At 67.8% G+C, this 45,205-nt stretch carries 41 protein-coding genes and 1 pseudogene; 12 read left to right on the top strand and 30 right to left on the bottom strand.

Features of this window, described 5'->3' with window-relative positions; translation table 11 throughout:
- Positions 1–1,138: pseudogene (locus tag VZC37_RS24140) on the top strand (HNH endonuclease signature motif containing protein); the annotation flags it as partial.
- A gap of 19 nt (positions 1,139–1,157) precedes the next feature.
- Here VZC37_RS24140 and VZC37_RS24145 read toward each other — a convergent pair.
- Positions 1,158–2,042: an SGNH/GDSL hydrolase family protein gene (locus VZC37_RS24145; RefSeq protein ID WP_330436575.1), complete on the bottom strand. Its 885-nt coding sequence runs from the start codon at positions 2,040–2,042 to the stop codon at positions 1,158–1,160.
- Positions 2,039–3,535 carry a PucR family transcriptional regulator gene (locus tag VZC37_RS24150; protein ID WP_330436578.1) on the bottom strand — a complete coding sequence of 499 codons (1,497 nt, stop codon included), beginning with the start codon at positions 3,533–3,535 and terminating at the stop codon, positions 2,039–2,041. The genes VZC37_RS24145 and VZC37_RS24150 overlap by 4 nt, the downstream gene beginning before the upstream one ends.
- A gap of 158 nt (positions 3,536–3,693) precedes the next feature.
- Between VZC37_RS24150 and gabT the strand changes: the two genes are divergently transcribed.
- The 3 genes from gabT (at position 3,694) to VZC37_RS24165 (ending at position 7,206) form a co-directional block, all read left to right on the top strand.
- Positions 3,694–5,046 carry a 4-aminobutyrate--2-oxoglutarate transaminase gene (gabT, locus tag VZC37_RS24155; protein WP_330436580.1) on the top strand — a complete coding sequence of 451 codons (1,353 nt, stop codon included), beginning with the start codon at positions 3,694–3,696 and terminating at the stop codon, positions 5,044–5,046.
- A 37-nt stretch (positions 5,047–5,083) separates the two neighbouring features.
- Complete coding sequence (locus VZC37_RS24160) at positions 5,084–6,553, top strand: NAD-dependent succinate-semialdehyde dehydrogenase (protein WP_330436582.1); 1,470 nt, start codon at positions 5,084–5,086, stop codon at positions 6,551–6,553.
- Between the two features lie 95 nt (positions 6,554–6,648).
- Positions 6,649–7,206: a YdcF family protein gene (locus tag VZC37_RS24165; RefSeq protein ID WP_330436583.1), complete on the top strand. Its 558-nt coding sequence runs from the start codon at positions 6,649–6,651 to the stop codon at positions 7,204–7,206.
- A gap of 103 nt (positions 7,207–7,309) precedes the next feature.
- Here the strand turns inward: VZC37_RS24165 and VZC37_RS24170 are convergent, their stop codons facing one another.
- The 3 genes from VZC37_RS24170 to VZC37_RS24180 form a co-directional block, all read right to left on the bottom strand.
- Entirely contained in the window at positions 7,310–8,200 is an 891-nt protein-coding gene (locus VZC37_RS24170; RefSeq protein ID WP_330436585.1) for an endonuclease domain-containing protein, read from the bottom strand.
- A 300-nt stretch (positions 8,201–8,500) separates the two neighbouring features.
- Positions 8,501–9,664 (bottom strand): acyl-CoA dehydrogenase, encoded by a 1,164-nt coding sequence (locus VZC37_RS24175; protein WP_330436587.1) that lies wholly within the window; start codon positions 9,662–9,664, stop codon positions 8,501–8,503.
- Between the two features lie 102 nt (positions 9,665–9,766).
- Positions 9,767–10,477, bottom strand: coding sequence for a TetR family transcriptional regulator (locus VZC37_RS24180; protein WP_330436588.1), 711 nt, complete (start codon positions 10,475–10,477; stop codon positions 9,767–9,769).
- A gap of 96 nt (positions 10,478–10,573) precedes the next feature.
- On the opposite strand from VZC37_RS24180, the gene VZC37_RS24185 reads away from it, so the two are divergent.
- Positions 10,574–11,692: a hypothetical protein gene (locus VZC37_RS24185; RefSeq protein ID WP_330436590.1), complete on the top strand. Its 1,119-nt coding sequence runs from the start codon at positions 10,574–10,576 to the stop codon at positions 11,690–11,692.
- On the opposite strand, the gene VZC37_RS24190 is transcribed toward VZC37_RS24185, so the two are convergent.
- Complete coding sequence (locus VZC37_RS24190) at positions 11,693–12,415, bottom strand: GAF and ANTAR domain-containing protein (protein ID WP_330436592.1); 723 nt, start codon at positions 12,413–12,415, stop codon at positions 11,693–11,695.
- Positions 12,416–12,953: 538 nt separating this feature from the next.
- Between VZC37_RS24190 and VZC37_RS24195 the strand changes: the two genes are divergently transcribed.
- Positions 12,954–14,993: an acyl-CoA dehydrogenase family protein gene (locus tag VZC37_RS24195; RefSeq protein WP_330436594.1), complete on the top strand. Its 2,040-nt coding sequence runs from the start codon at positions 12,954–12,956 to the stop codon at positions 14,991–14,993.
- Between the two features lie 29 nt (positions 14,994–15,022).
- On the opposite strand, the gene VZC37_RS24200 is transcribed toward VZC37_RS24195, so the two are convergent.
- The 9 genes from VZC37_RS24200 to VZC37_RS24240 form a co-directional block, all read right to left on the bottom strand.
- Complete coding sequence (locus VZC37_RS24200) at positions 15,023–15,625, bottom strand: DUF3093 domain-containing protein (RefSeq protein ID WP_330436597.1); 603 nt, start codon at positions 15,623–15,625, stop codon at positions 15,023–15,025.
- Entirely contained in the window at positions 15,622–15,987 is a 366-nt protein-coding gene (locus VZC37_RS24205) for a hypothetical protein (RefSeq protein WP_330436598.1), read from the bottom strand. Before VZC37_RS24205 ends, VZC37_RS24200 begins: the two co-directional genes overlap by 4 nt.
- A 46-nt stretch (positions 15,988–16,033) precedes the next feature.
- Positions 16,034–16,714 carry a hypothetical protein gene (locus VZC37_RS24210; RefSeq protein WP_330436599.1) on the bottom strand — a complete coding sequence of 227 codons (681 nt, stop codon included), beginning with the start codon at positions 16,712–16,714 and terminating at the stop codon, positions 16,034–16,036.
- A 48-nt stretch (positions 16,715–16,762) separates the two neighbouring features.
- Positions 16,763–17,740, bottom strand: coding sequence for a porphobilinogen synthase (gene hemB / locus VZC37_RS24215; protein WP_330436600.1), 978 nt, complete (start codon positions 17,738–17,740; stop codon positions 16,763–16,765).
- A gap of 220 nt (positions 17,741–17,960) precedes the next feature.
- Positions 17,961–19,694, bottom strand: a complete 1,734-nt coding sequence (locus VZC37_RS24220; RefSeq protein WP_330436601.1) for a bifunctional uroporphyrinogen-III C-methyltransferase/uroporphyrinogen-III synthase — start codon at positions 19,692–19,694, stop codon at positions 17,961–17,963.
- Between the two features lie 46 nt (positions 19,695–19,740).
- Positions 19,741–20,691, bottom strand: coding sequence for a hydroxymethylbilane synthase (gene hemC / locus VZC37_RS24225; protein WP_330436602.1), 951 nt, complete (start codon positions 20,689–20,691; stop codon positions 19,741–19,743).
- Positions 20,688–22,052, bottom strand: a complete 1,365-nt coding sequence (locus VZC37_RS24230) for a glutamyl-tRNA reductase (protein ID WP_330436603.1) — start codon at positions 22,050–22,052, stop codon at positions 20,688–20,690. The genes hemC and VZC37_RS24230 overlap by 4 nt, the downstream gene beginning before the upstream one ends.
- Positions 22,049–22,783, bottom strand: coding sequence for a redox-sensing transcriptional repressor Rex (locus tag VZC37_RS24235; protein WP_330436604.1), 735 nt, complete (start codon positions 22,781–22,783; stop codon positions 22,049–22,051). Before VZC37_RS24235 ends, VZC37_RS24230 begins: the two co-directional genes overlap by 4 nt.
- A gap of 132 nt (positions 22,784–22,915) precedes the next feature.
- Positions 22,916–23,173, bottom strand: coding sequence for a glutaredoxin family protein (locus VZC37_RS24240; RefSeq protein ID WP_330436605.1), 258 nt, complete (start codon positions 23,171–23,173; stop codon positions 22,916–22,918).
- Positions 23,174–23,467: 294 nt separating this feature from the next.
- Between VZC37_RS24240 and VZC37_RS24245 the strand changes: the two genes are divergently transcribed.
- Both VZC37_RS24245 and VZC37_RS24250 read left to right on the top strand, forming a co-directional pair.
- A complete protein-coding gene (locus VZC37_RS24245) occupies positions 23,468–24,484 on the top strand; it encodes an HAD family hydrolase (RefSeq protein WP_330437366.1) in 1,017 nt (338 codons plus the stop codon).
- Positions 24,485–24,512: 28 nt separating this feature from the next.
- Positions 24,513–25,910, top strand: a complete 1,398-nt coding sequence (locus VZC37_RS24250) for a DUF2252 domain-containing protein (protein ID WP_330436606.1) — start codon at positions 24,513–24,515, stop codon at positions 25,908–25,910.
- A gap of 20 nt (positions 25,911–25,930) precedes the next feature.
- Here the strand turns inward: VZC37_RS24250 and VZC37_RS24255 are convergent, their stop codons facing one another.
- From VZC37_RS24255 to VZC37_RS24300, 10 genes are all read right to left on the bottom strand, one after another.
- Entirely contained in the window at positions 25,931–27,094 is a 1,164-nt protein-coding gene (locus VZC37_RS24255; protein WP_330437367.1) for a zinc-binding dehydrogenase, read from the bottom strand.
- A gap of 202 nt (positions 27,095–27,296) precedes the next feature.
- Positions 27,297–28,499: a lysophospholipid acyltransferase family protein gene (locus VZC37_RS24260; RefSeq protein WP_330436607.1), complete on the bottom strand. Its 1,203-nt coding sequence runs from the start codon at positions 28,497–28,499 to the stop codon at positions 27,297–27,299.
- A 206-nt stretch (positions 28,500–28,705) separates the two neighbouring features.
- A complete protein-coding gene (locus VZC37_RS24265; protein ID WP_330436608.1) occupies positions 28,706–29,758 on the bottom strand; it encodes an NAD-dependent epimerase/dehydratase family protein in 1,053 nt (350 codons plus the stop codon).
- A 128-nt stretch (positions 29,759–29,886) separates the two neighbouring features.
- Complete coding sequence (locus VZC37_RS24270) at positions 29,887–29,988, bottom strand: 30S ribosomal protein bS22 (protein WP_003402602.1); 102 nt, start codon at positions 29,986–29,988, stop codon at positions 29,887–29,889.
- A gap of 223 nt (positions 29,989–30,211) precedes the next feature.
- Positions 30,212–30,445, bottom strand: coding sequence for a helix-turn-helix domain-containing protein (locus tag VZC37_RS24275; protein ID WP_330437352.1), 234 nt, complete (start codon positions 30,443–30,445; stop codon positions 30,212–30,214).
- Positions 30,446–30,634: 189 nt separating this feature from the next.
- The gene (proC, locus tag VZC37_RS24280) at positions 30,635–31,504 is read right to left on the bottom strand and encodes a pyrroline-5-carboxylate reductase (RefSeq protein WP_330437353.1); all 870 of its coding nucleotides are present in this window, start codon (positions 31,502–31,504) and stop codon (positions 30,635–30,637) included.
- Positions 31,505–31,559: 55 nt separating this feature from the next.
- The gene (locus tag VZC37_RS24285; RefSeq protein ID WP_330437354.1) at positions 31,560–32,411 is read right to left on the bottom strand and encodes a thioesterase family protein; all 852 of its coding nucleotides are present in this window, start codon (positions 32,409–32,411) and stop codon (positions 31,560–31,562) included.
- 29 nt (positions 32,412–32,440) lie between these two features.
- A complete protein-coding gene (locus VZC37_RS24290) occupies positions 32,441–33,352 on the bottom strand; it encodes a sugar phosphate isomerase/epimerase family protein (protein ID WP_330437355.1) in 912 nt (303 codons plus the stop codon).
- Between the two features lie 7 nt (positions 33,353–33,359).
- Entirely contained in the window at positions 33,360–34,997 is a 1,638-nt protein-coding gene (locus VZC37_RS24295; protein WP_330437356.1) for a hypothetical protein, read from the bottom strand.
- A 99-nt stretch (positions 34,998–35,096) separates the two neighbouring features.
- A complete protein-coding gene (locus VZC37_RS24300; RefSeq protein WP_330437357.1) occupies positions 35,097–36,071 on the bottom strand; it encodes a Ppx/GppA family phosphatase in 975 nt (324 codons plus the stop codon).
- A 149-nt stretch (positions 36,072–36,220) separates the two neighbouring features.
- On the opposite strand from VZC37_RS24300, the gene VZC37_RS24305 reads away from it, so the two are divergent.
- On the top strand, positions 36,221–37,048 hold the full coding sequence (locus tag VZC37_RS24305; RefSeq protein ID WP_330437368.1) for a DUF3109 family protein: 828 nt from the start codon (positions 36,221–36,223) through the stop codon (positions 37,046–37,048).
- Between the two features lie 291 nt (positions 37,049–37,339).
- Here the strand turns inward: VZC37_RS24305 and VZC37_RS24310 are convergent, their stop codons facing one another.
- The 4 genes from VZC37_RS24310 to VZC37_RS24325 form a co-directional block, all read right to left on the bottom strand.
- Positions 37,340–38,026 (bottom strand): response regulator transcription factor, encoded by a 687-nt coding sequence (locus VZC37_RS24310; RefSeq protein ID WP_330437358.1) that lies wholly within the window; start codon positions 38,024–38,026, stop codon positions 37,340–37,342.
- A complete protein-coding gene (locus VZC37_RS24315; RefSeq protein WP_330437359.1) occupies positions 38,023–39,486 on the bottom strand; it encodes a sensor histidine kinase in 1,464 nt (487 codons plus the stop codon). Before VZC37_RS24315 ends, VZC37_RS24310 begins: the two co-directional genes overlap by 4 nt.
- 130 nt (positions 39,487–39,616) lie before the next feature.
- Entirely contained in the window at positions 39,617–39,970 is a 354-nt protein-coding gene (locus VZC37_RS24320; protein WP_330437360.1) for a GNAT family N-acetyltransferase, read from the bottom strand.
- A 69-nt stretch (positions 39,971–40,039) separates the two neighbouring features.
- The gene (locus VZC37_RS24325; protein WP_330437361.1) at positions 40,040–40,786 is read right to left on the bottom strand and encodes a phosphoglyceromutase; all 747 of its coding nucleotides are present in this window, start codon (positions 40,784–40,786) and stop codon (positions 40,040–40,042) included.
- Positions 40,787–40,880: 94 nt separating this feature from the next.
- On the opposite strand from VZC37_RS24325, the gene VZC37_RS24330 reads away from it, so the two are divergent.
- The gene (locus VZC37_RS24330) at positions 40,881–42,320 is read left to right on the top strand and encodes an APC family permease (protein ID WP_330437362.1); all 1,440 of its coding nucleotides are present in this window, start codon (positions 40,881–40,883) and stop codon (positions 42,318–42,320) included.
- 160 nt (positions 42,321–42,480) lie between these two features.
- Here the strand turns inward: VZC37_RS24330 and VZC37_RS24335 are convergent, their stop codons facing one another.
- Positions 42,481–44,085, bottom strand: coding sequence for an AMP-binding protein (locus VZC37_RS24335; RefSeq protein ID WP_330437363.1), 1,605 nt, complete (start codon positions 44,083–44,085; stop codon positions 42,481–42,483).
- Positions 44,086–44,311: 226 nt separating this feature from the next.
- On the opposite strand from VZC37_RS24335, the gene VZC37_RS24340 reads away from it, so the two are divergent.
- Complete coding sequence (locus VZC37_RS24340; RefSeq protein ID WP_330437364.1) at positions 44,312–44,791, top strand: DUF2975 domain-containing protein; 480 nt, start codon at positions 44,312–44,314, stop codon at positions 44,789–44,791.
- Entirely contained in the window at positions 44,791–45,000 is a 210-nt protein-coding gene (locus tag VZC37_RS24345; protein ID WP_330437365.1) for a helix-turn-helix domain-containing protein, read from the top strand. Before VZC37_RS24340 ends, VZC37_RS24345 begins: the two co-directional genes overlap by 1 nt.
- Positions 45,001–45,205: the final 205 nt, after the last annotated feature.

Consider the following 45,205-nt stretch of genomic DNA (forward strand, 5'->3'; position numbering starts at 1 on the left):
CGTGCATCTGCGTGACCGCATCACCAAGCTCGTCGCGGCACGCGTGTGTAAGAACGATCCACGCACCCTCGGCCGACAACGCATCCTCGCGTTCGGGGAGATCGTCGGTATCCCTGGCGCCACCCTGACGTGCGAATGCGGCGAGGACACCTGCACCGCAGGACAAGCCCGCACCAAGCGCGGCAAGCGGACGGCGGCCAGCACCGGCGGCCATGCGTCGAGCCAGAGCTCCCCGGAGACAGCCGAAACCACCGACACCACCGACCGTGAGATCGACCCGAGCAACGACGGCGACGAGAATGGTCGGTCGCCGAGCAGCGCGTCCATCACCGCGCCCACCGACACCGATCCGGCCGACACCGAACCAGCCGTATCCGCCGAGAACCATGACACCGCCGACACCGCGGACGGCTCCGACAACCACGACGTCGCCGAGACCGACAGCGAACCCGCCGCCGACACCGCCAACCTCGACAGCACCGACGATGACGACACAGCCGAGACCGACGCCGACACCGACAATGCCGACGAAGCGAACGGCACCGGACGGCCCGCCACCAACCCAGCGCCCATCGACCTCCCGGCCCCACCGGCCTGGACCCCGCCGGCTTGGACCCTCCTGCACGACCCCACCGGCATCGAACCCACCCGACTCCAGGGCTACGGCGCCATCGACCCCGCCCACGCCGCCGACCTGGCACAACAGGCGAAGATCATCACCGTCCCCACCCTCGCGACACCGAAGCCGGCCAGCCGACTGATCGTCATCGGCGACCGAGCCCTGGCACCACCCATCGACCCCACCGGACACGGCGGATTCGACATACCACCACCCGGAGCCCTGATCTACCGACCACCCGACCGGATGCGTGCCGAAATCACCTACCTCGATCGACGCTGCCGCTACCCGTACTGCAGCCGACCGTCCCACGAGTGCGAACTCGACCACCTGGTGAAGTTCAACCATGTTGACCCACTGGCCGGCGGCTGGCGCGTGCCCTACAACTTCGCACCACTCTGCCGACCCGACCACCACCGCAAACACGACGGCGGCTGGGTGCCGACCATGCACACCGACCGCACCATCACCTGGCGCAACCTACGCACCGGAGAAACCATCATCACCTACCCGCGGTGATGGAGGGCGCGCATGAGGCTCACCGGAGTGCCGCACTGACCTGATCCGCGATCGCTTTCTGCCCCTCAGCATTCGGGTGCACCGGCGCTGCCCCGGACGCACCGTTCTGCGGTTCAATCCACCGCTGACCCTGCGGCGCACACGCATCGCGTCCCTCGGAGACCGCCGACATGTCGACGAACCTCGCGCCCGACTGTTCGGCAGCGCGCCGAATCGCGTCGTTCAGATCAGCCTGCAGTGCACGGAGATACGGGACATCACCCGCGGCGACACGCATCGTCGGGTAGCAGCCGCCGCTCGCGGGAAGTATCCACGGATAACCGACGACGAGTATGTCGGCGTCGGGGGCCCGGGTACGCACCTCACCAAGCGCCTCGACAAGCGCTGGGTACGTGTCACTTTCGACGATATCGGTGTACTCGTCGCCGTGCTCCGCCTCGCACGGAGCCCCCGCGACGTCCTGTGCAGCGAGATCCGAACACTCCCGGATGGCTGTCGAGTACAACGCGCTGTCGTTGCCGCCGATCATCACCGTGATCACATCGGCGTCGTCGGTGATGGCGTCGAGTTGCGCCGGCACACCCTCGTATTGAGCATCGGTGAAATCCGTTGTGTCCGCGCCACTGCAGCTCACGTCGGTGAGCTGATACCGGCCCTCCGCGGCGACGAGATGGGCGAAGTTGAGCGACGACCGCAAACACATCACCGGCGATCCGGCGACGAGCGGCTGCACACCCGCGGCGGCACTGAAACTGTCCCCGAGATTCACCAGATGTGGCTGTGCGCTGACTGTTTCGGACATCGGCGCGGAGCTCGGTGTCGACGGCGCGGGATCGTCGACGGACTGTGCGCAGCCGCCCACCACGAGCACCATCGCGCCCAGCGCTGCGGCAAGTCGCCTCATGCGCTGCCACCCAACATCATCAACAACAGCTCGGCCCTGGTTCGGGCGTCGTCGAGGTCGACGTCGAGCATGTCCTCGACCCGTTCCATCCGGTGCCGCAGCGTATGTCGGTGCACGCCCTGCGCTGCCGCCGCCACACCCCAATTGCCGTTCGCCTCCAGGTAGGCCAGCAGACTCGCCCGCAGGTCTGTCCCGTGCTCGGCATCGTGGTCGAGCACCGGCGCCAGCTGCTGGACGTACGCATCGCCCAGCGCCTGCCGAACCGGGTCGACGGTCAGCAGCGACCGGCTGCCCTCGAGGTCGACGAGCTGCCCCGGCGCCGCCGACCGGCACGCCAGCCGCGCCTGCCGCACCGAGTCGGCGACGTCGCCGACAGCAGTGGCCGGCCCGATCCCGGCGGCCGCCGGACCGGCCGAGTTCAGCTGCGTGAGCAGCCCGGATGCTATGTCGTCGGAGTCGTCGCCGCGCAACACCACCACCAGATCCCGCCCGTCGCAATGCATAACGGCAAGACGCCAGCGATCGCCGAGCTCGTCGACCACCCGACGACGACCCCGGGCCACGGCCTCCTCGTCGGCGAACCGGAACGCGACCGCACGCACGCGACCGGCCCGGTCCGCGGCCCGGCCGAGAATCCGGAGCACACCGGGTCCGGCGTCCCCGTCGATCGCCACGGCGAGCGCGTCGTCGTACAGATCGACGACGTCGCGACTCACCTCGCCCGACCGGGCATGCTCGATCGCCAAGAGTGAGATGGCATGTCCGACCAGCATGCGGGCCACGTCATCGAGGGCCTCACGGCCGACGACGCCCAGATGCCCGTATGTGTGTCCGCCAGATCCGACCCGGGCCACCGTCATCGTGGTGCCCTCGGTTATCCACACCGCCCCCGCGGACGCCGGGTCGCGGCCCAGCAGATCCCGGATGTGGTTGAGGTCGGCCGACGGCGTGGACCGCGGCGCACTGGCGACCACCGCCAGCCCAGGGTCGAGCAGCACCACATTCTGGCCGACCGCGTCCGCGAGCTCCCGAACAACGGCCGCCGACCCGCCGGACGCCGCCGCGCGCGTCATCTTCGGTTGCGCCTTGGTGGCCGCGACCAGCCGCGACGATCGTTGCGCCGCGATCTGGTCGAGCACCGCCCGCGTGATCGCCGAGAACGGCACCGGCAGCGGAACCTCGAACAGCGGCAAGCCCAGATCGTCTGCGACAGACACCATCTCGTCGGGCACCGTATCGAAACCGAATCCGACCCCCAGACCAACCGCAGCCACGCCGACATCGTCGAGATGCTTCAGGTAGTCGCGCCACACACCCGGGTCTCCGAGTCGCAGCCCGGTGGTGAGCAGAACCTCGCCACCGGAGAGCCACGACGCAGCGTCGAGCAACTCGCTGCTGACCGCGCAATCGAGCTGACGGTCGAGGCCGGTCATCCCGCCCCGCAGCGCCAACTGCAGCCGCCGCTGGGCCATCAGCCAACGCACCGTGGTCATGACTCCCACCCTACCGGCAGGCGATGGACACAATGGAGCGCACCGAGACTTCTCATGGACAAACTGTCAGGTCACCCTGCGGCGATCGTCGGCGAAGACTGGGGTCGAGCATTCTTCTGGGGCGACCGAGAAGACCGAACCGAGCTGACGAGGACCAGATGACCACCATCACGCATCGGCTTCCGCAGAAGCGACACCTGGTGACCGACCTGCCGGGTCCGCGGTCGGCCGAGCTGACCGAACGTCGACGCAGCTCGGTGCCCACCGCGGTCGGATCGGCGGCCCCCGTGTACGCCGTCGACGCCGACGGCGGCATCATCGTCGACGTCGACGGCAACTCGCTGATCGACCTCGCATCCGGCATCGCCGTGACCGGGGTCGGCGCCAGCAACCCGGCCGTCGCCGAAGCCGTTGCGACACAGGCCCATCACTTCACCCACACCTGTTTCATGGTGTCGCCCTACGAGGGCTACGTGGCGGTCGCGGAAAAGCTGAACGAGATCACGCCCGGCGACCACGACAAACGCACCGCGCTGTTCAACTCGGGTGCCGAGGCGGTGGAGAACGCGATCAAGATCGCCCGCCTGGCCACCGGCCGGAGCGCGGTCGTCGCCTTCGACCACGCCTACCACGGGCGCACCAACCTGACGATGGCCCTGACCGCCAAATCCATTCCCTACAAGCACAATTTCGGACCGTTCGCGCCCGAGGTCTACCGGATGCCGATGAGCTACCCGTTCCGCGACGACACCGGCGTCGACGGCGTTGCCGCCGCCGAGCGCGCAATCGGCATGATCGACAAGCAGATCACCGCCGACAGCCTGGCCGCCGTCATCGTCGAACCCATTCAGGGCGAAGGCGGATTCATCGTGCCCGCGCCGGGGTTCCTGCCCACCCTCGCCGCCTGGTGCCGCGAGAACGGCGTGGTCTTCATCGCCGACGAGGTGCAGAGCGGATTCTGCCGCACCGGCGACTGGTTCGCCTGCGAGCACGAAGGGGTGATCCCCGACCTCATCACGATGGCCAAGGGCATCGCAGGCGGCATGCCACTGTCGGCGGTGACCGGCCGGACCGAGCTGATGGAAGCCGTGCATCCCGGCGGCCTCGGCGGCACCTACGGCGGTAACCCGGTGGCGTGCGCGGCCGCGCTGGCCGCGATCGAGCAGATGTCGTCTCTCGACCTCAACGCCCGGGCCCGCCAAATCGGCGAGATCGCCCTCGCGGCACTGTCGTCGGCCGCCGAATCACTGGCGGATCAAGGCCACGGTGTGATCGGGGAGGTCCGCGGCCGCGGCGCGATGGTCGCGGTCGAACTGGTGAAGCCCGGCACCACCGAACCCGACCCGGAGCTGGCCAAAGCGGCCGCCGCCCACGCCTTCTCGCGCGGTGTGGTGGTCCTGACCTGCGGCACATACGGCAACATCCTGCGGCTCCTGCCGCCGCTGGTCATCGACGACGACCTGCTGCGTGAGGCCCTCGACATCGTCATCGAGGCGCAGACACCGGCGTGACCCGAACCCACTCGCCCCGTCGAGAAAGTGAGATCTCATGACAGACACCATCATGGCCAACCCGCAGACCGTGCTCGACGGTGTGCCCACCGGATTGTGGATCAACGGCGAATCGGTGCCGTCGTCGTCGGGAGCCACCTTCGCGGTGAACGACCCGGCCACCGAGGAAACGCTCGTCTCCGTTGCCGACGCCGGTGTCGACGATGCCCGACTGGCCCTGGACACAGCGGTCGCGGCAGCCGACGACTGGGCGGCGACACCGCCACGTGAGCGCGGCGAGATCCTGCGCCGCACGTTCGAACTGCTCACCGAGCGCGCCGACGACATCGCCATGCTGATGACTCTCGAGCTCGGCCGCGCACTGCCCGACAGCCAGGCCGAGACGAAGTACGGCACCGAGTTCCTGCGGTGGTTCGCCGAAGAGGCGGTCCGTATCAGCGGCCGCTTCGCCAACGCACCCGCGGGCAACGGCCGAATCCTGGTGTCCCACGCACCGGTCGGTCCGTCGCTGGCCATCACGCCGTGGAACTTCCCGCTCGCCATGGGGACCCGCAAGATCGGTCCCGCGCTGGCCGCCGGCAACGTCATGCTGGTCAAACCGGCACACGAGACCCCGCTGACCATGCTGCTGCTGGCCGCCACGTTCGCCGAGGCCGGGCTGCCGCGGGGTGTGTTGTCGGTGCTGCCGACCAGCAACGCAGGCGACGTGTCGTCGGCGATCATCACCGACGACCGCATTCGCAAGATCAGCTTCACCGGCTCGACACCGGTGGGTCGGAACCTGTTGGCACAGGCGGCCGATCGCGTGCAACGAACCTCCATGGAACTCGGTGGCAACGCGCCGTTCCTGGTGTTCGACGACGCCGACATCGACGCCGCCGTCGACGGCGCGTACCTGGCCAAGATGCGCAACGGCGGCGAGGCGTGCACCGCGGCCAACCGGTTCCTGGTGCAGTCGGGCGTCGCCGAGGAGTTCACCGCGAAGCTCACCGAGAAGATGGCCGCGGTCCGGCTGGGGGCCGGCTACGAGGACGGTGTCACCCTCGGACCCCTGGTCAGCGCCAAGCAGCGCGACAAGGTCGCCGACGCCGTCGACGGCGCCATCGCCGACGGCGCGCGGGTTCGCCTGGGCGGCAAGTTGCCCGAGGGCAAAGGGTTCTTCTACCCGGCGACCGTGCTCGACCAGGTCGATCCGTACGCCCCGGTGACGCGTGACGAGATCTTCGGCCCCGTCGCGGTGATCAGCACTTTCGACTCCGAGGCCGACGCGGTCAAGGCGGCCAACTCCACCGAGTTCGGCCTGGCGTCGTACTTCTACAGCCGGGACCTGGAACGCTGCATGCGTGTGTCGGCCGCGTTGGAATCCGGGATGGTGGGGGTGAATCGGGGCGTGATCTCCGATACCGCAGCGCCGTTCGGCGGCGTCAAGCAATCGGGCATCGGCCGCGAAGGCGGCACCGAGGGAATCGAGGAGTATCTGTCGGTCAAGTACATCGCTCTGACCTGAGCGTTCCAACCCTTCCGGCCAGCCTGACCGGGACACGGGATGCGAGGTCGCCAAAACTCTTCAGCAGAGCGAACAAATTTGCGTACACTCGTGCCATGCGAGTTCGGGTGGCCGCAGTACTGATCGCACTTCTCACCGCACTGAGCGTGACCGTCGCCGCTCCGGCGCGCGCCGAAACGCCCACTCCGGCATTCGGAAGCGCCGACATCTTCTCGCCCAACAGCCTCTTCCTGTGGCAGAGTCCGCCGACTCGCTACATCGTCGTGCTGGGCGCCAAGATGGGTACCTTCGGGCAGACGCCGGCCATCCTGGAGCAGCGGATGAACGTCGCCGCCAACCTGGCGTTGTCGCATCCGTTCAACCGGATGATCGTCTCCGGCGGCAACACCTGGTGGCTGCCGGTGTCCGAGGCGCAGTTCATGAACGTCGGGCTGATCCGGCGCGGTGTGCCGATCTGGCAGATGATCAACGAAGCCGCCTCCACCAGCACCGTCGCCAACGCCACGAACACCGTCGGCATGCTCAAACACATGGGCGCCACCGGCGCGCTGATCGTCACCAACGGCTTCCACATGGGCCGCGCCCTCAACGATTTCCGCACGGCGGCACGCAAGCAGGGCGCACGGCTGGAGTTCCGGCCGGCCTACGCCTGACCTTCCCGTCGACTGGGCGCCACTTCCCGTTCACTGGGTGCCAGTTCCCGTCGACTGGGTGCCGATTCGGGTCGAGTGGGCGCCACTTTCCGTCGACTGGGCGTCAGCAGAAGTAGAAGCCACGGGCATGGAGCTTGTCCCAGATCTCCTTGATGACCCCGAAGGGCTCGTCACGAAGGCGCTTCGCGGTGACTCGGACGACCTCCCACTGCAGCCGATCGAGCTCGGCGTCCCGTGCCCCATCACTCGCTCGCTGTTCAGGCGTCGAGTGGTACGCCTCGCCGTCGTACTCGATGGCGATCTTCGCCGCCTCATACGCGAGATCACATCTGGCGACCAGCATCCCGTACTCGTCGAAGATCTCGACCTGAAGGTCGGGTCTGGGCAGTCCGGCGTCGTGCATGAACAGCCGCAACGCAGCTTCGCGCGGTGACTCGGCACGCCCATCGATGAGTGGAATGAGCTCTCGCAGAACGGTGACGTATCGGGACCGTTTGTGTTCCACAGCGAATGCCATTAGTTCGTCGAGGTCCAGGGGTGTCACCGCGGCGAGCGCGTCGAGGTCACCGATGGCCTGCATCCGTGAGCGCTGCCGTCCGAGGTCGAATGCCGTCCGGACCGGGGACGTGACCTTCACCCCTCGGATCTCGACGATCTCCGACGACGGGAGGTCGAGCCGGCGGGTCACCGTCCCCCGTGCCGGACGTCCTGAACCGGACGTCCCACGAATCAGCTCGATCGTGAAGTCCTGGTCGTGCCACCGGCTGCCATACATGATCAGCGCGGACTCGCCGGCGACCACCGGATCTCCGTGGGCTTGATTCACGACAGCGACGATCCGTTCCTGCGCCGTCATGAGCTCACTTCGATGCAGGTGCTTGGTGCCGCGCAACACGCTGAACTCCGCCGCGAATTGCTGCGGTGTCATCCCGAGGTCGACCAGTGCGTCCTTGCGGGAGATGGTGCGAGGTATCGCAAAATCGTCGAGCGTCATGCATCTTCGACGCGATCGCGGCCCTGTTGGTTCCATGCCGAGCCGTCGGTTCCGCGCACCCGCCTGGTCGCTCCGTGCCCAGTCAAAGCGAAGTCGCACCCACTCGACCGGAAACGGCACCCAGTCGACGCGAAGGGGCACCCACTCAACCGGAAACGGCACCCAGTCGACGCGAAGTGGCGCCCAGTCAACGCGAAGTGGCACCCACTCGACGGGGAACGGCACCCAGTCGACGGAAAGGGGCGCCCACTCGACGGAGTGGGCGCCCCTTTTCGACGAACCTAGAGTGCGGGGACCGCGTCAGCGCAGCAACGCGCGGCTCATCACGACACGCTGGATCTGGTTGGTGCCCTCGTAGATCTGGGTGATCTTGGCGTCACGCATCATCCGCTCGACCGGGAAGTCGCGGGTGTAACCCGCGCCGCCGAACAGCTGCACGGCGTCGGTGGTGACCTCCATCGCGACGTCGGAGGCGAAGCACTTCGACGCGGCGGAGATGAACCCGAGGTTGCCCTCGCCACGCTCGGCACGGGCGGCCGAGGTGTAGACCATCAGACGCGCGGCCTCCACCTTCATCGCCATGTCGGCGATCATGAACTCGACGCCCTGGAACTTGCTGATCGACTGCCCGAACTGCTTGCGGTCCTTGACGTATTCGATCGCCTTGTCGAGCGCACCCTGCGCGATGCCGACGGCCTGCGCGCCGATGGTCGGGCGGGTGTGGTCGAGGGTCTGCAGTGCGGTCTTGAAACCGGTGCCCTCGGCGCCGACGATGCGGTCCTCGGGGATGGTGCAGTCCTCGAAATACAGCTCCGCGGTGGGCGATCCCTTGATGCCGAGCTTCTTCTCCAGCGGTCCGACGGTGAAGCCCGGGTCGTCCTTGTGGACCATGAACGACGAGATGCCGTTGGCGCCCTTCTCCGGGTCGGTCACGGCCATCACGGTGTACCAGCTCGACTTGCCGCCATTGGTGATCCAGCACTTGGAGCCGTTGATCACCCAGTTGCTGCCGTCCTTGCGGGCGCGGGTCTTCATCGACCCGGCGTCGGAGCCGGCCTCACGCTCGGACAGGGCGTAGGACGCCATCGCCTCGCCGGACGCGATGGACGGAAGCACCTGCTTCTTCAGTTCGTCGGAGCCGTTGAGGATCAGACCCATCGTCCCGAGCTTGTTGACCGCCGGGATCAGCGACGACGACGCACACACACGGGCGACCTCTTCGATGACGATGCACGCGGCGACGGAGTCGGCGCCCTGGCCGTCGTACTCCTCGGGGACGTGGATCGCGTTGAAGCCCGACGCGACCAGGGCATCGAGTGCCTCCTGCGGGAAACGCGAGTTCTCGTCGACGTCCGCCGCGTGGGGCTCGATCTCCTTCTCGGACAGCGCACGGATGGCCTCACGCAGCGCGACGTGCTCTTCGGGCAGTTCGAAGACGTTGAAGTCGGGATTGCCGAACGCCATGGTCACTCCTATCGGCTCTTTGTGTGGCACTGCGTGCCATCTCTAGTGTTCACTGTAGACGCGGGCGGCACTTAGTGCCAAACCTCTCGACGGGTCCGACCACTATTGTCCGCGATGTTGCTGCGCCGCACGCAGTTGTTCGGCGACCAGTCGACCGACCTCGTCCGGCGACGAACCCACCGGCTGGGTGATGACCGCGACGGCAACCGACAGATCGTCGCCGAGCGGCGCCTCCGGCCTGGTGAACGCACCGCGCAGGTGACCCAGTTCGGCGCGGAGGCGTTCCAGGGTGGCGTCCTCGTCACCGCGGATCATCGCGCGCAGCAGGAAGTTGTGCGCACTCGTGACGGCGGCGGCATAGCCGATCAGCCGGGCCGGGGACTCCTCGGGCAATCGGGTGCGCAGGAAATCCTCGAACACCCGCTGATACCGATACGTGGTGACCAGCTCTCGGTCACGAAGCGCCGGTACCCCCTGCACGACGCGCAGCCGCCGCACCGCCATCTCGCGGCTGTCCCGGAAATGCAGGAAGACGACCTCGGCCGCCGAACAGACTGCCGCATAGGGGTCGGCATCGCCGGCCGCCAGGTGCGCCGAAACCTGGGTGAGCAACGATTCGTGGTCGGCGAAGATGACATCTTCCTTGGCGCCGAACTGACGGAAAAATGTGCGGCGCGAGATGCCCGCGGCCGCCGCGACCTGCTCAACGGTGGTGGCCTCATAGCCCTGCTCGGCGAACAGACGGATCGACTCCGCGACGACGTGGACGCGGAAATCGGCGGGATCGTCGGTGGTGGGCGGTGCACTCGGCATGGATGTCAGTATTCACCGCAGCCATGCGCGGGCAACTTTTCCATCTCCGGGCGCGTCCAATCCGCGATGATGCCGCCAACAGCCCGGGAGCCAGCCGTGCACGAGATCCTCCGAACCACCCGCCTGCCCGACGGCGGAACCCGCACACACGCCATCGCGGACCGGGAGATCGTCACGCGGATGGCACGCGCCGAGTACCTCGGGATGCGGGCGATCTGGTTGGTCCTCGCGCCGGCGTGCGTCGTCAGCCCGATCGTCTGGAACATCGCCGACATGGTGTTCGGCGACGCCGACACCGGCCGGGGCGCGATGGTCACCCTGGCGCTGTCGCCGGTGGTCGGCGCCGCGTCCTTCGTGATGCTGCTCGCGATCCTCCTGATCACCACCGGACCCCGGCAGGCCCACCGCAAGATCCCGGCCGGCACACCGCTGTACGCCGACGTCGGGCCGCAGTGGATCGGATTCGGCCACGGCGAGGTGTACGAAGCGGTCGCGGTCGGCCAGATCGACCGGGTACGGCACATCGGGTCGGTGCTGGTGATCAGCGGGGGCGCAACCACTCTGACCATCCCGGACGAGATGGTGCCACCGCGGGCACACGCCGATCTCGTCGAGCGATACCGACGGGGGCACAGGAACAATCGCGCTCCGCGGGTGGGGCCGGTGGTGCCGGCCGGCCCACCGCCCCCACCACACATCGCGGTCGGGATCGACGGCGTGATCCGTGCGTCCGCCATCGCCGGCCCGGACCTGTCCGATCGGCTCGCCCGCGCTGCACGACGAAGTCCGGGCGCATACCTGACCTTGGCCACGGCACCCTTGCCCATGATCGGAGTAACGTTGCACGCCAGGGAAACCGGCGGAGTGACGTGGGAAACCATGGCCATCGGCGGCTACATGACGGTCATGATCGTCGGGATCGTCGGCTACTTCATGTTCTTCGGTATCCGCCGGCACTACCGCCGCGAGGTGCGCCCCGGCAGCCCGATCTCGGCCGAATACGGCGCGGACCGCATCGTGCTGCGGCTGGGCGACCGGGTCGACGCGTTGAGCACGGCGGGGATTCTGCACGTGAAGCATGCGGGTTCGGCATATGTGCTGACCTGCACCGAACCGGTCGGCGGCTTCGTGATCCCCGACGAACTCGTGCCTCCGCAGGCGGCCGGCCGGTTGCGACGACGGGGTCGTCGGCGGTCGGGTGGTTCGCCCGACTGATCACGCTTTCACCGGCTTCTCGGCGTCGATGACCTGTCGCGCGACATCCACAAGCGGGGTGTTGGTGTCCTGCGAGAGCCGTCGCAACAACTCGAACGCCGCGATGGCGTCGATCGAAAAGCGTTCCATCAGCATGCCTTTGGCCTGTCCGATCGTGTCTCGACTGGCCAGCGCGCTACGGAAGTCCTGCTGCTGGCGGACGGCGCCGAGAGCGAGCGCGGCGTGCGTGGCGAAGATCAGTCCCAGTTCCTCGGACTCGACCGAGAACGCATCGACCTCGTCGGCGAACACATTGAGAGCTCCGATGGTGCCCTTGTGCGTGAACAGATGGAACGATAGTCCGGCGCGCACCGGGGTGTCGTTCACCACGCGGGCGGAGAAGGCGGGCCAGCGTGGGTCGCCCGCGATGTCGTTGATGAGCACCATCTGGTGGTCCCAGGCCGCCTGCAGACAGGGGCCTTCGCCGGTCTCGAGCTGGATGCGGTCCACCTGGGTCATCACCGGACCGGTCGGCGCGATCGTCTCGAAGTTGCGCTTCTTGTCGACGAGCAGCACACCCGCATGCCGCGCGCCCGGCACGTTCTCGATCGCCGCGGCGGTCACCGACCGCAACAGCCCGTCGTCGTGCTCGGATGCCTCGGGGACGTCGTGCAGCCGCCGGGCGAGGTCGGCGATCGAGTGATGCACCTCGTTGTTCGTCAGGTTCTTTATCGAGTTGTTCATCGTCGCACCTCTTCTGACCCCACCCGTCCCGTGCTCTCCGGACAGGTGACAGTTCGCTGACCCACAGATGACTTCGGTGCCGAACCATCAATGGATGGGCGGTTACTCGAACAGGACCGCACGATTCGGCAGGGAGGAGTTCGCCGGATGCGGGAGCAGATCCCGCCCGGAACTCAGCGACCGACGAGGTCGGGAGGAGGCGTTGCGCAGAGGGTGACCTGATGCCACCGCGAGCCGACGGCCGTCGAGCATCGACTCACCGGGCCGGCAGAACCGATCGCCAATACGTAACCGTGGAACTTGTCCTCATGACCGCCACCACTGCACTGACTCGATCCGAACACAGCTTCCCACCTCCTGAAAGCAAGGCTGCCCACCACCCGCCGGCGGGCAGCACACGCTGTGCACGTCGAAGAAAATAACACCTCGCCGCACGGTTCGGTAGCGATCGCCGAGGCCGACCACCCGCACCGGCCAGCCCAGCGGCGTGCGTCACAAACATCTGAAATGGCCGTCGACGAGTCCGTAGCCTGGAGCCATGGCGACATCCACCGAGAGCCCTGCCGGCCCGACCGTCGACCGCGAGGTCCGCGACGATCCCGAGAACATCACGCCGCCCACCGACGACCTGTCCGACGACGAGCGTGCGCTGCTCGTCGACAACCTGCGCTACGAACTCGACGGGCGGTGGCGGGCCACCCGCGACATGGCGCGCGAGAAGTTCGCGGGCCGTTCCGACCTGCTCCCCGATCCGTCGCTGACCCTGGATCAGGCGCGTGCCCGCATGCTGGAGGAGATGCGCGAGCTCGGCGGCAGCGGGTTCTCCGCAGCCGGGTTCGCCAGCGAGCACGGCGGTACCGGCGACGTCGGGGCGTCGATCACGGCGATCGAGATGCTCGGTTACGCCGACCTGTCGCTGATGGTGAAAGCAGGCGTGCAGTGGGGCCTGTTCGGTGGCGCCATCGAGAACCTGGGTACCGCGCGCCACCACGACCGCTACGTCACCGACACGATCAATCTCGATCTCCTCGGTTGCTTCGCGATGACCGAGACCGGGCACGGCTCCAACGTCCAGGCGCTGGAGACCACCGCGACCTACGACCCGGACACCCGCGAGTTCGTGATCCACTCGCCGACACCGTCGGCGCGCAAGGACTACATCGGCGGCGCCGCACAGCATGCCACGGTGGCGGCGGTGTTCGCGCAGTTGATCACCGGCGGCCCCGGCGAGGAGCCGACCGGCCGCGGTGTGCACTGCTTCGTGGTGCCGATCCGTGACGCCGAGGGCAACGACCTGCCGGGCGTCACCACCAGCGACTGCGGCTACAAGGGCGGTCTGGCCGGTGTCGACAACGGCCGCATCGTGTTCGACAACGTGCGCATCCCGGCCGAGAACCTGCTCAACCGTTACGCCGACGTCGAGGCCGACGGCACCTACGACTCCCCCATCGAGAATCCCAACCGCCGGTTCTTCACCATGCTCGGCACACTGATCCGCGGTCGGGTGAGTGTGGCCGCCACCGCCGGCGCGGCCGGGCGCAAGGCACTGGCGTTGGCGGCGCGCTACGGATCGATCCGCCGACAGTTCGAGGCACCCGACGACGAGGACAACGAGATCGTCGTCATGGATTACCTCGGACATCAGCGAAAGTTGTTGCCGCTCATCGCAAAATCGTATGCGATCATGTTCGCGCAGAACGAGCTGACCGAGGAGCTGCACGAGGTGCAGTCGATGGCCCCCGACGATTCCGACGCCGGACGTCAACGCGAGCTGGAGAGCGCCGCAGCAGGATTGAAGGCGTATGCCACCTGGCATGCGTCGCACTCGATCAACGTCAGTCGTGAGGCATGTGGCGGCGCAGGCTATCTGGACGAGAACCAGCTCTCCATCATCCGCGGCGACATCGACGTGTTCACCACGTTCGAGGGTGACAACACAGTCCTGACGCAGCTCGTGGCCAAAGAGGTGTTGTCGGCCTACGCCGACGACGTCCAGGGTCTGTCCGCCGGCGGCTGGGTCAAGTTCATCGCGAGCATGGCGCGCGACGTCGTCGTCGAGAAAACGGCTGTACGACAAGTGGTCCAGACGTTGTTGGAAGGATCGGACGAGGACACCGAGAAGTCGAACCTGACCGATCGGGGCACGCAGATCCGCCTGTTCCGCAACCGTGAGGATCACCTGGTGCGTACGTGTGCGCAGCGACTGCGTCGCGCCACCGACGACGACAACGATCCGTTCGAGGTGTTCAACCGGGCGCAGGATCATCTGCTGAAGGTCGGCAGGGTGCGTACCGAACGCATCGTGCTCGAGGCCTTCGTGCAGGCCATCGAGGACTGCGATTCACGCTCGGCGGCAGAGCTTCTCGGCAAGATCTGCGACCTGTTCGTGTACTCGGCACTCGAGGACGACATGGCGTGGTTCCTGATGCACCGGCATGTGTCGGTGGAGCGGGCCAAGGCCGTCCGTCGCGGCGTCAACGAACTGTGTCAGGAGCTGCGGCCGCATCTGCGTACGATCGTCGACGCGTTCGGCATCCCCGAGGAGTTGATGGTGGCGCCGATGTTGCAGAACGGCTGACGTCTGGCCGCTGCTCGGCCACGCCCCGGTCAGGAATCGCGCCCGATCTGCGCTGCGAGGTGCGCCTCGGTGAGTTCGGTGCGGAACCGGTCGACGTCGCGAGCCCACGCCTGCGCGACCGTGCCGTCGGCGAGCTTCACGCCGACACCCTTGCGACGGCGCGGGACGGCGGGCAGCTCGCCGAGTGCGCGGGCGCTCTCCCACGTCTGGTGTTCCGGGCTGTTGTTGGCGGGATAGACGACCGCGATGTCGGTCAGCGGCAACGTCTGGGTGCCCTGGCGCAGCGTCGCCTCGGTGAGGCGGACGCTGATGTGGGTGCGGGCGGCGTAGACCTGCACCACCGAGAAGCCCACGAGGATCGCGGCGAAGATGCCCAGCACCAGCCAGTGCACCTGTCCGGGGCCGGCGATCTCCATCGCCAGGACTGCGCCGATCAGCACCGGCCCGATCGCGACCACCCACCAGCTTCCGCCGGGCTCGTAGAACAGCAACTCGCCCTCGTCGACGGGCGGCTCGGGAGCGTCTCGGCTCACCGCCTCGTCGGCGCTGTCGGGCTCGTCGGCGCTGTCGGGCTCGTCGGTGCTGGGGGCCTCGTCGGGGTCGGGCTCGTCAGCGGGTGCGGCGTCGGTCACCTAGGGCTCTGGTTCGTCGGGGCGTCCGGGTCGAAGGTCGCGTACCACTGCTCGGACTCCGGACGGAAGGCAAGCAGGGATCCGAACAGTGCGACGAGCGACGCCATCAGCGCGAACGCCAGGATCGGGACGAAGAAGCTCAAGAACAGCAACATGATGACGACGACCAGGGTCAGTGCGGCCAGCGACGAGCGCCAGCGGGCGTCACCCGCGTACGCCCGACCGCCCATCACGAGGAACCCGCCACCCACCGCGGCGACGAGGATGCCGATGCCGACCGGGAACAACGCCGACGCGGCGCTGGTGACCCCGAGATAGGCGCAGAACACGCCGATGGCCACCATCAGGGCACCGGAGGTCATCCAGCACCGGTAGGCCCACACGACAAGCTTCGGTCGGTGTGCAGGGTCAGGACTCACCACGGGATTCGTTTCCTTCGTTCGAACGCGGGCGATCCGGATGGGTCTGGTGGCCGCCGCTGTGCTGCCCGCCACCATACGTCCACGGGGCCGGGCCGTGCTGCTGGCCGTTGCCGCCGCCCCAGGGTGGTCCCTGCTGCGGCGGATTCGGCGGCCCACTCGGTCGACGTCGGTGGGCGGTCATGTCCCGGCAGTACTGTTCACTCTCCCGGCGCAGGAGCAGCACGGACCCGCCGAGTGCGGCGACGCCGCTGATCACCAGCGGGACCATCACCCAGGTGGGTTGGACGTCGCCGAACAGCGAGAACATCAGGTTCACCGCGATGAACACACCCATGGCGGCCACGACGAGCCGCGCCCAGTTGTAGCCGTTGCGGGTCAGCAGCACCGCGGCGCCGGACGCAACGGTCAGCGCGAGTGCCAGCAGTCCGAGCACGACGATCAGGGTGACCGACGACGTCAGCAGGTCGAGCTCCTCCTGCGGGGTATCGGCCGGCAGGGCGCCGACCTGCTGATCCCACGTCTCGCGCAGCGACGGGTATTGACCGATGAAGGCGATGAGCTGACCGAGGATGACCACCACCCAGAGTTCGGTGGCGATGGAGACGGCGTCGGGCCTACGGGGGCGTGCCCCCGGGTCTGTCGACGCTGGTTCGAGCGGAGCGGTCATGGTGTCCAGGGTAGTGAATGTGGATCCGCGGGTCGGTGGCCGTGACCGTCAGCGCAGCCGGGCCGCGACCTCGGTGGCGAAGTAGCTCAGGATGATCGACGCACCTGCGCGTTTGATGGAAGTGAGCGACTCGAGCGCGGCGGCGTCGCGGTCGATCCAGCCGCGTTCGGCGGCGGCGGTGATCATCGAGTACTCGCCGCTGATCTGGTAGGCGGCCACCGGGACGTCGGCGATCTCGGCGGCGTCGCGGACGATGTCGAGGTAACTCATGGCGGGCTTCACCATCACCAGGTCGGCGCCCTCCTCGATGTCGAGGCGGATCTCGCGCATCGCCTCGATACGGTTCGCGGCGTCCTGCTGATACGTGCGCCGGTCCCCCTGCAGCGACGACCCGACGGCCTCGCGGAACGGCCCGTAGAACGCCGACGCGTACTTGGCGGCGTAGGCGAGGATTCCGGTGTCGGTGAACCCCTCGGCGTCCAGGCCGGCGCGGATCGCGGCGACCTGACCGTCCATCATCCCGCTCGGACCCAGCAGGTGCGCACCCGCGCGGGCCTGGGCCAACGACATCGACACGTAGCGCTCGAGCGTGGCGTCGTTGTCGACGCGGCCGCGGCCGTCGACGACGCCGCAGTGGCCGTGGTCGGTGAACTCGTCGAGGCAGGTGTCGGCCATCAGGACGGTGCTGTCGCCGAGGTCGTCGGACAGCGTCCGCAGCGCCCGGTTCAGCACGCCCTCATCGTCGTCGGCGCCGGAGCCGACCGCGTCCTTGTCGTCGGGGGCCGGCACACCGAACAACATCAGTCCGCCGACCCCGGCGCGGACCGCGTCGTCGGCGGCCTTACGCAGGGAATCGAACGTGTGCTGGACGACACCGGGCATCGACGAGATCTCCCGGGGCGCGTCGATGCCGTCGGCGACAAACATCGGCAGCACGAGATCCTGCGGCGCCAGGGTCGTCTCGGCGACGAGGCGGCGCAGGGCGGGTGTCGACCGCAGGCGGCGGGGACGGATGGTCGGTGCCATGTCTGCTCCTTCGCGTGTCTTGACTGCTCCCTGGGGAACCCCGGAGGGCCCTTCGTGACGCTCGCAAGCTCGCTCCTCAGGGACCGGGGGTGACGCTCGCTCCTCAGGGACCGGGTCCCCATCTGATCCCTGAGGAACCCCGGAGCGCTAGCGGAGGGGTGTCACGAAGGGCCCTTCGTGACGCTCGGCTAGCGCCTCGCTCCTCAGGGACCGGGGGGCATCAGGACCGCGACCGACGCGACTTCTTTCGCGGCGGCGGCAGTGCCCCCTCTGCGCGAAGCCGTGCGGCGTGCTCGGCGAGCGCGTCGACCAGTTCGTCCACCGACGCATTCTCCGGCTGCACATCCACCCGCAGGCCGAATTCGGTTGCGGTCTCGGCCGTCTTCGGTCCGATGCACGCAACGATGGTGCGTGCGTGCGGCTTTCCGGCGATGCCGACCAGGTTGCGGACGGTGGAGCTCGAGGTGAAGCAGACGGCGTCGAAGCCACCGGTCTTGATCATCTCGCGCGTCTCGGCGGGCGGCGGCGCGGCGCGCACCGTCCGGTACGCGGTCACGTCGTCGATCTCCCAGCCACGTTCACGCAACCCCTCGGACAGCGTCTCGGTGGCGATGTCGGCGCGCGGCAACAGGATTCGGTTGACCGGGTCGAAGACGTCGTCGTACGGCGGGAAGTCGTCGAGCAGTCCGAGCGAACTCTGCTCACCGGACGGCAGCAGCTCCGGCTGAATACCGAAGGTGCGCACCTTCTCCGCGGTCGCTTCGCCGACGCAGGCGATCTTCACGCCGGAGAACGCGCGGGCGTCGAGCCCGAACTCGGCGAACTTCTCCCACACCGCGCGGACCGCGTTGGTGGAGGTGAACACCACCCACTGGTAGCGACCGTCGACCAAACCCTTGACGGCCCTTTCCATCTGGGCCGGACTCCGCGGCGGTTCGACGGCGATCGTCGGCACCTCCTTGGGAATGGCGCCGTGGCTACGCAGCCGTTCACTCATGTCGCCCGCCTGATCCTTGGTGCGCGGCACCAACACGGTCCAGCCGTAGAGCGCCCGGGACTCCCACCAGGAGAGCTTGCCGCGCTGCGCGACGACCTTGCCGACGGTGAGGATCAGCGGACCGACGAGCGCATTGCCCTGCTCGTTGAGGGTGGCCAGCGTCGCCTCGATGGTGCGCTGCGCGCAGGTGGTCCCGTTGACGGTGATCGCGACCGGCGTCTGGGCGGCCATGCCGTGCTCGGTCAGCGCGCTTGCGGTCTCGGCGAGGTGCCCGGCGGTGGCGTGCAGCACCAGCGGACCCGGGGCGGCCGCGAGGGCAGCCCAGTCGACGCCTTCGGCGCGGACGTCGGCTTCGCTGTGGGTGGACCCGAGCGGCATACCGGCGTAGCTCGGCACCACCGATGCGGCGGGCAGCCCGGGCAGCACCTCGAAACCGACCGTGGTGCGCGCTACGGCGTTGACCTCGGCCAGCACCGAGTCGGTGGTCAGCGGATCGCCGGACACCACGCGCACAACGTCCTCGCCGGCCTTCGCGGCGGCGACGAGCGTCTTGGCGACCTCGGCGGGATCACCGAGCGCGGGATGGACCACCGAGTCCTCGGTGTTCTCCGCGTCGGCCCCGTCAGCATTCGCCCCGTCAGCATTCGCCCCGTCAGCATTCGCCCCGTCAGCGTTCGCGCCGTCGGTATCCGACGCGGCATCGGCCTTGGCGGTGTCGTCCTGGGCCTTCTTGGAGCTCTTGGTGGCGGCCCTACCCGACCGTGTCGACTCGACGGTCTCGTCCCGATGGGCGGCACCGAGCATCTCGACCACCCCGGACGGGACGTCAGGGTCGATGTAGGCGGTGGTGGCCTTCTCGATGGCATTGCGGGCGCGCACGGTCAACAGATCGGGATCCCCCGGACCCGACCCGACGAAAAGAATCCGTCCCGGATTGACCTTTTTCGTACGGCTCATGAGTTCGCACTCTCCTGCCCCTGGTTCGGAGCTGCAGTTCCTTCTGCTACCGGAGTTGCGATACGAGCTCGCCCGCTCCCAACTCCAGCAGTTCGGCGGCAAGATTCTTGCCGAGTTGCTCCGCACGATCGATCGGTCCCACCACCGAAGCCCGGATCACGTCCGATCCGTCCTCGGCCGCCACCGCCGCACGCAGCGACAGCTCGGCGAAGATCCGCCCGTCGTCGTCGATCGACTCGACCACCTCGGCAATCGCCCCGACCGGAGCGGTGCACCCGGCCTCCAGGGCCGCGAGCACCGATCGCTCGGCGTCGATCGCCGCACGTGTGGACGCGTCGTCCAACTCGGCGAGTATTCTCACCAGTTCGGCATCGTCGGAGCGGCACTCCACGGCCAAGGCGCCCTGTGCCGGTGCCGGTAGCAGGACCACCGGGTCCAGCGACTCGGTGACCTCATCGGCTCTGCCGATCCGTACCAGACCGGCCCGGGCGACCACGACTGCGTCGAGTTCACCGCTGGCGACTTTGCCCAACCGAGAATCAAGGTTGCCTCGTAGGGGGCGGATTTCCAAACCGAGACCCAATGCTCTAAGCTGCGCCGCCCGCCGGGGGGCCGAGGTCCCGACGGTGGACCCGGGCGGCAGTTCACCGAGCACCATCCCGCCGCGGCTGACCAGCGCATCGCGCGGATCCTCGCGGGGCGGAATGGCCGGTATGACGAGCCCCGGCTCGGGCGCGGTGGGCAGATCCTTGTAGGAGTGGATCGCGACGTCGACCTCGCGATTCTGCAGGGCGACGCGGATGGCGGTGGTGAACACACCCACGCCGATCTCGGCGACCGGCGCCTGCGATGCGTCACCGGCGGTCTTGATGATGACCAGTTCGGCCGGATGTCCGGCCGCGATCAGGGCGTCGGCGACGGTCTGGGCCTGGGTCCGGGCCAGCAATGATCCCCGCGTACCGATCCGGATCACGTCGGGGCTCGCTGCCGCGCTCACTTCTCGGTCCGGCCGGGACCGCTGTCGCCGAGCCCGGTGGCCTCGGGGGCCGACACCGACTCCGCGGCGCCCGGCTTCAGTTCGAACAGTTCACGCAGCGCCTCGGCGTAGTGGTCGCCGTTGGGGGTCGACGCGAGTTGCTTGACCCGCACGGTGGGCGCGTGCAGCAACTTGTCGACGACCCGGCGCACGGTCTTGGCGACCTCGTCGCGCATCGGATCGTCGAGACCGGGCAGGCGGGCGTCGAGCCGCAGGATCTCCGCCTCGACGACGTCGGCGGCACGCTGCCGCAGCGCGGCGACGGTCGGGGTGACCTCGGCCTGACGCTGATGAGTGAGGTAGTCGGCGAGTTCGGCGGCGACGATGGAGCGGGCCGCGCTGGTGTCGTTCTCGGCGGCCTGGGTCTCCGAGTCGCCACGCAGACCTTCGATGTCGACCACGTGCACGCCGGGGAGCCGACCCGCGGCGGGGTCGACGTTGCGTGGCAACCCGAGATCGCAGATGACGAGGGGGCCGGCGGCGGTCCGCGCGGCCAGCGCCGAGTGCACCTCGCCGACGCCGACGACCGAACCGACCGATCCGGTGCAGGTCACCACGACGTCGGCCGAAGCCATCACCGCCGGCAGGTCGTCGAGGCCCACACCGCGCACGGTGATGCCGTGGGTGGCGGCGACGTTGCCCGCCAGATGTTGCGCGTTGGCGACGGTCCGGTTGACGACGACCAGGTCGTCGACGCCCTCGCGGGCGAGTTGCGCGGTGGCCAGGCCACCCATGGCGCCGGCGCCGACGACGACCGCGGACCGCATGGCGCCGCCACGAGGCTCCCGGGCCAGCAGCGCCTGGGCGCGGTGCAGCGCGACCGACACAACGGATGCGCCGGCACGGTCGATGCCGGTCTCGGTGTGCACCCGCTTGCCGACGCGCAACGCCTGCTGGGCGAGTTCGTGCAGCACGCGGCCGGCGGACTGGTTGGAATCGGCGTCGAGGTAGGCGTTGCGGATCTGACCGAGGATCTGCTGCTCGCCGACGACGAGCGAATCGAGTCCGGCGGCGACGGTGAAGAGATGTTCGACGGCGGCCTCGGAGTACCGCACGTAGGCGTGGCGGGTCATCTCGTTGACCGTCATCCCGGAGTGGTCGCCGAGCACCGCTCCGACCGCCTCGAGGGCAGGGTGGAAGGCGTCGACGACCGCATAGATCTCCACGCGGTTGCACGTGGAGACGAGCATCGCCTCCGAGATGGCCCGCGACGACAGCAGTTCGTCGACGAGCTTGGGTCGATCGTGGTCGGAGACCGCCAACCGCTCGAGCACCTCGACCGGTGCGCTGCGGTGCGAGACCCCGAACAACAAAACACTCACGCCGTCACCGTTTCCTCACCCATGACTGGTCGGCGGACACGCGAACGCGACGCGTTGAACGCCAACACCTGTAGCTCCAAGGCTAGATCAACCTGTCTCACGACGACATCGGAGTCCGTGTTCAGAGTCGTCGGCGTTACGTTCAACAGCTGACGCACACCCACCCCGACGAACGCGTCGCAGGCCGCCTGGGCGTCGTCCTCCGCGGTGGCGATGACGCCGATCTCGATGGGTTCGACGTCTCTACCAGCGCAGACGTCGGCGATCGCGGACAGCGGCGCCACCGTCGGCCCGCCCGGCTCCACCACGGTCCCGACGATGTCGGGGTCGGCGTCGAACATCGCCGCGACCCGGAATCCCCGGTCGAATCCGGCGTGGGCGAGCAAGGCGCGTCCGAGACGTCCGGCACCGGCGAGTGCGACGGTGTGGGTGCTGTCGGTGTGCAGAACCATCGCGATCCGCGCGGTGAGGCGTCCGACGTCGTAGCCGACGCCGCGCACACCGTTGGCACCGACGTGGGAGAGGTCTTTGCGCAGGATCGACGAGTTCACCCCGGCTGCCGTGGCCAGCTGACCGCTGGAGGCCACCAGGATGCCCCGCTGGGAGAACGAATGCAGCACGTGCAGATAGGTCGCCAGACGGGTGACGGTCGGCTCGGGGATCTCTGAGTCGGGGTCGTCGGAGCCGGGGTCGTCCGACGACGGCTCCGATGACGTCGCCCTGCCGCTCACGCCCTGGTCACCTTCTTCCGGCCTCCGGGGCGCCCCCACGCCCGCTTGAAGAACCCCCGATATCACGGGTCAGCGTATACCGCGCGATAACGTGTTCCTCCCCTGGCCCACCCGCAACGCGAGCGGCCGACGTCACGGCCGCCGAGAAGCGATGTCGGCGCGCAGCCGCGGCTCGTCGACCTCCCAGTAGCTGTGTTCCTCGTCGTCGAGCAACACCACCGGGAGCCGATCGCCGAACTCCGCACGCACCATCGGATCGCCGTCGTCGGCGGCCCGGTCCACGTCGACCTCGTCGAACTCGACTCCGAGATCCGCACAGATACGCGCCAATTCGGCGCGTGCGGTGGCGCACGCCGAGCAGCCGGCCCGCGTCAACAACGTCAACGACATGACAGCCTCCTGTGATCGGGGGACCCGGCCGGGTGACCGGTCACGCAGATCAGTGTGTCACTGCTCGCGATTGCTCCCGACTACGCTGGACCGCGGCTACTGTGAGGTTCCGGAGTTCCGGACCGGGGGCGACGAGCGGAGTGGAGGTGAGCCGTGGCCGAGGAGGTCCCGGGCTCCGAGGACGCAGATCGCAACGACGATCCGACGCCTGAGGAGACCGAGGAGACGGCCGCCGACGCCGTCGGCGACGAGATCACGATCGACGGCGAGGACTGGGAAGCGCACGCCGACGCGATGGACCCGGACGGTGGCGCGAACAGCGACGAGGATTCCGACGACTTCGACGACGCCGACGACGAAGAGGCGTCGCGGGTCGCCACCTGGATCTCCGAGCGGGCCCGGGCAACCAGCGGCCGGTTCCGGCAGACCGCCCACGAACTGCGTCAGCGGCTCGCGGGTGAGGCCAGCGCCAAGGCGGCCGTGGACTCGCTGCGGGCACGCCCGAGCGACGACATCGAGCCCACCAGCGCGCCCCGCGACCTGACCGCGGCCGCGTTCTTCGACGTCGACAACACGCTGGTGCAGGGCGCGTCGATCATCCATTTCGCGCGTGGTCTGGCCGCGCACAAGTACTTCTCCTATGGCGACATCCTCGATTTCGCGTGGACGCAAGCCAAGTTCCAGCTCACCGGCAAGGAGAACGCGGCCGACGTCGCCGAGGGTCGGGAGAAGGCGTTGTCGTTCATCGCCGGACGCCGTACCTCCGAGCTCGCCGAACTGGGCGAGATGATCTACGACGACTACATCGCGGAGAAGATCTGGCCGGGAACGCGTGCGCTGGCCCAACGCCACCTCGACGCCGGGCAGCAGGTGTGGCTGGTGACCGCGACGCCGGTGGAGCTCGCGCAGACGATCGCCGAACGCCTCGGGCTGACCGGGGCCCTCGGTACCGTCGCCGAGAGCGTCGACGGCGTGTTCACCGGCCGTCTCGTCGGCGACATCCTGCACGGGCCGGGCAAGGCGCACGCGGTGCGTGCGCTCGCGATCCGCGAGGGTCTGAATCTCAAGCGCTGCACCGCGTATTCGGATTCGCACAACGACGTGCCGATGCTGTCGCTGGTGGGGACCGCGGTGGCGATCAACCCGGACGCCGACCTGCGCGATGTCGCGAAGGTCCGCGGCTGGGAGATCTACGACTTCCGCACCGCCCGCAAGGCCGCGAAGTACGGCGCGACCACCGCGTTGGTGCTCGGCGCCGCGGGGGCCGGCGCCGCGACGGCCACCCGGCTGATCCGCCAGCATCGCGGCTGAACAACCCGGTATCCACTAGATTCGCCCTGTGGCGAAGCAACGCAAACGCGTGGATCTCCGCACGCGTGTCGAGTCCGACGACGTCGTCGAACGGGGACGCGCCCTGCGTGCGCAGGTCCCCATCGACGCGCACGACCACGCCAGCGAGGGTGGGTCGCGTCCCGATGTCCTGGACTTCGTCGACGCGAGCAACGCGGGCCGGCTGCCGCATCTGATCCCGATGCGGATCGGCCGGATGATCGCGTCGCCCTTCGCGTTCTTCCGCGGCGCGGCCGGCCTGATGGCGGCCGACCTCGCGGACAGCCCGGCCAGCGGCCTGACGGCGCAGCTCTGCGGCGACGCGCACGCCGCCAACTTCGGCCTCTACGGCTCGCCGGACGGGCAGATCGTGATGGACATCAACGATTTCGACGAGACCATCCCGGGCCCGTGGGAGTGGGACCTCAAACGCCTCGCGGCGAGTCTGGTCCTCGCCGGCCGCGAGGGTGGCGTCTCCGAATCCGGTTGTGTCGAGGCCGCCGAGGACGCGGTGAAGTCGTACCGGCGGACGATCCGCGGCCTCGCGGAGGTCCCGTTCCTGCGCGCCTGGAATGCGCTGCCCGACGAGTCCGTGCTGGAGCGGGTGAAGGCCGACGAACTGCTCGACGACTTCGCAAAAGCCGCCAAGAAGGCCCGCCGCAACACCAGCGCGAAGGTGGCGGCGAAGTGGACCGAACACCTCGATGATCACGAAACCGGTATCAGCAGTAGGCGATTCGTCGAGGATCCGCCGATTCTGACATCGGTCGACGAGTCGGTGGCCGGTGCCGTCGTCGACGGCCTGGAACGCTACGCCGACACGCTGCGCGAGTCGAGGCGGAACCTGATCGCGCGGTACTCCGTCGCGGACGTCGCGTTCCGGATCGTCGGCACCGGCAGCGTCGGCCTGCGAAGTTATGTGGCGTTGATGCTCGGCAACGCCGACGAGGTCCTGGTGTTGCAGCTCAAGCAGGCGCAGCCGTCGTCGCTCGCGCCGTTCCTCTCGTCACGGTTCACCGGGCCCACCCCGCGACACGAGGGCAAGCGGATCGTGCACGGCGCGCGTCTCGTGCAGACGGAGACCGACATCATGCTCGGCTGGACCACCATCGACGGGATGCCGTTCATCGTGCGGCAATTCCGCAACCTGAAGGGCGACATCGATCCGACCGCGTTGGAGCGCGATCACCTCGACGACTACGGGCGTCTGGCCGGCGCCCTGCTCGCCCGCGCGCATTCCCGCTCCCTCGATCCGCGCGAACTGAGCGGCTACTTCGAGGACGACTCCGATCTGGACGAGGTCATCGGCCGGTATGCGGTGCGCTACGCCGACCGCACGGAGGCCGATCACGAGACGTTGGTGGCGGCGGTCCGGTCCGGCCGTGTCGCCGCGACCGATGAGGACTGACCCGGCCGAGGACTGACCCGCTACAACGTGACGACGTCCGAGGTCGGGTCGATGAGCACCTTCGCGTGGTGTTCGGCCGACCCCAGGGCATCGAAGGCCGCGGCGACACCACCGAGGCCGACGGTCGCGGTGATCAGCGGGCCCGGGTCGACTTTTCCGTCGGCGATCATCTGCAGCGTGTCGTGGTATTCGCCGGGATCGTAGGCGAACACGAAGCGCAGTTCGATCTCCTTGTTGATCGGCATCGCGGGCCGGAAGGTGTCGGGCTGCATGCACACCCCGACCACCACGATCCGCGACCGGAACGGGGCGTGCGAGCAGATGTCCTCGATGATGCCGGGCACACCGACGCATTCGAACACCACCGGCCCCTGCGGGGTTGCACCGACCCGTTCGGCGACCCGCATCACCTTGGCCCACGGCACACGCGGAATCCGCTGGAGCTCGTGCATGGCGGAGAACGCGGTGTCGAACAGATCGGACGCATCGGTGAGGTAGCGACGCCGCTGTGTGCACGCCTGCCACGGCGAATCCGCGCGCGGGTCCACCACGACGTCGGCGCCGCAGCGACGGGCCAGATCGCGCCGCCCTGCGGACAGGTCGGAGGCGACCACCGACCGGACGCCCGCGGCCTTCAGCATCAGGATCACCGCGAGGCCGATCGGTCCGCAGCCGATCACCACCGCGACGTCGCGCTTGCCGACGTCGCCGCGCCGCACCGCGTGATGGGCGACGGCGAGGGGTTCGGTGAGGGCCGCATGCTCGGCCGGTACCCCGTCGGGGACGGGCATCGTGAGATCCTCGGAGACCAGCATCAGGTCCGCGTAGGCGCCGGGCGCGCGAGCCGAGAGGCCCGTCAGGTGCGCGTCGTCGCCGTGCTTGATCATCGGCACCGACACCACCGGGGTGCCCGGCGCCCACCGCTTGCGGCAGCCGGGACCGTAGGAGACGACGTCGCCGGTGAACTCATGACCCATGACGACCGACTCGTCGGAGCGCATGAACGCGTGATAGCCGACCTCGTCGGCCACATCCGCGCTGGCGTCGCCGTGGGTCCGGGCATGCAGATCGGAGCCGCAGATGCCGGCGCGGACCACCCGGATGAGGACCTGTCCGGGTCCGGGCGTGGGAGTGGGTAGATCGACGACGGAGAGTTCCCCGTGCTGACACGCCACTGCCTTCATCCACGCCCGCCCTTCGTCTGTGTGCACCCGACCCGATCCCTGAGGAGGACCGGAGCGCTAGCGGAGGTCTGTCACGAAGGGCCGCCCTTCGTGACCCTTCGATACGCTCGCAAGCTCGCTACTCAGGGCGGCGCGCTCGCAAGCTCGCTCCTCAGGGAACGGGATGACGCTCGCTCCTCAGGGACCGAGCAACGCTCGCCCGTCAGCCGAAGTAGACGCTACCGCGACGACTGAGCATCCGGAACAAGGTCTGCTGGATCTCTTCACGGACGTGGTCGGTGAGGTCGAAGACCACCATCGGGTCGTCGGCGGACGCCTCGTCGAACGAGCCGGTCTCGATGGGGCGGCCGAAGTGGATGTGCCACTTCGACGGGAGCGGGACCATCCCGAGCGGGCCGAGCCACGGGAAGATCGGCGTGATCGGAAAGTATGGCAGCCCAAGGACCTTGGCGAGCGGCTTCAGGTCGGCGAGCATCGGGTAGATCTCCTCGGACCCGACGATCGACACCGGGATGATCGGTGCCGCGTTGCGCAGTGCCGTCGTCACGAATCCACCGCGACCGAAACGCTGCAGCTTGTAGCGGTCCTTGTAGAGCTTGCCGATTCCCTTGTATCCCTCCGGCCACACCGCGGTGAGTTCACCGGCGCGCAGCAGCCGGTCGGCGTCCTGGGTGCAGGCGAGGGTGGCACCGATCCGGCGGGCGACCTCGCCGACGGCAGGAGTGTCAAAGGCCATGTCGGCGGCGAGAACTCGGAGAAAACGTCCGGTCGGGTGATTCTCGCGCACCGCCAGCGATGTCATGATCGCATCGATCGGGAGAGTGCCGGCGTGGTTCGCGACGAGCAGCGCGCCCCCTTCGACCGGCAGGTTCTCCACGCCGGACACCTCGACCCGGAACCAGTTGTCATACACTTGTCGCACCGCGGGGAACCAGACCGACTCGGTGAAATGCGGGTCGAAACCGAACTCGTCGACCTCGTAATCACCCGTCATCCGCTCCCGGATGAACCCGGCCGTCGCGGTCAACGAATCGGCGACCGCGCCCCGGATCCCGGACAGCGAGAACAGTGGGCTCGAGCGGTTCGGTCCGAGGTGTTCGACGCCGAGCGATTCAGTGGGGACCTGCACGTCGTCACTGATCGGAGTCACGGGCGCCGCGGGACGCCCGAAGCCATCGGTGTTGGGATGTCCGAGTTGCGCATTCTGCCGGGACTTGCGTTGAGCGGGTGCAGATTTGGCGGGATGGGCACCACCGGCCTGCTGACTGGGATGCCGACGGCGACCCTGCTCTCGAGCTGCACTCCGACTCCCGCGCGAATCGACTCCGTCACCGGGGGTCGCATACAGCTGGATCACCTTTGCGGTACGTGCGTCCGTAGCGCCGCCACCTGCCAAGATCCTCACCTCTGCGTCAATTGATCGTCAACCCCCCACCGTCCCCATTGGCGAACAGACTCGATGGTACGCGCCCCCCGAGTGGGTCTGGCGTCCAAGTCTAGAGCGTGACTCACCTTTGTGCTCGTTTGTGCCGCATATCGCATCGACTCTCGGCGCGTCGCGGCTAGCCACGATTCACATCGGCCGTTTTTCTTTGCCTGCGCTTGACCATCTCATTGGAGTTGGTGCGCCGCGGCGACGACGCGACGCTCGATGCCGCGCCACGAGTCGGCACCGATGACCGGCGCCGAACTCCCGCGTTCGATGAAGTCGTCGACGGTTTCCAGCGTGGTGAACCGTGGCGCGAAGCCGAGCTCGGTGCGCATCCGGGTGGTGTCGAGAACCCGTCCGTAGGTGAGGTATTCGGTCTGGCTCGACCGCAGCTTCGCCGACCGCAGATCCTGGAACACACCCGTGATCGGCGCGAGCAGGCTGCTCGGAACCGGGAGTTCGATGTGCCCGATCCGGCGAATCGCCTGCGTGAGGGTCACCACGCCCTCCCCGGATACGTTGAAGGTTCCCGTCTTTCCGGTGAGCGTCACGTGCTCCATCGCGGCGAGCGCATCCTCCTCGTGCAGGAACTGCAGCCGCGGCTGGTACCCGATCACCGTCGGCACGATCGGCAGCGAGAGGTAAGACCCCATGCGGGTGTTGATCCGTGGCCCCAGGATGGCCTGCGGCCGGACGATCGTGACCTCGATGTCCTGGCGTCGGCGGCCGAGGCCGCGGACGTAGCCCTCGATGTCGAGCAGGTCGCGGCCGTATCCGCGTTTGGGTTCGCGGCGCGCCGGGGTCTCCTCGGAGAAGTGCGACGGGTCACGTCCGCTGGCGCCGTACACCATCGCGGTGGAGCGGAGGATGAGGCGCTTGACCGACGGGCTGCGCTGGCAGGCGGCGCACACCTGCATCGCGCCGACGACGTTGAACTCCTTGATCGCGGCCGAGTGCGGTGCGGTCTCCATGATCGAGGTGGCCGCATGCACCACCGTGTCGACCTCGTATCCGGCGATGGCCTTGGCGATCGCCGGGCGTCGGATGTCGAGCCGGAGGAACTCCGCGCGACCCATCCGTCGCAAGAGGTCCTTGCGCGGTACGCGGGAGTCGACGGCCAGCACCCGTTCGATGGCGGGATTCGCCGCGAGGCGCGCCACGAGGTATCCGCCGAGGAAGGTGGACGCACCGGTGACCAGGACGGTCCGGGGCGCTGCGGGCTGCTCGTCGGACATGGCACCCAGGTTAGCCGCGGGCGCGGCGACCCGCCCGGCTACCCGTCAGGCCGCCTGCAAAAACGCGAAGAACCCGCCACCAGGGCGGGTTCTTCGGAGGTGTCGGACGGGTACGCGACCCGATCCGACTATTTGCCGAGCTTGCGACGCTGCACCCGGGTCCGTCGCAGCAGCTTACGGTGCTTCTTCTTCGACATGCGCTTGCGGCGCTTCTTGATCACTGAACCCATTGGGGTGCTTCCTCACAGTTGACGCGGTTCTACTGACTTCTCTGGTGTGCCCAGCCGGTGCGTGACGCAACGCGGGGGCATCAGCACGCGACCTCCCACATTACCTTCTCGTCGCCTACCAGAAGAAATCCGGTCACCCGCAGACGCCACGACTCCCCCTGCGGAGCACACCTGAGGTGTGTCCACCGAGGGAGTCGTCGTGGATCGAAGAGCCTCGCGTCGGCTAGCCGACGTCGAAGTACGAGGTCTCCAGGTAGTCGTGCACGGCCTTGGCGTGAACTCGGAACGACCGGCCCACACGGACTGCCGGCAGCTCACCGCTGTGCACGAGCCGGTAGACCGTCATCTTCGAAACCCGCATCAGAGATGCGACCTCGGCGACCGTGAGGAACTGCGAGCCCGAGGTCGCGTTGCCCACTGCGCCGGTCCTGTCACCAGGATTGTCTGCAGGTGCCATGAATTACTCATACCTCCGGAGCACGCGTCGCGGCCGCCGGCTTCCCCTCCGGCGGACACCAGACACGCACGTGCTTAAAAGAGCTTAGCGTGGCTGATGTGAAAAAAGCGACGTGAGTTGTGTGAATGTTGCGCCGGTTGTGACCTTCAGACCCTACATACTGGGGTTTCTCGCCAAACTACCCCAAAATCATGGGGCGTCGACGTCGCTTCGTCCCCCGTTGGGGCCGCTCAAACCCTCAATGTCGGGTCGATGTCCGGCCTTCTTGCTGGCCGCTGCACACGCCCGGGTCGCCTCATAGACACCGTGCCGGAAGCCGTTCGCCTCGAACTCCCGGATGGCCGCCGCGGTCGTTCCGCCGGGCGAGGTCACCGCGGCACGCAGATCAACCGGCGACAGACCCGACTCACTCAGCAGCAGACCCGCACCGCGGATGGTCTGCACGGTCAGCTCGCCGGCCTGCACCCGGCTGAGGCCGAGCGCGACGCCCGCGTCGATCATGGCCTCGGCCATGAGGAACACGTAGGCGGGCCCGGACCCGGAGATGGCGGTGACGGCGTCCATGTGCCGCTCCGGTACCACCGCGACCTTTCCGACGGTCTCGAGTAGCCGCACCACCGCGTCGAGCTGTTCCTCGCCGACGTAGCGGCCGACCGACACCGCCGACATCGCCTCGTTGACCAGCATCGGGGTGTTGGGCATGACCCGCACCACCGGCGACCCCGCCTGCAGGCCGTTCTCGTAGCGCGACAGCGGCAGCCCGGCGACCAGGGTGACGGTGACGCGTTCCGTCTCGGCGGCATCCTCGGCGCTGGACAGCTCCCGCAGCACCGAGTCGACGTCGTCGGGCTTGATCGCCAGGAACACGTAATGCGCGCCCTCCGCGGCCGTCGTCACGTCGGTGACCAGAACGCCGTACTCGTCGGCGATCTCCTTCGCGCGTTTCGGCATCTTCTCGGCGACGACGAGATCCTTGGTCTGCTTGCCGGACTGGATCAGGCCGGCCAAGAGCGCTTCGCCGATCTTGCCGCCACCGACGATGGCGATGCGTTCGGTCACTGGTGATGCCTTTCTGAACTGATGTCTGGGGGACAGACGCCTGGCGTCTGGCCGGTCACGACTGCTGCGGGATGAGGGCGAGTTGCCGCGACTGCGCGACGACGGTACCGGTCGAGTCCACCACGAGATGATCCTCCTCGAACATGCCGGGTCCCACCTCGGTGCTCGTCGCCGCGAACCGCAGCCACCCGGGCGCCGGGTGACGACGCACGTAGGTGGTGAGTTGCACCGTCGGGGCCCAGCCGAACAGGGCGAGGTTCATCACCACCGGCGGCGAGATGTCGCAGACCAGCACCGCGAAATCGGTGTCGGGTGAGCGGTCCTCCTTGGGCCGGACCCACCCACGCACGACGGGCGCGCCGGTCTCCCCGCGGACGATGGGGAATGTGGCCGGATCCAGCACGAGGTCCAGCGCCGGCCCGAGGTGCATGACCTCGGAGACCGGGGAGTTGTCGATGCCGATGCCGTCGGCGGGCGGCTCGGCCGCGGTGTCGTCGAGGATCGTCGGCGCCGAATGGTGCGGGGTGCCCGTGTCGGGTCGGGCACAGGTCACCGACGAGGGCACCATGGTCCGGCCGTTCTGCACCGCATCCACCGTCATCACGGTGACCGTGCGTCCACGTTTGCGGACCGCGACCTCGAGGTCGATCTCGGCGGCGTCGGGCGCCGCGAGGAAGTCGCTGGTGATCGCGACCGGCATCTTGCCCAGGGCGCGGTCGTCGCCGGCCGGCGCGAGGTCGGTCAGCGCTTGCGCCGCAGCACGCGCGACGATCATCTGCAGGCTGCCGCCGTGCACCTTGGGGCCGATCGTGAAGACCGGATCGATCACCGCGCGGTAGGTGATGCGGCCCTCTCCCGGCCGGGACACCTCGGTGAGGGTCAGCAGGTCGGCAAGTTTACGGCTCATGTCGGTTCCCCCTCGGCTGTGCCGGGAGGTCAGCTCCGTTCGGAACGCACACGCCCGGCATCGTCGGCAGACAGCCCCCGTGCGAGGTGCCGCCGGGCAAAATCTAGCGAACGGGCCAGCAGCGCACTGCGTTCGGGTTTGGTGCGGGCCGAGCTGGTTGTGACCTCGAGCACAACGGTGCCGGCGAAGTCGCTGTCGGCGAGTCGGCGGCAGATCTCCGCGCAGGGTTGATCGCCGTCGCCGGGCATCAAATGTTCGTCGGTGGCGGCGCCGTCGCCGTCGGCGAGATGGAGATGGCTCATCGCCGACCCCATCCGCTCGAACATCGCGATCGCGTCGGCGCCGGCCGTCGCGGTGTGGGAGAGGTCGAGGGTGTAGTGCGCGTAGCCGTCGTCGGTCGGGTCGATGGACTTGCCGAACGCGGACGCGGACATGCCCGGACCGCCGCCCCGCTCGCGGAGCCGCCGCGCCGACCGCTCCCCCGCCCCGAACAGACGGTCCACTCGCATCGGGAACATGTTCTCCACCGCGACGTCGATGCCGCTGTCGTCCTCGAGTTCGGCGACGAGGTCGTCGAACCCCTCGACATAGGCACGCTGCCAGCGGAACGGCGGGTGCACGACGACCGTCTGTGCGCCCAGATCCTCGGCCGCCTGCACCGAGCGGCCGAGCTTCACCAGCGGGTCGCGCCCCCACACCCGCTGGGAGATCAGCAGACACGGCGCATGGACCGAGAGCACGGGGACCTGGTAGCGCTCCGACAGGTACTCGACGTGCTTGATGTCCTGGCTGACCGGTTCGCCCCACACCATCAGCTCGACGCCGTCGAACCCGAGTTCGGCGGCGTAGGCGAATGCGGCCTCGGTGTTCTGCGGATACACCGACGCGGTGGACAGTGCGACGGGGATCTCGCCGCGGTGCGCAGGCTGGATGGTGTTCACGAGCCGATCAGGTGGCCAGCAACACGAGCGGACCGATCGTGACGATCAGGCCCACTCCCATCGCCAGCAGTGTGGTGGTCAGGTCCTTGGTGCGTCGCACAAGGTGCGCGAAGGTGACGATGCCGAAGATCACCAGCACTGCCAACACCAACGCGAAGTAGACGTTCCACTTCCACAGCTCGGTGAACCCCCAGAACAGCCCCACGCCGACGGCCAGTCCGGCCAGCGCCTGCCCGATGATCAGCAGCCAGGCGAGGAGCGGCGACGTCTCGTGCGGGCGGTCCTCGGATGCCGCTGCGTCGGTGGACGTGGCGGGGGTGTCCGTGTTCGTGCTCGTGGTGTCCGTCGCGGCGACCTCCGCCGCAGGCGGGGCGCTCTCGGCGACGACGTCGTGGTCCGTCGTCGGATGGGCCGAGGGCCGGTCGGCGGCGGCCGCTGTGTCGGCTGCAGGTGTGGTGTCGCCCGACGGGGAGCCGGCGTTCTCGACGTCGGGACGGCCGGTGTCTGCCTCGGTGTCAGCAGTGTCGGCGTCGGTCTCGACCGGATCGGGCGCGGTGGTCTGCGCATTGGTGTCGACCTCGGCGGCCGGGGCGTCGGTCGCGTCGTCGCCCGGGGCGGACTCTCCGTCGGATGTGTCGTCGGTGTCCGATGTGCGGTCGGTCGTGGTGGCCACGGCTCCGGCGACCACCGGGGCGGCCATCATGCCCAGCACGGCCCCGTGGTCGGCGGTCTCGTCGCCGACCGAGCCGTCGGTGCTCTCGTCGGTCGCGGCGGCGTCGTGCTGCTCACGTTCCCGGGCAGCTGCCGGCCGCGCCGACCGATCTTTGTTTTTGCGGCGTCCGAACAGCTTCCGACGCGGCTTCGGCTCGTCCTCCTCGACGTCGGCGAACGCGCGGTAGGAGTCGAAGTCCTCCATCACCTCGCCGAAGTTCTCGCCAGTGGTCGTGTCGCCACCGCGCGATGTGGTCGGGGCGGCGAGGTCGACGACGTCGACATCGTCGGAGTCCACGACGACGAGGCCCTCGCGATCGTCGCCGACCACCGGGATGATGCCGGTGACCGCGTTCGCGTTCTCGGTCTCCTCGGCCGACGCGCCGGCGGGTTCGGCCCGCTTCGTCGACGCCCGCTCGGCAACGTCGGCGGCACTGAAGTCGCGCGTGGACGGCGGGGCGAACCCGGGCATGCCGCTCGACGGCACCGGCGGCGTCGTTCTGGGGGCCGATGTTCTCGGGGCCGACGGATCAGAGCTGGTCGGCCGGGGTGTCGGCGCCGGGCCGGCGGAACGGTCGGGTACCGGACGGTCCTCGGCATAGCGTCGTGCGACAGGGGTGGCCGAGCGCGGGAACGGTCCGGAGGCCGGGCCGGCGCCGCGACGTCGCGGTGCGGTCGACGGCGCGGACTCTCCCGACGAGGTGGAGGCCTCGCCATCGGCGGATCGGATGCGCGGAATCTCCCCGGTCAGCTCCGACACCGAGACCGCACCTTCGCGGCCCACCCGGCGTCGGTTGCGCGACTCGCGCCCCGGGACGGTCGACGTCCCGCCGTCCTCTCGGCTGCGGGCCAACAACTCCGAGACCGAGATCGGTCGGGAGTCGGTGTCATCAGGCCCGCTCGCTCGTCCCCCGGAACCCGATTCGCTAGCCATACAGGGTGCTCTCCGTCCTCGATGTTGCTCGCCCGCACGCCGGACGCTTGTCCGTGTCGGCGCTTGTCTCGCCCGTCCGGTTGCGGATTCGTCCGCCCGTCAGCCGCCGGAACCGACGGCCTCGGCCGCGACGGCCTCCGCCGCCTGCACCGGCTCGGCGTCGAGCCGTCGCAGGATGACCCCCTCACGCAGAGCCCACGGACAGATCTCAAGTGTATCTATTGACATCGCCCGCATGGCCGCCTCCGCGACGAGCGCCCCCGCCACCAGCTGTCCGGCCCGATCTGCGCTGACACCCTCGAGTTCGGCGCGGTCGTCGCGCGTCATCCGCGAGATGAACGAGATCAGCTGACGCAGACCGTTGGAGGTGAGCTCCCGTTTCACCCGCGGACCCGCACTCGACGGCGCGGCGCCGGTCAGCCGGGCGAGACTGCGGAACGTCTTGGAGGTACCCACCGCGAGGTCGGGGCGACCTGGCGCGGTCAGCTCCTTGGCCACCGGCCGGAGCTCAGCGTCGAGCCAATCCCGCAACACCGCGACCCGGCGGCGATCCGGCGGGTCACCCGGCAACCACTCACGTGTCAGGCGACCCGCGCCGAGCGGCAGGGACATCGCCGAGTCGGGCTCCTCGTCGACACCGTTGGACATCTCCAGCGATCCGCCACCGATGTCGAGGGCGAGGATGCGGCCGGCGCTCCAGCCGTACCAACGGCGCACAGCCAGCGAGGTGAGCCGCGCCTCGTCGTGACCGGACAGGACCGTCACCTCGACGCCCGTCTTGGCCGCCACCCGCGCGAGGACCTCGTCGCTGTTGCTCGCATCGCGCACCGCGGAGGTGGCGAACGCCATGATCTGTTCGCATCCGGACGTCGACGCGATGTGGGTGAACTCGTCGACCGACTCGATCAGCTTGGCCGCCGCACGGTCGGTGAGACACCCGCGGTCGTCGATCTGTTCGGCGAGCCGCAGCACGGACTTCGTCGAACTCATCGGGTTGGGATGGCCACCGCGATGGGCATCAACGACCAGCAGGTGAACGGTGTTGCTGCCCACGTCGAGCACTCCTAGACGCACGGACCCCAAGAGTACTGCCTGGCGTGGTGCGATCGGGACGCGGCAGGCCCAAACGTGCGGGTCGGCCCATCGGGCGCCACCTCGCCGATGGCGGTTACCGTTGAGTTGTGACCCGTACCGAAGCCTCGCGCCCCGCGGCCCCCGAACGCATGACCCCCGCGCCCGAGGTCGATCTCGACTTTCCGCGCGAATGGTACGAATTCGCCGATCCGGAGAATCCGGAACACGTGATCAAGGCCGACCTGACCTGGCTCCTGTCCTACTGGACATGTGTGTTCGGGACACCGGCCTGCCAGGGCATCATCGAGGGCCGCGAGAACGACGGATGCTGCAGCCACGGCGCATATCTGTCCGACAAGGACGACCGCAAGAAACTTGCCAAGGCGATGGCGATGCTCACCGAGGACGACTGGCAGTTCTACAAGAAGGGCACGGGCAAGGATCCGCTCGGTCCACGCGGCTACCTCGAAGAGGGTGACCTCGACGACGAACCGGCTCTCAAGACCCGGAAACACAAGGGCGCGTGCATCTTTCTGAACCGTCCGGGATTCGCCGGCGGCGAGGGATGTGCGCTGCACTCGATGGCGCTGAAACGCGGCCTCGAGCCGCTGACCGTCAAGCCCGACGTCTGCTGGCAACTCCCGATCCGACGCGAACAGGACTGGGTGGAACGTCCGGACGGCACCGAGGTGCTGCGCACCACTATCACCGAGTACGACCGTCGCGGGTGGGGCGAGGGCGGCCACGACCTCAAGTGGTACTGCTCCGGCTCCCCCGACGCCCACGTCGGCGCCACCCAGGTGTGGCAGTCGTATGCTCCGGAACTGACCGAACTCATCGGCCGACCCGCCTACAAGGCGCTAGCCGACGCCTGCCGACGACGAAACGGACTGGGGCTCATCGCCGTTCATCCGGCGACGACGGCCGCGACCAGTCGGCGGGAGACGGATCAGAAGTACAACCTCATCGAGGAGTAGGGGTTGGTTGTGCCCGCGTTTCGTGGGTCGGGTGGGGTTGTTTTCTAGCGTTTCGTGAGTCTCGGCTTTGCCTTTCGTGTCGAGTGGGCGCTGTTTTGCGTCGAGTGGGCGCGGGAGTTGGCGAGGAATCGTGCGTTCAGTGGTATGCCACGCCCACTCGACGCAAAACAGCGCCCACTCGACCTCCGTGCTGGGCACGTTGGGAAGTCGGCTTGCGAGCTTTCGCGCACGCTCGACCTCCGTGCTGATGGCGTTGGGAGGTGAGCTTGCGAGCTTGTGAGGTGCGGTGGCCTACGGCTCGTACTTGTAGCCGAGGCCGCGGACGGTGACCAGGTGCTTGGGGTTGCCGGGGTCGGGCTCGATCTTTGACCGCAGCCGCTTGACGTGCACGTCGAGGGTTTTGGTGTCCCCCACATAGTCGGCGCCCCACACGCGGTCGATCAGCTGACCGCGGGTCAGCACCCGGCCGGCGTTGCGCAGCAGGTATTCGAGGAGGTCGAACTCCTTGAGCGGCAAGGTGATCGACTCGCCGTTGACGGCGACCGTGTGGCGCTCGACGTCCATGCGGACGGGGCCCTCCTCGATGACGCCGATGGCGAGTTCCTCCTCGCCGACGTCACCGCCGCGACGCAGCACCGCGCGGATGCGGGCGATCAGTTCGCGCGCCGAGTACGGCTTGGTGACATAGTCGTCGGCACCGAGTTCGAGGCCGACGACCTTGTCGATCTCACTGTCGCGCGCGGTCACCATTATCACCGGGACGCTCGAGCGTGAGCGCAGGGTCTTGCAGATCTCGGTACCCGACATCCCGGGCAGCATCAGGTCGAGCAGTACGATGTCGGGGCTCACCCGGTCGAATGCCGAGATCGCTTGCGCCCCATCGTTGATGACACTTGCCTCGAAACCTTCTTTACGGAGCAGGAAGGCCAGCGGGTCGGCCAGGGATTCCTCGTCCTCGACGATCAGTACGTGCGTCACCGATGAAGTTCCTCTTGTCGTTGGTCATGGTCGGCTGTCCGGGCGATCCCCGGCTCGCTCTGGGCGTGCTCGACGGCACCCGGGTCACAGACACCGTCGTCGATCACGAGATCGGGCACCTCTCCGGCCCCTGCGATTTCGGCCGTGAGGTCCTCGGGGATGCACAGCGTGAACGTCGATCCCGTGCCGGGTTTACTCCACAAGCCGATGGACCCGCCGTGGTTGGCCGCCGCGTGCTTGACGATGGCCAGGCCCAGCCCGGTGCCACCGGTCAGTCGCGAGCGGGCCTTGTCGACCCGGAAGAACCGCTCGAAGACGCGCTCCTGATCCTCGCGGGCGATGCCGATACCGCGGTCGGTCACCGCGATCGCGACCATCGGTCGTCCGTCGATCGGGGTGATCCGCCTGCTGATGGACACCGTCGTGTTCGCCGGCGAGTAGGCGATCGCATTCACCACGAGATTGCTGATCGCGGTCAGCAGCAGCATGCGGTCGCCACGCACGTTCAACCCGGTGTCGTCGTCGGTCCGGAGCGTGATGCCCGCCGCCTCCGCGGTCGTGGCCGAGGTCTCGACCGCTTCCCGGACCAGGTCGTCGACGTCGACGGCGGTGAACTCCTGCGTCTCCCCGCCCTGCAGGCGGGACAGTGCAATGAGCTCGCTGACCATGTTGCCGAGCCGGTCGGCCTCGGTGAGCACCCGACGACCGAAGTGTTCGACGGACTCGGGGTCGTCGGAGGACTCCAGCAGCGCCTCGGCGAGCAGGCCGATCGCGCCGACCGGCGTCTTCAGCTCGTGGGAGACGTTGGCGACGAAGTCGCGGCGGGTGGCCTCGACCCGGCTGTGTTCGGTGTCGTCGGTGCCGTAGACGACCGCATAGCTCTCGTCCTCGTGGGCGACCAGACGGACCAGGCACCGCACCGACTCGACCTGACGGGTGGTTGCACGTCCAGTGGAGACGAACCCGAACGACGACTGGACCGGGGTGAACTCGAAGCGGGCCTCGGCTTTGGTGTCGAGGACTTCCTTGGCCGCGTCCCACACCGCGTCGGCCAGCAGCCGGTCGTGGACGACGCCCAGCTCGACGGCCTGGTTGTTGAACAGCACGACGTCGCGGAACCGGTCGACCACGGCTACCGCGTTCTCACTGTTGCGGACGATGAGGCTGAGCAGCCCCGCCTTGGTCATCCGCCCGTCGTCGGTGGTGACGGAGACGTCCGAGTCACGGAGCTCGGCGGTCTCGGCCACCTCACGCGGTGCGTTGGCGGCGATCACCCGCTGGCTGACCAGCCCTGTCACGGCGGATGCGGTCTCCGCCGAGGGGTGGTCGTCAACCGACGACTTGGTGCGGGAGAAGAGTGGGCCACGGCCATGACGCCGCGCGCTGAATCCGATGATGATCCCACCGGCAAGGCAGACAAGAGCGATGGCGATCGCCGCGACGAGCTGTGCAACGGTCACAATGGCAGCTTACGGCCCGACGAACGCACTCTGCACATCCGAAGGCATTGTTCCGCCGCTGTTCATATGGCGTTCCACCTACCCACTGTGCCGATGCGGTGCCGCTGCTAGCTTCGCCGCATCCCGACGTTCACTGCGGTACCGGAACCGCCATGTCCGCATACTCCGGGTGCTGCGTGATGAACCGCTGCACGTACGAGCAGACCGGCACCACCTGCTTGCCTGCGTCGCGGATGTCATCGAGGACCACCCGGACGAGCTCCCCCGCATAACCGTGACCGCTGTACTGCTCGTGGATCACAGTGTGGGTCAACACCACCTGATATGGCTCCGACACGTAGTCGAGGTAGCCCACGACCTGCTCGTCGTCGATTGCATAGTCCCCGGACTCCGTCGACCCGGCTGTGGAACCCGGCTTCAAGATCGCCTCGTAGCGTTCCTGAGCAGGGGAATGATTGATCCTCAGACTCCCGACGTTCGCCATGGCATCCAATGTAGCGTGCATCACATCATCGGGACCATGACGTTTTCATTACAGCTGGTCAGCCGCTGATCACTTCTGACCCTGCGCCGCCACCGCCGCCGCGCCGGCTGCCGCCGCCTCCGGATCGAGATAGGTGCCGCCGGGATTCAGCGGCTTCAGATCGTCGTCGAGGTCGTAGCGCAACGGGTTGCCGGTGGGGATGTTGAGACCTGCGATGTCCTCGTCGGAGATCCCGTCGAGGTACTTGACGAGCGCGCGCAGCGAGTTGCCGTGGGCGGCGATGAGGACGGTCTTCCCCGCCCGGATGTCGGCGGCGATGGTCTCGGTGAAGTACGGCACCATCCGCTCGACGACGTCTTTGAGGCACTCGGTCAGCGGCACCTCGGCGAGATCGGCGTAGCGCGCGTCGTCGGTCTGGCTGTACTCGGCGGTGGGGTCGATCGGCGGCGGCGGGGTGTCGTAGCTGCGGCGCCAGAGCATGAACTGCTCGTCGCCGAACTCTTCTTTGATCTCGGCCTTGTTGAGACCCTGCAGTTTGCCGTAGTGGCGCTCGTTGAGTCGCCAGTCGCGGGTGACCGGAATCCAGTGGCGGTCGGCCTTGTCGAGCGCGATCTGCGCGGTCTGGATGGCCCGCCGCAGCAGCGACGTGTAGAGGATGTCGGGCAGGACGTCGTGCTCGATGAGGAGCTCACCGGCTCGCAGCGCCTCGGCCTCACCTTTCTCGGTGAGGGCCACATCAACCCATCCGGTGAACTGATTGGACGCGTTCCATTCGCTTTCGCCGTGCCGCATCAGAATGAGGGTGCCGTTGCTCATGAGAGAAGTCTCGCACACCCTCGCCGCGCATTCCGTCCGCATCAAATCGGTCAACGAACGCGCGAATCCCCGGAAACCGGTCTAGCTTCACTACATGACCGTCAGCGCGGATACCGGCGCGACAGGCGCCGGCAAACCCGACCAACAACCCGAACTCAAGCGTGTCCTCGGCTGGAAGTTGCTGCTGCTCTTCATCATCGGCGACATCCTGGGGACCGGCGTCTACGCCCTGACGGGCCAGGTCGCCGGCGAGGTGGGCGGTGCGGCCTGGTTGCCGTTCCTGATCGCCTTCGCCGTCGCCACCCTCACCGCGTTTTCCTATCTCGAACTGGTCACCAAATATCCCCAGGCTGCCGGGGCGGCTTTGTATGTCCACAAGGCATTCGGGGTGCATTTCCTGACGTTCATCGTCCTGTTCACGGTGATGTGTTCGGGTATCACTTCGGCAACCACGGCGTCGCGGGCATTCGCCGCCAACATGCTGACCGCGTTCAGCGGCGGCGACGAACCCGACTCGACCAACCCCGCCCTACTCTTCTTCGCGATCGGCTTCCTGCTGCTGGTGATGTTCATCAACTTCCGCGGAGTCGCCGAGGGAGTCGGCACCAACGTCGTGCTGACCCTGGTGGAACTGTCCGGCCTGCTGCTGGTGATCTTCATCGGTTACTGGTTCATCATCGGCGGCAACGCCGAACACTGGGATGCCGTGGTGGCCTTCGAAACCTCCGCCGACAAGAACGCGTTCATCGCCGTCTCCGCCGCAACCGCTCTGGCCTTCTTCGCGCTGGTCGGTTTCGAGGACTCGGTCAACATGGCAGAGGAGTGCAAGGAACCCACCCGCATCTTCCCGAAGGTGATGCTGACCGGCCTCGGGATCACGGCCGTCGTATATGTGCTGATCGCCATCGCCGCCGTGGCGATCGTCCCGGTCGGCGACCTCGCCGAGAGCGACACCCCACTGGTCCAGGTGGTCGAGGCGGCGGCGCCGGACTTCCCGATGACCGAATTGCTGCCGTGGATATCGATGTTCGCGGTCGCCAACACCGCCCTGATCAACATGATGATGGCCAGCCGACTGCTCTACGGCATGGCCAAACAGGGTGTGCTGCCGAAGTTCCTCGCCTACGTACATCCGGGCCGTCGTACCCCGTTCGCGGCGATCATCTTCACCACCGTCATCGCACTCTGCCTGCTCGTGTACGTCAGCTCGGACCCGGAGAGCAACGTCGTCGGCCTACTCGGCGGCACCACCGCCCTGTTGCTGCTGGCGGTGTTCACCGTCGTCAACATCTCGGTCCTGGTCCTGCGCCGGGACAAGGTGCAGCACAAGCACTTCAAGACGAACACCGTGTTCGCCGTGCTCGGCGCCGTCACCTCGGGTGCGCTGACCCTGCCGTTCGCCCGCGCCGACAACGAGCAGTACGTGATCGCCGGCTGGCTGCTGCTGCTCGGCGTGATCCTGTGGGCCTTCACCTACTGGTGGCATCGTCGTCAGCACATCTCCGACGACCGGCATCTCGAAGAGATCAACTAGCACAAGGTCGAGTGACGACCTTTCGTGTCGAGTGGGCGCGGTTTTTCGTCGAGTGGGCGCGGAAGTGACAGCGAACCGCGCGTTCAGATGACTGGCCGCGCCCACTCGACGAAAAACAGCGCCCACTCGACCTCCGTGCTGGGCACGTCGTGAGCGGAGGCTACTTCCGCAAGTCCTTACGCAGGATCTTGCCGGACGCGGACTTCGGGATCGCCTCGATGAACTCGACCGCGCGAACCTTCTTGTGCGGGGCGACCTTTGCCGCGACGAACTCGATCACCTCATCGGCGGTGAGGTCGGCGTCGGCCTGCTTGACGACGAACGCCTTGGGGATCTCCTCGCCGTCGTCGTCGACCGCACCGACGACCGCGGTGTCGGCGATCTTCGGGTTGGTCAGCAACAGGGCCTCGAGTTCGGCGGGCGGAACCTGGTAGCCCTTGTACTTGATGAGCTCCTTGAGCCGGTCGACGATGTAGACACAGCCGGTGGGATCGACCTGGGCGAGGTCACCGGTGTGCAGGTAGCCGTCGGCGTCGATGGTGTCGGCGGTGGCCTGATCGTTGTTGAGATAGCCGAGCATCACGTTCGGCCCCTTCACCCACAGTTCGCCAGGCTCCGACAGGCCTTCGCTCGGCAGTTCGATCTCGTCGCCGGTGGCCGGGTCGACGATCTTGTTCTCGGTGTTCGGGATCGCCCACCCGGTCGACGACAGCGGCGGATCCTCCTGGCCCAGTGCCGCTTGCGTGTCGATCGGGATCAGGTGACTCACCGGCGACAGCTCGCTCATCCCGTAGCCCTGCAACATGTGCAGGTTCAGCCGTTTCGCGACGGCCTTGCCGAGCTCGTCGTCGAGGGGTGCGGCACCCGACATCATCATCTCCAGCGACGACAGGTCGTAGCTGTCGACGATGGGGTGTTTGGCCAGCGCGACCGCGACCGGCGGCGCGATGTAGGCGCTGGTCACCTTGTGGTTCTGGATGTTCTCGAGGAACTCGACCAGGTCGAACTTCGGCATGATGATCAGCCGGCCGCGGTTGTAGAGAGCCGCGTTGAGCAGCACGGTCATGCCGTAGATGTGGAAGAACGGCAGCACCGCGATCACCACGTCGTCGGAGGTCATGCCCTGCAGAGGCTTGATCTGGGCGACGTTGGCGACGAGGTTGCGGTGGCTGAGCGCCACACCCTTCGGGTTGCCGGTGGTGCCGGAGCTGTAGGGCAGCGCCGCCACGTGGGTGGCCGGGTCGATGGTGACATCGGGAGCGGGGAGATTGGGGGCGAGAAGATCCACCGCGTTGGGATGTCCGGTCGCCTTGAGTCCGGCGCCGTCGAGGATGATCAGGTCCGCATCCGAGATGCCCACCTCCTTCGCGGCCGCCTTGGCCTGTTCGGCCAACGGGGACACGGTGACCAGCATCTTGGCCTTCGAATCGGTGAGCTGCTTGGCGATCTCCGGCGCGGTGAACAGTGCGTTGATCGTCGTTGCCGTACCGCCTGCGCGCAGGACGCCGTGGAACACGGTCGCGAACGCCGGGATGTTGGGCGACAGGATGCCGACCACGTCGCCGACCCCGATCCCCTTCGCCGCGAGGGCGCCCGCCGCGGCGTGGATCTGCCCGATCAGCCGGGCGTAGGTCGTCTCGTCGCCGGACTTGGGGTCGACCAGCGCGACCCGATCCATGTCGTCGTCGGTGATGGACCCGAACAGGAAGTCGTAGACCGTCTGGTTCGGGATCTCGACATCGGGAAAGGGACTCTTGAAGCTCATGACACCTCCGTTGGGATTCCGACAAATCGTAGCAACATCCGTTGTCAAGATATCTGCCACGATCCGTCCGAGCATGTCCGCATCATCCGATTTCCCCAGACCGGACCATGCGTGGACAGCGCACCACTCTACGGTGCGCGGGCGACCCTGATCGCCACTCCACCAAATTACTCACTCGCTCCCTGAGTGTATTGACATACGATATCCATCCATCGAATATCGATGTATGAACGTCGACAATCGAGTCGTCATCCCCCTGCGCGCCGCGCTGCTGGTCCTGCTCGCCGTCCTGATAGTGCTGCAGACGCTGTCGTTCCCGGGGCAGTTCGCGCACATGGCCGCGGAGTCGCCCGAGTCGGCCCACCTACGCTGGCCGGCGACCGCGCTGGCGGCCTTCCTGATCCTGTGCGTCGAGGTGGTACTGGTCTGCATCTGGCGGCTGCTCACCCTGGTCCGCGGCGATCGGATCTTCACCCGGGCGTCGCTGATCTGGGTGGACGTGATCGTCTGGACGGTGGCCGTCGGATGGGTCGCGTTCGCGGGGGCCTTCGTCTACGTCGGCATCAATGCCGACGACCCGGGCCTGCCGCTGCTGATGTTCGTCTGTCTGACGTTCGTCGCAGTGTTCGGCCTGCTGATGATCGTCATGCGCGCGCTGCTCCGGCAGGCCACCGACCTGCGCACCGACATGGATGCGGTGATCTGATGCCGATCATCGTGCGCATCGATGTGGAACTGGCACGGCGGAAGATGAGCGTCGGCGAGTTCGCGGAACGTGTCGGGCTGACACCGGCCAACGTGTCGGTGCTGAAGAACGGTCGCGCCAAGGCGATCCGGTTCAGCACGCTCGACGCGATGTGCCGCGTGCTCGAATGCCAACCCGGCGACATCCTGGAGTTCGTCGACGAGGAGTGAGGCCGCCCGGGTAGCGTGCCGGTCCCTAAGCACTCCCCCCGGTCCCTGAGCACTCCCCCCGGTCCCTGAGGAGCGAGGCGCTAGGAGGCTGCTGAAGAAGTGGTCTCTTGCGGCTGGCGCTGTCGCCGAATGCTGGGTCGGCTGAATCGCGGGCGGGTGCCATTGGGGCGCCTGCCCCGGGCGGGGTCAGGTGGTGGCCAGGGTC

Origin of the sequence: Gordonia sesuvii, assembly GCF_036350415.1 — a bacterium.
In the GTDB taxonomy this organism is placed as follows: Bacteria; Actinomycetota; Actinomycetes; order Mycobacteriales; family Mycobacteriaceae; genus Gordonia; species Gordonia sesuvii.

Coding starts and splice junctions, on each gene's coding strand:
- VZC37_RS24145 (WP_330436575.1), bottom strand. CDS start 2,042: ATGAGGCGACTTGCCGCAGCGCTGGGCGCGATGGTGCTCGTGGTGGGC.
- VZC37_RS24150 (WP_330436578.1), bottom strand. CDS start 3,535: ATGACCACGGTGCGTTGGCTGATGGCCCAGCGGCGGCTGCAGTTGGCG.
- gabT (WP_330436580.1), top strand. CDS start 3,694: ATGACCACCATCACGCATCGGCTTCCGCAGAAGCGACACCTGGTGACC.
- VZC37_RS24160 (WP_330436582.1), top strand. CDS start 5,084: ATGACAGACACCATCATGGCCAACCCGCAGACCGTGCTCGACGGTGTG.
- VZC37_RS24165 (WP_330436583.1), top strand. CDS start 6,649: ATGCGAGTTCGGGTGGCCGCAGTACTGATCGCACTTCTCACCGCACTG.
- VZC37_RS24170 (WP_330436585.1), bottom strand. CDS start 8,200: ATGACGCTCGACGATTTTGCGATACCTCGCACCATCTCCCGCAAGGAC.
- VZC37_RS24175 (WP_330436587.1), bottom strand. CDS start 9,664: ATGGCGTTCGGCAATCCCGACTTCAACGTCTTCGAACTGCCCGAAGAG.
- VZC37_RS24180 (WP_330436588.1), bottom strand. CDS start 10,477: ATGCCGAGTGCACCGCCCACCACCGACGATCCCGCCGATTTCCGCGTC.
- VZC37_RS24190 (WP_330436592.1), bottom strand. CDS start 12,415: ATGAACAACTCGATAAAGAACCTGACGAACAACGAGGTGCATCACTCG.
- VZC37_RS24195 (WP_330436594.1), top strand. CDS start 12,954: ATGGCGACATCCACCGAGAGCCCTGCCGGCCCGACCGTCGACCGCGAG.
- VZC37_RS24205 (WP_330436598.1), bottom strand. CDS start 15,987: ATGACCTCCGGTGCCCTGATGGTGGCCATCGGCGTGTTCTGCGCCTAT.
- VZC37_RS24210 (WP_330436599.1), bottom strand. CDS start 16,714: ATGACCGCTCCGCTCGAACCAGCGTCGACAGACCCGGGGGCACGCCCC.
- hemB (WP_330436600.1), bottom strand. CDS start 17,740: ATGGCACCGACCATCCGTCCCCGCCGCCTGCGGTCGACACCCGCCCTG.
- VZC37_RS24220 (WP_330436601.1), bottom strand. CDS start 19,694: ATGAGCCGTACGAAAAAGGTCAATCCGGGACGGATTCTTTTCGTCGGG.
- VZC37_RS24240 (WP_330436605.1), bottom strand. CDS start 23,173: ATGTCGTTGACGTTGTTGACGCGGGCCGGCTGCTCGGCGTGCGCCACC.
- VZC37_RS24245 (WP_330437366.1), top strand. CDS start 23,468: ATGGACCCGGACGGTGGCGCGAACAGCGACGAGGATTCCGACGACTTC.
- VZC37_RS24255 (WP_330437367.1), bottom strand. CDS start 27,094: ATGAAGGCAGTGGCGTGTCAGCACGGGGAACTCTCCGTCGTCGATCTA.
- VZC37_RS24265 (WP_330436608.1), bottom strand. CDS start 29,758: ATGTCCGACGAGCAGCCCGCAGCGCCCCGGACCGTCCTGGTCACCGGT.
- VZC37_RS24270 (WP_003402602.1), bottom strand. CDS start 29,988: ATGGGTTCAGTGATCAAGAAGCGCCGCAAGCGCATGTCGAAGAAGAAG.
- VZC37_RS24275 (WP_330437352.1), bottom strand. CDS start 30,445: ATGGCACCTGCAGACAATCCTGGTGACAGGACCGGCGCAGTGGGCAAC.
- VZC37_RS24285 (WP_330437354.1), bottom strand. CDS start 32,411: ATGAGCCGTAAACTTGCCGACCTGCTGACCCTCACCGAGGTGTCCCGG.
- VZC37_RS24295 (WP_330437356.1), bottom strand. CDS start 34,997: ATGGCTAGCGAATCGGGTTCCGGGGGACGAGCGAGCGGGCCTGATGAC.
- VZC37_RS24305 (WP_330437368.1), top strand. CDS start 36,221: ATGACCCCCGCGCCCGAGGTCGATCTCGACTTTCCGCGCGAATGGTAC.
- VZC37_RS24320 (WP_330437360.1), bottom strand. CDS start 39,970: ATGGCGAACGTCGGGAGTCTGAGGATCAATCATTCCCCTGCTCAGGAA.
- VZC37_RS24325 (WP_330437361.1), bottom strand. CDS start 40,786: ATGAGCAACGGCACCCTCATTCTGATGCGGCACGGCGAAAGCGAATGG.
- VZC37_RS24330 (WP_330437362.1), top strand. CDS start 40,881: ATGACCGTCAGCGCGGATACCGGCGCGACAGGCGCCGGCAAACCCGAC.
- VZC37_RS24335 (WP_330437363.1), bottom strand. CDS start 44,085: ATGAGCTTCAAGAGTCCCTTTCCCGATGTCGAGATCCCGAACCAGACG.
- VZC37_RS24340 (WP_330437364.1), top strand. CDS start 44,312: ATGAACGTCGACAATCGAGTCGTCATCCCCCTGCGCGCCGCGCTGCTG.
- VZC37_RS24345 (WP_330437365.1), top strand. CDS start 44,791: ATGCCGATCATCGTGCGCATCGATGTGGAACTGGCACGGCGGAAGATG.